Genomic DNA, 52,560 nt, shown 5'->3' on the forward strand with positions numbered 1-52,560 from the left:
CATCAGAAAGGGCGATCCGAAAGGATCGCCCTTTTTGCATTTGCGCGCTCGTCAGCCCGGCTGTGTGTAGCAAGGTGTAACGTATGGTCGCGGTTCGGGCCATGGGTCGCCATGCTAGAATCCGCCGCTTCGAAACTGGAGGTACACGCGTGCGCAAACTGGCAGTGGTAATGGCAGTGCTGGCCCTGGCGGGCTGTGAGAACGAGGTCGAAGGCGTGCACAAACAGGTGGCCGAACACCTGCATAACCCCAAGACCGCCAAGTTCGGCAACGTGCGGATCGATACCCAGGGCACCATCTGCGGCCAGGTGCGTGGCAAGGATGATGCCGGGCAGTACGAAGCCTACCGCAGCTACGTGGCCGTCAAGCGTGACGATGGCCAATACGACATCATCGTCGACGAAAACGGCAACAACCTGCGCATCCGCGAAGTCTGTGGCGGCGCCGAGCTGCAACGCCGTGCCGAGGCCCTGGCCGATCAGCCGGCTCCGCAAGGCTGGGATGTGGAAGTGATCCAGGGCGCCAACATGGGCGCACTCAGCGACATGACCGCGCGGTTGATCGAGAAGGGCATCCCGTCCTCGGTTGAATACCGCAACGGCAAGCCGGTGGTGCTGATGGGGCCGTTCCCCACCAAGGAAGAAGCCGAGGCACGCAAGGCGGACGTCATGGCCAGGCTGGGGACCGATTCGGTGGTCATTCAGCACGGTGTGGAGCGCTAGTCAGGCGTTACCCTTCCTATAAGCGAAAAGGCCGGTTCAGACGCCCTGTCATCTGCAGGCTGACCCGGCTATGCTTGCTCTGGGAGATGGCCGAACGGGGAGGGCCTCATGTCTACACTGGAACGGGCCATCGTAGTGGCCGCCAGGGCACATGAAGGGCAATACGACAAGGGTGGCGCTGCGTACATCTTGCACCCGTTGCGGGTGATGATGCGGGTGTCCACGCCCGAGCAACGCATCGTCGCTGTATTGCATGACGTGATCGAAGACACGCCGCTGACACTTTCCGACCTCGCTCGCGAGGGTTTCACACTGAAGATTCTCGCCGCCTTGCTGGCATTGAGCCGGCGTGAAGGCGAAAGTTACCAGGATTTCGTCGTGCGCCTGGGGGGCGACCCACTGGCCCGTACCGTGAAAATGGCCGACCTGGCCGACAACAGCGACCTGACGCGTATCGCCAGCCCCGGCCCCGCCGACCTGGCGCGGCTGGCCCGTTACCGGCAAGCCAGCGCCTACCTGCAAGCGCTGGCTTAGGCTTTGAATTTTCGTACAAACCCTAGCGCTCAGCCGCAGGCTTTGAGGTTGACCGGCCCGACAAAATCGTTGCCGCGCCCCATCACGCACGCCACCTGCTGGTTGCGCTGTCGCTCCCAGGCCTGCGCAGGGTAGGTCTTGTTCCAGGCATGGAACAGCTGCTGATCCTGCTTCGACAGGCGCAGGTTGTACTGCTTGCTCATATAGAAGTAGGTGCGCGCGATCATGCCGCGGATCGACGGGCGCGGCATGACCTTCTTGGTCTTGAAGTCCACCTGGGTCAGGCAGCTGCCATACTGGCCATGCTGGACGGGCAGCCAACCGAAGCTGAAATTGCTGCGGTCGCCATTGACCTCGCCGATGCTCGGTACCAGGTTGTGCAGGTCGGCCTCGGCGCGCTTGTATACCTCATCGTGGCGCGAGCACAGCTTGCGCCCACCCGCCTGCCAGCACTGGCGCTGATGGCCGATCTGCCAGGCCGGCACGATGTGTTCCCACTCGATGCGCGAAGCCCGCTGGGCATTTTTGCGCGGCGCGTAGCCGCAGGACGCCAGGTCGACCTTGTTGCCCTTGTACTTGCAGCCGCAATAAAACTCCGTCGATTGTGGCGCGTACAGTTTCCAGGCGACCTTCTTGGCCTCCTGAAAGGTGCGCGGCGCCTCGGCGTGGGCGAAGGGGGTAAACAGCAGCAGGCAGGCACTGGCGAAAAGCGAAACTCTCATGCGCGGTCAGTCTTCCTTCGGCACCGTCCAGAAAATCTGCACGCCGCCATCGTCGCGGTGGGCGATCGTGACGTTGTCGTTTTCGGCGATTTCCTCGAGCAACGTTTCCCAGTCGTCGGGTGACTCATGCTCCAGGCGGAAGATCAGGGCGGCGCGGCTACGTTGAGCGGTAGGGCCGTTGATGACTTTCTGGATGCGCACACCCAGTTGTTCATAACTGCTCGGCGTTGCAGGGGCGGTACTGGCCACGGGCTTTTCCTTGTTTTGCTGTATGCGTATACAGTATTTGACTGTAAGGTATTTCGCAACTGCGTGTAAGGTGAAAAGCTGGCCCTGTGTGAAGAAGGGCTTCATAGGCTGCCTTCTTGCCAGTTGGCGGGCGTTCAGGCCACCGCTTGCGCGCCGGTGATTTCCACCTGCGGTTGCGGGGTATCCAGGTCGGGTTCGCCGACGGTGAAATTGACGATATCCCGGCCCTCGGCTCGCAAACGGCTGACCAGGGCATTGGCGGGTGCACCACGCCACGGGCATAGCAGGGTGTGTCGGCGAAGGCGGCGACATCACGGATGGCGCCATCGATCACGAACCCTGCGCAGCCGCGCTGCAAGGCATACAGTCGAGTGCGGAAGTTTCGAAGCGGCGGCGTCACGGCTGAACATGTCCCAGTCAGCCATTTCCAAGCGCATCCAGGAGCTGGAGGATACGTTCGAGACAGCGGTCTTCGATCGCAGTCGTCGCACGGCCCAGCTGACCGAAAAAGGCCTGGAGCTACTGGAACATGTGCGCGAGCTGCTGGCGCGCCGTGATGTGCTGCTGGAACGTATCGGTGCCTGTGACGTGCGGGTACGGCGCTTGCGCCTGGGTGTCACAGAGCTGACGGCACTGACCTGGCTGCCGCAGTTCGTCGAAGCGATTCGTCGGGATTACCCGCAGTTGCAGATCGAACCGTCGGTTGAGTTGTCCAGCGAGCTGCACCGCAAGCTGGAGTACGACGAGCTGGATGTGATTGTGGTGCCGGACGTGTTCGAGGATGCGCGGTTTGTCTGCACGCCGCTGAAAAGCGTGGAAAACGCCTGGATGTGCGCGCCGGAACTGATGGAAGGTGACGGTGAAGTGCAGTTGCGCGAGCTGGCGCACTACACGGTCATGACCCAGGGCTCGAGTTCAGGCACCGGGCTGGTCTAGGGCAGTGCTGCGACTTTTCCAGGTTGCTGCTGGCGCTGCCGTAAAGGGCCGGCACGGCATGGGCGCCGGCCCCGCATTACGGTGTATCAGTACTCCCAGAAAATCCGTTGCAGCTCTTTGCTGTCCTGGGTCTTGGTCATCGCTACCATTGCCAGGATCCGCGCCTTCTGCGGGTTCAGGTCATGGGCCACGACCCAGTCGTTCTTGTCGTCAGGCTGCTCGGCGTTGCGCAGCACGAAACCGCCCTGGTTGACGTGCGACGAGCGAATGATCTGCACACCGTTCTTGCGCAGTTCCTGCAGCGCCGGCACCACCCGCGACGACACCGAGCCATTGCCCGTACCAGCATGGATCAGCGCTTTCGCGCCGTTCTGCGCCAGGGCCTTGTAGGCGGTGTCGGTCACGTTGCCGTAGCCATAGGCGATGTCCACCTGGGGCAGGGCGCTGATCTGCTTGATATCGAATTCCGAGTTAGTGGTGTGGCGCTTGGCCGGCAGGCGGAACCAGTAGGATTTGCCTTCCACCACCATCCCCATCGGGCCCCAGGCGCTCTTGAAGGCTTCGGTCTTGATGTTGACCGACTTGCTCACGTCACGCCCGGACTGGATCTCGTCGTTCATGGTCACCAGCACGCCCTTGCCACGGGACTGCTTGTCGCCGGCCACGGCCACGGCGTTGTACAGGTTGAGCATGCCGTCGGCGGACATGGCGGTGCCCGGGCGCATCGAGCCGACCACCACGATCGGCTTGTCGGTCTTCTCCACCAAGTTGAGGAAGAAGGCGGTTTCTTCCAGGGTGTCAGTACCGTGGGTGATGACGATACCGTCGACGTCGTTGCTGTCTGCCAGTTCGGCGACGCGCTTGCCCAGCTTGAGCAAGTCGTCGTTGCTGATGCTTTCGGAGGCAATCTGCATCACCTGCTCGCCGCGCACATTGGCAATGTCGGCCAGCTCCGGCACACCGGCGATCAGCTTGTCGACGCCGAGCTTGGCGGCCTGGTAAGTGGCGCTGTTGGCAGCGCTGGCGCCGGCTCCGGCAATGGTGCCGCCGGTGGCGAGGATGACTACGTTGGCCAGCTTCTGTTGGGTTTCGGCCTCTTTCGCCGAGGCGGTGGCGGGCAGGATCAGCAGCAGCGCGAGGGCGCTGGGGGCGAAGGTCTTCAGTGCAGCATTCATAATTATTGTGCTCTCTTCCTAGTGAGAATTTTGCTGTGTCGCGCGGGGAGCAACGCAGGTTTCGTACCATGTGCGACAACAGCGTGGGATTACAGGCGTCGGCTGGGCCGGAAAGGGTCTCCCTGTAATTTGTCCATTCGGAACACCGAACAAGAATAGGAAAAGGTGTTCGGTTTTTCGGATAAATCTCAGATAATCTGCGCCAGGTGTGTGGCGACCTCGATCGAGAAACAGATTTGACAAAAGCCCGTCCTGTTTCCATAGTTAGCCAACGCAAACGTTTGCGATCCGATAAAAACCACAAGATTCGGAGTCATCTCCCATGAAGCTGCCGTTCCCCGGTCGTCTGCTGGCGCTCGCCGTCATTTCTTCGTTTTCACTCGCCCTGCCGCTGTCCGGTGCCCATGCCGAAGACAAACCCAAAGTCGCCCTGGTGATGAAATCGCTGGCCAACGAATTCTTCCGTACCATGGAAGACGGTGCCAAGGCCTACCAGAAGGACCACGCCAGCGAATTCGACCTGGTTGCCAACGGCATCAAGGACGAGACCGACACGGGCAACCAGATCAAGATCGTCGAGCAGATGATCGCCACCGGTGCCAAGGCGCTGATCATCGCCCCGGCCGATTCCAAAGCCTTGGTGCCGGTGATCAAGAAGGCCATGGACGCCGGCATCACCGTGGTCAACATCGACAACCGCCTCGACCCCGGCGTGCTCAAGAGCAAAAACCTCAGCGTGCCCTTCGTAGGCCCCGACAACCGCAAGGGCGCGCGCCTGGTCGGTGACTACCTGGCCAGCCAGAAACTCAAGGCCGGCGACCAGGTGGGCATCATCGAAGGCGTGCCGACCACCACCAACGCCCAGCAGCGCACCGCCGGCTTCAAGGACGCCATGGAAGCGGCGCAGATGAAGATCGTCTCGGTGCAGTCCGGCAACTGGGAAATCGACAAAGGCAACGCTGTCGCCGCCTCGATGCTCAACGAATACCCCGACCTCAAGGCACTGCTGGCCGGCAACGACAGCATGGCGCTCGGCGCTGTGTCGGCCGTGCGCGCTGCGGGCAAGACTGGCCAGGTGCAAGTGGTGGGCTACGACAACATCAACGCCATCAAGCCGATGCTCAAGGATGGCCGCGTGCTCGCCACCCTCGACCAGGCGGCTAGCCAGCAGGCGGTATATGGCATCCAGGCGGCGCTGAAGATGCTCAAGGGCGAGAAGCCGGACGTAGACGCCGACAACGTGATCCAGACCCCGGTCGAACTCATCACCAAGCCTTGATGGCCAGGAGAAATGGCCATGCCTGTAACGGCCAATGAAGTGCTGCTCGCCGCCAGCGGCCTGGGCAAAAGCTATGCGCAGCCGGTGCTGGGCGATGTCAGCCTGGCCCTGCGCGGCGGCGAAGTGCTGGCCCTGACGGGTGAGAACGGTGCCGGCAAGAGCACCCTGTCCAAGCTCATCAGCGGCCTGGAAACGCCCACCACCGGGCACATGAGCTTTCGCGGCCAGGCCTACGCGCCGGGCAGCCGCAGCGAGGCCGAGCGCCTCGGCGTGCGCATGGTCATGCAGGAGCTCAACCTGCTGCCGACCCTGACCGTGGCCGAGAACCTGTTCCTCGACAACCTGCCCAGCCGTTTCGGCTGGATCAGCCACAAGCGCCTGCGTCAGCTGGCCACTGCGGCCATGGCCCAGGTCGGGCTCGATGCCATCGACCCGGACACCCCGGTCGGCGAGCTGGGTATCGGCCATCAGCAGATGGTCGAGATCGCCCGCAACCTGATCGGCGACTGCCATGTGCTGATCTTCGACGAACCCACGGCCATGCTCACCGCCCGCGAGGTCGAGCTGCTGTTCACCCAGATCGAACGCCTGCGCCAGCGCGGCGTGGCCATCGTCTATATCTCCCATCGCCTCGAAGAATTGCAGCGCGTGGCTCAGCGCATCGTCGTGCTGCGTGACGGCAAGTTGGTGTGCGACGAGCCGATCCAGCGCTACAGCAGCAATGAGCTGGTCAACCTGATGGTCGGCCGCGAGCTGGGCGAGCACATCGACCTGGGCCGCCGGCAGATCGGCGCGCCGTTGCTCAAGGTCGATCGGTTGTGCCGCGGCGACAAGGTGCGCGACGTCTCGCTGCAGGTCAGGGCTGGGGAAATCTTCGGTATCTCCGGGCTGATCGGCGCTGGCCGCACCGAGCTGCTGCGGTTGATCTTCGGCGCCGACCGCGCCGACAGCGGCACTCTCGAAATCGGCCAGCCGCTCAAGCCGGTGACCATTGATTCGCCCAAGGCTGCGGTCAAGGCCGGTATTGCCTTGATCACCGAGGACCGCAAGGGCGAAGGCTTGTTGCTGTCACAGTCGATCAGCGCCAATATCGCGTTGGGCAACTTGGCGGCGTTGTCCCGCGCCGGGGTGGTCGACGGCGAGGCTGAACAGGCCTTGGCCGAGCGCCAGATCAACGCCATGCGCATCCGCAGCGCCAATGCTGCGCAGGCCGTCGGCGAGCTGTCCGGCGGCAACCAGCAGAAGGTGGTGATCGGCCGCTGGCTGGAACGCGACTGCCAGGTGCTGCTGTTCGACGAGCCCACCCGCGGCATCGACGTCGGCGCCAAGTTCGACATCTATGGCCTGCTGGCCGAACTGGCGCGCCAAGGCAAGGCCCTGGTGGTGGTGTCCAGCGACCTGCGCGAGCTGATGCTGATTTGCGACCGCATCGCCGTGCTCTCGGCCGGGCGCTTGATCGACACCTTCGAGCGTGGCCACTGGAGCCAGGACCAGCTCCTCGCCGCCGCTTTCGCCGGCTACCAGAAACGTGATGCCTTGCTGCACGACGCAGCCCCCAGGATGGATGCATGAAAACCACACCCCTCGACACCCCGGCAGGCGCAACCGCGCGCCGCAGCGGCACTTACTTCGGCATCGGCACCTACCTGGGCCTGGCGGGCGCCTTGCTGGCCATGATCGTGCTGTTCTCGCTGCTCAGCAGCCACTTCTGGTCGTACGCCACCTTCAGCACGCTCGCCAACCAGATCCCCGACCTGATGGTGCTGGCCGTGGGCATGACCTTCGTGCTGATCATCGGCGGTATCGACCTGTCGGTGGGTTCGGTGCTGGCGCTGGCAGCCTCCACGGTCAGCGTGGCGATCCTCGGCTGGGGCTGGGGGGTGCTGCCTGCCGCCTTGCTCGGCATGGCCATCGCCGCCCTGGCCGGCAGCCTTACCGGTGCCGTCACCGTGGCCTGGCGCATCCCGTCGTTCATCGTCTCGCTGGGCGTGCTGGAGATGGCGCGTGGCCTGGCCTACCAGTTCACCGACTCACGCACGGCCTACATCGGCGATGCCTACGCCTGGTTCTCCAACCCGGTCGCCTTTGGCATCTCGCCGGCCTTCATCATCGCCTTGCTGGTGATCATTCTCGCCCAGCTGGTGCTGACCCGTACCGTGTTCGGCCGTTACCTGATCGGCATCGGCACCAACGAAGAGGCCGTGCGCTTGGCCGGTATCGACCCGCGGCCCTACAAAGTGCTGGTGTTCGCCTTGATGGGGCTGCTGGCGGGCCTGGCCGCACTGTTCCAGATTTCGCGCCTGGAAGCGGCCGACCCGAATGCCGGCTCCGGCCTCGAATTGCAGGTGATCGCCGCCGTGGTGATTGGTGGTACCAGCCTGATGGGCGGGCGCGGCTCGGTCATCAGCACCTTCTTTGGCGTGCTGATCATCTCGGTGCTGGCCGCAGGCCTGGCGCAGATCGGCGCCTCGGAACCGACCAAACGCATCATCACCGGGGCGGTCATCGTCATCGCCGTGGTGCTCGACACCTACCGTAGCCGGCGTGCATCCCGGCGGAACTGAAAAAAAATGGCAACCATCAAAGACGTCGCGGCACTCGCGGGTATTTCCTACACCACGGTGTCCCATGTACTGAACAAGACCCGCCCCGTCAGCGAACAGGTGCGGCTGAAGGTCGAGGCGGCCATCGTCGAGCTCGACTACGTGCCCAGCGCCGTGGCCCGTTCGCTGAAAGCGCGCAGCACCGCCACCATCGGTTTGTTGGTGCCCAACAGCGTCAACCCGTACTTCGCCGAGCTGGCGCGTGGCATCGAGGATGCCTGCGAGCGTAACGGCTACTGCGTGATCCTGTGCAACTCCGACGACAACCCGAAAAAGCAGCGCAGCTACCTGCGTGTGCTGCTGGAAAAACGCATCGACGGCCTGGTGGTCGCTTCGGTGGGCGAGGACAGCGACCTGCTGCAAAGCCTGGCCTGCGTGCGCACGCCGATGGTCATCGTTGACCGCGAGCTGGAGGGCGTCGATGCCGACCTGGTGCGCATCGACCACGAACACGGGGCCTACCTGGCCACCCAGCACCTGCTGCAGCTGGGCCATCGTGACATTGCCTACATCGGTGGCCCGGCCGAGACGGGTGTCAGCCAACTGCGCCTGGCCGGCTTCCACCGCGCGCTGGCCGAGGCGCAGGTCACGGTGGCGGTCGAGCATGTCCTGCACTGCGACTTCACCAGTCCGGGCGGCCATGTGGCGGCCGCACAGCTGCTCGATGGCAAGCGGCCCACGGCGATCTTCGCCGGCAACGACATGATCGGTTTCGGGGTGCTGCGTGCGGCGGCCGAGCGCAATATCAGCGTGCCAGGCGAGCTGTCGGTGATCGGCTTCGACGATATCGAGCTGAGCCGCTACGTCTACCCGCCGCTGACCACGGTCGGCCAGTCGATCCGCGAACTCGGCGAAAACGCTGCGGCGCTGCTGCTGTCGCGCATCACCACCCCGCGCCGTGATGCCGCGGAGCAGCGCATTGTCGCCCCGCGCATCGTGCTGCGCGAATCCACCGGGCCGCGCCCGGACCTGTTCAATGATTACCGCTAAGGAGTCCGCATGAGTGCCAAGGTAGTGGTGGTCGGGAGCCTCAACATGGACCTGGTGGCCCGCGCCGAACGGCTGCCACGCGCGGGTGAAACGCTGGCCGGCGAGCGTTTTTTCACCGTGCCCGGCGGCAAGGGCGCCAACCAGGCTGTGGCCGTGGCGCGTTTGGGCGCGGCTGTGGCCATGGTGGGTAATGTCGGTGACGACGCCTATGGCCAGCAGCTGCGCAAGGCGCTGGAAGTCGAGGGCATCGATTGCCAGGCGGTCAGCGTGTGCCCAGGTGTCTCCAGTGGCGTGGCGCTGATTACCGTGGATGCAGCCAGCCAAAACTGCATCGTCATCGTTCCGGGCGGCAACGGCCTGCTCACGCCGGCCGCCGTGCAGCGTTTCGACGCGCTGCTTCAGGCGGCAGAGTTGATCATCTGTCAGCTGGAGGTGCCCGCAGAAACCGTGGCCTGGGCCCTTGCCCGGGGGCGCGAGCTGGGCAAGACGGTGATCCTCAACCCGGCGCCGGCCACCGGCCCGCTGCCCGCTGACTGGTTCGCCCATATCGATTACCTCATCCCCAACGAAAGCGAGGCCGAGGCGCTGACCGGTGAGCCGGTCAACGACCTGGACAGCGCCCGCCGTGCTGGCGAGCGCCTGCTTCAACTGGGCGCGGGCAAGGTGATCGTCACCCTGGGCGCGCAAGGCGCGCTGTTTGTCAGCCGTGACGGCAGCCGGCATTTCCCCGCACCGCAGGTCAAGGCGCTGGACGCCACGGCGGCGGGCGACACCTTCGTTGGCGGCTTCGCGGCAGCGTTGGTGCGGGGCCTGGAGGAGAGCGAGGCGATCACGTTCGGCCAGCGCGCCGCGGCGGTGTCGGTCACCCGTGCCGGCGCCCAGCCATCGATCCCCAACCTGGCGGAGCTGACCCCATGAAAAAGACCGCATTGCTGAACATCGCCCTGTCGCGCACCATTGCCGGGCTGGGGCACGGCGACATCCTGGTGATCGGCGATGCCGGCTTGCCAGTGCCGCCGGGCGTCGAGCTGATCGACCTGGCCTTGACGCAAGGCATTCCCGACTTCGCCAGCGTGCTGCGCGCGGTACTTAGCGAGATGCAGGTGGAGCGGCATGTGCTGGCCGAAGAGATGCAGAAGGTGGTGCCGCCCGGGCTGGTCGAGATCGAGCGGCTGCGCGGCAAGCTAGGCAAGCGTGAGTGGCTGAGCCACGAGGCATTCAAGCTGCTGTCGCGCAGTGCCCGGGCCGTGGTGCGTACCGGCGAGTGTCAGCCTTACAGCAACATCGCTTTGATCTCGGGCGTTACCTTCTAGCCGTTGTTATTTGGCGCTACAACAATCTCTGCGGGAGCGGGCTTGTCCCGCTAAAGGGGCCGCCCAGCCGACGCAGGTGTATGCCCAGGGCGCTGCCCTGGTTCGCAGGGCAAGCCCGCTCCCGAAGGGTGTGTGGTGATTCAGCAGTATTTACATCACGGCAACAGGAGTGCCCCATGCTAAAACCCCTGCTACAAGGACTCACCCTCATGGCCGTAGCCGCCTCCGCCACCCTCCAGGCCGCGCCGCGTGACCTGATCATCGACACCGACCCCGGTGCCGACGACGTAGTCGCGCTGTTTCTGGCCATGGCCTCACCCGACGAGCTCAACATCCGCGCCATCACCACCGTCGCCGGCAACGTGCGCCTCGACAAGACCTCGCGCAACGCCCGCCTGGCCCGAGAATGGGCGGACCGCGAAGATATCCCGGTGTACGCCGGGGCAGGGCGACCACTGGTGCGCGCGCCCATCTACGCAGCCGACGTTCACGGCGAAGAGGGCCTGACCGGTGTCCAGGTGCATGAGCCGAAAAAGCCCCTGGCCGACGGCAATGCCGTGCAATACCTGGTCGATACCCTTGGCGCCGCCAAGCCCGGTAGCATCACCATCGCCATGCTCGGCCCGCAGACCAACCTGGCGCTGGCGCTTGTCCAGCGCCCAGAGATCGCCAAAGGCATCAAGGAAGTGGTGGTAATGGGCGGTGCCCACTTCAACGGCGGCAACATCACGCCCGCGGCGGAATTCAACCTGTATGCCGACCCGCACGCTGCTGAAGTGGTGCTGGCCAGTGGCGTGCCACTGACCTACCTGCCGCTGGACGTCACCCACAAGCTGCTCACCAGCGACGCCCGCCTCAAACAGCTGGCGGCCGTGAACAACCCGGCCAGCAAGCGGGTGGTGGATATTCTGCATGCCTACATCAAGCACGACATGGACCTGTACGGCATGCCCGGTGGCCCGGTGCACGACGCCAGTGTCATCGCGTATCTGCTCAAGCCCGAGCTATTTACCGGCCGGCATATCCACATGAGCGTGGACACCCGCGAAGGCCCGACTTTCGGTCAGACCGTCGCCGATTGGTACGGTGTGCTCAAGCTGCCGGCCAATGTCACCTGGGTAGGCGAGGGTGATGCGCAGGGCTTTTTCGACCTGCTCAGCGCCCGCCTGGCTCGATTGCAATAGCGGCGTGCGGGGCGTAGCGCTCGAACACCTGGTCGATGAAACTGCGCGCCGCCTCGCTGCCGCGGTCGCGCACCAGCAGGTCCAGGGCGATCAATAGCAGCTCTTCCGGGGTGCTGGGGCTGTAGGCGCTCTGGCCCTCGTCCCATTTGACCTTGATATCGGCGTCGATGTGGTGGTTCATGAAAGGCTCTCGTGTGCGGCCCGGGGCGGAGGGGCGAACACCTGACCCTGGTGTTCGAAGCAGGCATTATGCCTTCACTTCTTAAAGTAAATCATGACTTTGCGTCAATGGGTCTGCGACTTAAGCATAAAAAAGGGGTTGAAGCTAACCAAGCTGTGTGTGCCTACCTGGCAAAATCCGGTCACGATTGGCTTTCGCCTGTGGCGGCGAGTTCAGGCAGACTTGGGCGGTTTTGCAACAAATTCAAGGTGGAAGTGTCCGATCAGACAGTTCCCAGATCAATTTTAGGAGGATTCATGTTCCGTACCCGTGCTTCCCTGGCAACCCTGCTGGTTGCTGCTGTGCTGGCTGGTTGCAGCACTGGTGGCAAATCCGAGGGTGGCAGCGCTTCGGCCACGCCAGCTGGCAACGACGGCCGCTGCGAGGCCAGTGGCGCCGATTTTGCCATTGGCAAGCAAGGCAGTGCCGACCTGCTCGAGCAGGCGCGCAAGGCCAGTGGTTCGCAGATGGCACGCATCCTGAAACCACACGACGTGGTCACCCTGGAATACCGCTCCGAGCGTTTGAACCTCAATGTGGACGAGCGTGGTGTGGTAACGCGCGTCAACTGCGGTTGATCGCTACCCAGCGCCCATAAAAAAACCCGCCACAAGGGCGGGTTTTTTTACAGCTATCCGAATTACTCCGGACGAACCTGTGCAGCCTGCATGCCCTTCTGGCCGCGCTCGGCGACGAAGGAAACAGTCTGGCCTTCTTTCAGGCTCTTGAAGCCGTCGGATTCGATGGCCTTGAAGTGTACGAACAGGTCGTCGCCGCCGCCTTGTGGGGTGATGAAGCCGAAGCCTTTCTCATCATTGAACCATTTGACGGTGCCGGTTTGGCGATTGGACATGGGATGAATCTCCAGAAACTTGATATTTTTCGAAGTGCCACAGACGCCTGAGCTGCCTGGCACTGGTGACATCATAGTCTAATTCTGCGGAACTAGCGCCTTTTACATTCGATAGATGTTGATCCAGCGCAAATAAAGGCTCACAAGCCCCGGATTCAGGGCCTCAGCTCTTCGGTGCGCAGGCCTGCCGCACAACGGTTTGGGCCTTCTGCATCAGCTTGGCGTCAACGCCGTCCTTGCTGTCGAGGTCAGCGATCTCGGCGTCAGAAAAATTCTTTTCGATGGCTTCTGCCCCACATTTGCAGTGCTTGTCTGCCGTTTTGGCGTCCAAGCCCTGGCCGGTGGCTGCTTGCGTGCACTGGCTCATGTAATTGGCTTTCGCCCCAGCAGGGAAGGCACCTGCGCTGGCGCCCAGAGGCAGCAGCAGGGCGCCGGCGGCCGCCAGGGCCAGAAGAGACTGAACTCGCATAACCGATTACTCCTTGGGTTAAGGTCTCATCAAGAGTAGGTTGCTTCCCAAGGTCTGATCGGAAATTTTCCGCGTAAGTTCACCGCTGCCGCGCAATTTCCAAATATTTCTGCGCTGGCGCGCAACCCGCGTGCTAGCATGCCCGGCTTGCACCTGCCCACTTGCAGCGTGCAGCTATCTTTTACTTTCCAGTCACTCAGGTCCCCCTGGCAAGCCGAAAGGCTTCTGCCACTGTGAGGCAGGCTTCTCTTTATAGAAGGCAGGTCGGATCTTGTACTGGCTCATCCCAACCCACGTGACCTTTGGTAGGGGTCACCACTAGGAGAGGAGGCGCCATGCCCATTATTACTCTTCCCGATGGCAGTCAACGCGCGTTTGATCACGCGGTTTCCGTAGCCGATGTCGCCGCTTCGATCGGCGCAGGCCTGGCTAAAGCCACCCTGGCCGGCAAGGTCGATGGCAAGCTGGTCGACGCTTGCGACCTGATCACCCATGACGCCACCCTGCAGATCATCACCCCTAAAGATGAAGAGGGACTGGAGATCATCCGTCACTCGTGCGCCCACCTGATCGGCCACGCGGTGAAGCAGCTGTACCCGACCGCCCGTATGGTGATCGGCCCGGTGATCGACGAAGGTTTCTATTACGACATCGCCTACGAGCGTCCTTTCACGCCTGACGATCTGGCGGCCATCGAAAAGCGCATGCAGCAGCTGATCGAGAAGGACTACGACGTCGTCAAGAAGATGACCCCGCGCGCCGAAGTCATCGACGTGTTCAAGACCCGTGGCGAAGACTACAAGCTGCGCCTGGTCGAGGACATGCCCGACGAGCAGGCCATGGGCCTGTACTACCACGAAGAATACGTCGACATGTGCCGCGGCCCGCACGTGCCGAACACTCGCTTCCTCAAGGCATTCAAGCTGACCAAGCTGTCCGGCGCCTACTGGCGTGGCGATGCCAAGAACGAGCAGCTGCAGCGCGTGTACGGCACCGCCTGGGCTGACAAGAAGCAGCTGGCTGCGTATATCCAGCGCATCGAAGAAGCCGAAAAGCGCGACCACCGCAAGATCGGCAAGCAGCTTGACCTGTTCCACCTGCAGGAAGAAGCGCCGGGCATGGTGTTCTGGCACGCCAACGGCTGGACCGTGTACCAGGTACTCGAGCAGTACATGCGCAAGATCCAGCGCGAAAACGGCTACTCGGAAATCAAGACCCCGCAGGTCGTCGACCGTATCCTCTGGGAGCGTTCCGGCCACTGGTCCAACTACGCCGAGAACATGTTCACCACGTCGTCGGAAAGCCGCGACTTCGCGGTAAAACCGATGAACTGCCCGTGCCACGTGCAGGTGTTCAACCAAGGCCTGAAGTCGTACCGCGACCTGCCGCTGCGCCTGGCCGAATTCGGTGCCTGCCACCGTAACGAACCGTCCGGCGCGCTGCACGGCATCATGCGTGTGCGTGGCTTCGTGCAAGACGATGCGCACATCTTCTGCACCGAAGATCAGGTGAAGAAAGAAGCCGCCGACTTCATCAAGCTCACCCTGGACGTGTACAACGACTTCGGTTTCACCGACGTCGCCATGAAGCTGTCGACCCGCCCGGCCAAGCGTGTGGGCTCCGAAGAGCTGTGGGACCGTGCCGAAGGTGCACTGGCCGACGCCCTGAACGAATCGGGCCTGGAGTGGGAATACCAACCTGGCGAAGGCGCGTTCTACGGCCCGAAGATCGAGTTCACCCTGCGCGACTGCCTCGGCCGTAACTGGCAGTGCGGCACCCTGCAGTACGACCCGAACCTGCCGGAGCGCCTGGACGCCAGCTACATCGCCGAAGACAACGCGCGCAAGCGCCCGGTGATGCTGCACCGCGCCATCCTCGGCTCGTTCGAACGCTTCATCGGGATGCTCATCGAGCACTACGCGGGCGTGTTCCCGGCGTGGCTGGCACCGACCCAGGCGGTGATCATGAACATCACCGACAAACAGGCCGATTTCGCCCTCGAGGTTGAGAAATCTCTGAACGGTAGCGGTTTCCGTGCCAAGTCGGACTTGAGAAATGAGAAGATCGGCTTTAAAATCCGCGAGCATACTTTGCTCAAGGTCCCGTACCTTTTGGTTATAGGGGACCGCGAAGTCGAAACGCAAACCGTCGCTGTGCGTACTCGCGAAGGCGCAGACCTGGGCTCCATGCCCGTCGCGCAATTCGCTGAGCTCCTGACACAAGCGGTTTCCCGGCGTGGTCGCCAAGAATCGGAGTAATAATTATTAAGCGTGAAATGAGAAACGATAAGCGTGCTGCACCGAAGGCCCCGATCAACGAGAATATCTCGGCCCGCGAGGTTCGGTTAATTGGCGCAGACGGCGAGCAGGTTGGCATCGTCTCGATTGATGAAGCGCTGCGTATCGCTGATGAAGCGAAGCTGGATCTGGTAGAAATCTCTGCAGACGCGGTACCGCCGGTCTGCAAGGTCATGGACTACGGCAAGCACCTCTTCGAAAAGAAGAAGCAGGCTAACGAAGCCAAGAAAAACCAGAAGCAGATCCAGATCAAAGAAATCAAGTTTCGTCCAGGGACGGAGGATGGGGATTACCAGGTAAAACTACGCAACCTGGTACGTTTCCTTACCGATGGGGACAAGGCCAAGATCTCTCTGAGATTCCGTGGCCGTGAGATGGCCCACCAGGAGCTGGGCATGGAGCTGTTGAAGCGGGTCGAAGCTGACCTTGCCGAATACGGCACCGTTGAGCAGCATCCTAAGATGGAAGGACGCCAGCTTATGATGGTCATCGCCCCCAAGAAAAAGAAGTAATCTCCCGGGCACGGCAGGCCTGATGATTATGTGTAATTTTATCGAATGCGGAGTTCCAACATGCCAAAAATGAAAACCAAGAGCGGTGCTGCGAAGCGTTTCCTGAAAACGGCAACCGGCTTCAAGCACAAGCACGCTTTCAAGAGCCACATCCTGACCAAAATGTCGACCAAGCGTAAGCGTCAACTGCGTGGTAGCAGCCTGCTGCACCCGTCCGACGTCGCAAAAGTCGCGCGCATGCTGCGCGTTCGTTAATTCTGGTCAAAGATAGAGGAAGTTACTCATGGCTCGTGTAAAGCGCGGCGTTATCGCTCGTAAGCGTCACAAAAAAATTCTGAAGCTGGCTAAAGGTTACTACGGTGCACGCTCGCGCGTATTCCGCGTAGCCAAGCAGGCAGTCATCAAGGCAGGCCAATACGCCTACCGCGACCGTCGCCAGAAGAAGCGTCAGTTCCGCGCTCTGTGGATCGCTCGTATCAACGCCGGTGCCCGCACCAACGGTCTGTCTTACAGCCGTCTGATTGCTGGCCTGAAAAAGGCGTCGATCGAAATCGACCGTAAGGTTCTGGCTGACCTGGCAGTGAACGAAAAAGCGGCGTTTGCTGCAATTGTCGAGAAAGCTAAAGCCGTTCTGGCTTAAGTACCCACGACAATCATCCGGCGGCGTGTTGCGGCGCCGGGTGTAAAACGTCATCGATAGGGGAAGAGCCTTCAAAGCTCTTCCCCTATTTTCGTATCTGGAGTCTGTACATGGAAAACCTGGACGCGCTGGTCTCCCAAGCCCTTGAGGCAGTGGAGCGCGCTGAAGACATCAATGCCCTGGAACAGATCCGGGTTCAGTATCTCGGCAAGAAAGGCGAACTGACCCAGGTGATGAAGACCCTGGGCAACCTGCCAGCCGAAGAGCGGCCGAAAGTCGGCGCGCTGATCAATGACGCCAAAGAGCGCGTCACCGAAGTGCTCAACGCACGCAAGGCAGCCTTCGAAGAAGCCGAGCTCAGCGCTCGCCTGGCCGCCGAATGCATTGATGTGACGTTGCCAGGCCGTGGCCAGACCACCGGTGGCCTGCACCCGATCACCCGTACCCTCGAGCGCATCGAGCAGTTCTTCACCCACATCGGCTACGGCATCGCCGAAGGCCCAGAGGTCGAAGACGACTACCACAACTTCGAAGCGCTCAACATCCCTGGCCACCACCCGGCCCGGGCGATGCACGACACCTTCTACTTCAATGCCAACATGCTGCTGCGCACCCACACCTCGCCGGTGCAAGTGCGGACCATGGAGTCCACCCAGCCGCCCATCCGCATTGTGTGCCCAGGCCGTGTATACCGCTGCGATTCGGATATCACCCACTCGCCGATGTTCCACCAGGTCGAAGGCCTGCTGATCGACCGCGATATCAACTTTGCCGACCTCAAGGGCACCATCGAAGAATTCCTGCGCGTGTTCTTCGAAAAAGAACTGGCCGTGCGCTTCCGCCCGTCGTTCTTCCCCTTCACCGAGCCGTCCGCCGAAGTCGATATCCAGTGCGTGATGTGTTCCGGCAAAGGCTGCCGCGTGTGCAAGCAGACCGGCTGGCTGGAAGTGCTGGGCTGCGGCATGGTGCACCCGGACGTGCTGCGCATGTCTGGCATCGACCCGGAAGAGTTCCAGGGCTTCGCCTTCGGCATGGGCGCCGAGCGCCTGGCCATGCTGCGCTATGGCGTCAACGATTTGCGTCTGTTCTTCGACAACGACCTGCGGTTCTTAGCCCAATTCCGCTAGGCCCAATCGACGCAACTTCTAGGAGAACAGCATGAAATTCAGTGAACAGTGGCTGCGCGGTTGGGTAAACCCGCAAGTCTCCCGTGACGAACTGGTCGCCCGCCTGTCCATGGCCGGCCTCGAAGTCGACAGCGTAACCCCCGCTGCCGGCCAGTTCAGCGGCATCGTCGTGGGCGAAATCCTCGCCACCGAACAACACCCGGACGCCGACAAATTGCGCGTCTGCCAGGTCAGCAGCGGCCAGGAAACCTTCCAGGTCGTGTGCGGCGCCCCCAATGCGCGCCCGGGCATCAAGATCCCATTCGCCATGATCGGTGCCGAACTGCCGGGCGACTTCAAGATCAAGAAGGCCAAACTGCGCGGCGTCGAGTCTTTCGGCATGCTGTGTTCGGCGGCTGAACTGCAGATCAGCGAAGAAAATGACGGCCTGCTCGAACTCGCCGCCGACGCCCCGGTGGGCGAAGACATCCGCCAGTACCTGAGCCTGGACGACGCCAGCATCGAGATCGGCCTGACCCCGAACCGCGGTGACTGCCTTTCGCTGGCCGGCCTGGCCCGTGATGTCAGCGCCCTGTACAACGTCCCGGTCACCCGCCCGATGGTCCCAGCCGTGCCGGCTGCCCACGACGAAGTGCGCCCGGTCGAAGTCTCTGCGCCGGCCGTGTGCCCGCGTTACCTGGGCCGCGTCATCCGCAACGTCGACCTCAGCAAGCCGACCCCGCTGTGGATGGTAGAACGCCTGCGCCGCAGCGACGTGCGCAGCATCGACGCCGCCGTCGACATCACCAACTACGTGATGCTCGAGCTCGGCCAGCCGATGCACGCCTTCGACCTCGCCGAAATCAACGGCGGCATCCGCGTGCGCATGGCCGAAGAGGGCGAGAAACTCGTCCTGCTCGACGGCCAGGAAGTAGCCCTGCGTGTCGACACCCTGGTCATTGCCGACCACACCCGCGCCCTGGCCATTGCCGGCGTGATGGGTGGCGAGCACAGCGGCGTCAACACCGAAAAAACCCGCGACCTGTTCCTCGAAAGCGCCTTCTTCGAACCAATCGCCGTCGCCGGCAAGGCCCGTTCCTACGGCCTGCACACCGATGCCTCGCACCGCTACGAGCGCGGCGTCGACTCGCAACTGGCCCGCGAAGCCATGGAGCGCGCCACCGCGCTGCTGCTGGAGATCGTCGGCGGCGAAGCCGGCCCGGTCATCGAAGCGGTCAGCCAGCAGCACCTGCCGCACGTCGCTCCGGTGACTCTGCGCGCCGAACGCATCACCCAGATGCTCGGCATGGAGCTGGACGCCGCCCAGGTCGAGCAAATGCTCAACGCCCTGGAGCTGACCACCACGGCCAATGGGGCAGGGCAGTGGACCGTCAACGTCCCAAGCCACCGCTTCGACATCAGCCTGGAAGTCGACCTGATCGAAGAGCTGGCCCGCCTGTACGGCTACAACAGCCTGCCGGTCCGCTACCCGCAGGCCCGCCTTGCGCCAACGGCCAAGCCAGAAACCCGCGGTGAGCTGCCCAACCTGCGCCGCCTGCTGGTCGCCCGCGGCTACCAGGAAGCCATCACCTACAGCTTCATCGACCCGAAACTGTTCGAACTGTTCAGCCCAGGGGTAGAGCCGCTGCTGCTGGCCAACCCGATCTCCAGCGACATGGCCGCCATGCGCGCCTCGCTGTGGCCGGGCCTGATCAAAGCCCTGCAGCACAACCTCAACCGCCAGCAAGACCGCGTGCGCCTGTTCGAAAGCGGCCTGCGCTTCGTCGGCCAGCTCGGCGACCTGCAGCAGCAGCCAATGATCGCCGGCGTTGTCACTGGCAGCCGCCTGCCAGAAGGCTGGGCGAACGGTCGCGACAGCATCGACTTCTTCGACGTTAAAGCAGACGTGGAAGCCCTGCTGGGCTATTCCGGCGCCCTGAGCGACTTCACCTTCGCCGCCGGCAAACACCCGGCCCTGCACCCAGGCCAGACCGCTGTCATCCAGCGCGACGGCAAGGATGTCGGCTATCTCGGCGCTCTCCACCCAGAAGTCGCGAAGGCCCTGGACCTGGACCGCCCGGTGTTCGTCTTCGAGCTGGTGCTCGGTGATGTGGTCGAAGGCCGCCTGCCGAAATTCAGCGAACTCTCCAAGTTCCCGGAAACCCGCCGTGACCTGGCGTTGATCGCAGGCCGTGATGTGGCTTCTAACGCGGTGCTTGAAGTAATTCGTGACAATGCAGGCGAATGGCTTACAGACCTCAGGCTGTTTGACGTCTACCAGGGTAAAGGCATTGATCCTGATAGAAAAAGCCTGGCCGTCGGCTTGACCTGGCAGCATCCATCGCGCACTCTTAACGACGATGAGGTGAACACTACCCTGCAAAACATCCTCACCTCGCTCGAACAAAGGTTGAACACCACGTTAAGGAAATAACGGCATGGGTGCTCTGACGAAAGCTGAGATGGCCGAAAGGCTGTACGAGGAGCTGGGGCTTAACAAGCGTGAGGCCAAGGAGCTGGTCGAGCTGTTTTTTGAAGAAATTCGGCACGCACTTGAAGAGAACGAGCAGGTCAAGTTGTCCGGTTTCGGCAACTTCGACCTTCGCGACAAACGCCAGCGGCCGGGCCGCAACCCCAAAACCGGGGAAGAGATCCCGATCACCGCTCGCCGCGTCGTCACCTTTCGTCCAGGGCAGAAGTTGAAGGCCCGGGTTGAGGCCTATGCTGGAACCAAGCCATAACGACGAACTGCCCCCCATACCGGGCAAGCGCTACTTCACCATCGGTGAAGTCAGCGAGCTGTGTGCCGTAAAGCCACACGTGCTGCGGTACTGGGAGCAGGAGTTCCCGCAGTTGAACCCTGTGAAGCGGCGGGGCAATCGGCGGTATTACCAGCGGCAAGACGTGCTGATGATCCGCCAGATTCGCGCGCTGCTTTATGATCAGGGGTTCACCATTGGTGGGGCGCGGTTAAGGCTCTCCAGTGATGAGGTGAAGGATGAGTCAAGCCAGTACAAGCAGTTGATTCGGCAGATGATTGTCGAGTTGGAGGATGTGCTGGTGGTGTTGAAGAAGTAAGGCTTTTCGATGAGTGGAATTTTTTGAAAAAAAGCTTTCATTTATCAAAAGGTTAGGGTACATTCTTCAACGTTCTTGGCAAGATTGAGAACAAGCTTCAAAGCCCAGTCGGGGCGTAGCGCAGCCCGGTAGCGCACTTGCATGGGGTGCAAGGGGTCGAGTGTTCGAATCACTCCGTCCCGACCATATATTTCAACGACTTAGCCACCTTCGGGTGGCTTTGTTGTTTCCGGGCATAGTGAATTTTCGAGTGACTTTGCCTTTTTCCTCATCCAATTCACCTCTACAAAATCGTCAGCACCGGTCCGCGCGAGTCAGTGCTCGACACCTTGTTTGCAGCATTTATCATCTGGCCTATCTATGCCCCGGAGTAGTCATTGGCCTACCCGGTTTTTGACCTCAGAGTTTTCTTGCCTGCCGCCAAACTTGGCCGGTAGCGCCGTCGGGGTGAATGTGGCATCTGGGCTGCTCAGCCTCTTCCTGACGGCCTGCGCGGCAAAGCCTCAGCCGGTGACGGTAAAGACAACAGCGGTAAGACTAGAACCCCCTGAGATGGTCCCCTGCGAGCGGGTGGACGATGATGAAGACCTGCGGCTCAATGGCGACCTCTGGGCGCTGAAGGATCGGGCCATCAACCTGCTCGACACCTGCGCTGACCAGGTCGATGCGCAGATCCAGCGCAGCAAGAGCAAATAGGTGCGCCACAACATCGAGGTGCCCCGTTTCGTGGCGCAACGTGGATGTGCGCTTAATCGGGCATCGCACTTACGGGCACGCTGAAACCAAGGGTCCTCCGGTGCGTGACGTAAAGCATGATTAGCGCTGTCACTCCAGGCATTGGGAAAAGCAACAGCCAATTTGAATACCACTCCCATTCGGTGGCGAAGGCCCAAACGCTTAACCAGATCAGCCCCCAGACGAGCGCAATGACAACTGCAATGACTACTCGTCTGTCGTTGGGAGCCGGATGCCTAGCCATGGCTGCGGCGTACGCCTTCCAGCATCCCCACAGTCCTACAACAGAGATCAGGAATACAGGTATTACGAACTCTGGGGCTTTAGGGAGCGCCACCGCGAGAAAGAGAGTAGCCCCGAGAAAGGACCAGGTTAGAGGTGCGATTCCAATGATGGCGCCCAGTGTGAGCAGGATTCGAAGCTTGGTGAGCCGTGTCATGTCGTTCCTTGTATTTCAGCGGTAGCTGCGTCCAAGCAGCCGCATCGAGCGGACCAGCATATGTTTCCGCACCACAAAATCAAATAGGCCACTCCGTGGCGCGACTCTCAGAGGATCACCCATGGACAACCAGCACAAGAAGATCACCGGATACCGCGACCTCACCCAGAGCGAAATCGATGGTATGAACTCGATCAAGGCTCTGGAGGCCGACGTCGGCGAACTGTTCAAGCAGATTGGTCACATCGCAGGCGTTGACCAGCGCACCCTGGCCTTGGCCAAGACCAACCTGCAGCAGGGCTTCATGTGGTTTGTGCGCTCGATCGCCAAGCCCGCGGACCCATTCGCCTGATAGCTATGCCCTGAGCGAGGCCCGTATGAGCAACGTGACCGACTTCGCCACGTCTTGCCGCTCCCGGGGGATGTGGTAGCTGAAACCAACGAGCTGGATGTCGCAGTGGCCAAGGCTATCGATGAGGCCAAGAGCGCGGGCCTCCCTCAGGGCCTGCTCGCTGCCATCCTGCAGGCGCACGCACATGCCGAGACGCACAGGATGGCCTGCGAATGAGGGCCCATAAGCGCTGTCAAGGCTGATGAGGCCCGAATGGATCTGTTACCTGATGAGTCCTTTCGTTGCGGTGCTGGGCACGAAGCCCCCAGTGCCTTGGTTGGGGCACTTATCCCGTAGCTGACGCATCAGCTCAGGATACTTAGCCTCCTGCTTCTTAAGCATTTCAGTGTCGTTGCGCTTAAGATCCGAGCACTTTGGCTCTTTCACGTCGTCAGCGCATGCCGATAGAGAGCTAGTCGTTGCAACGATCACAGTGACGTACATGAATTTTTTGAGCATGAAAGCCATCCTTGTTGATTTGAGCTTGCGCCTGCTCATAGGCGATCCGCATGCGCAAAGGCGCGTAGCGGGCCGGCATGATAACGCAGCTATCCAAGCCCTAGCGCTTTCAGGCTGGCGGAGCAGCAGCTGATTGATGTGCTCCAGGATTGCATGGAAGGGTAGATGCGCCGCAGGAGAGTGCGGCGCCCGAACTTATACCTGACCCAGTGCGGCCTGTATCTGGTCGGCGTACTTGGAGAGGTTCTCCAATTCGAGTAGCAGCAGATCTTGAGCTAATTGCTGCCAAGGTTGCAAATGCGCCGACCAATAACAGTCAGCTGTGCAGCTGATGCGACCCTTCGGGGGGGGCCGAGCGGCCCGCGGAACAGGCGCCGGCAGCGCTCTGCTCGACCAAGCCATCGCCTGGGCTGTAAGCCGCGGCGCGCAGCGTGTCTGCTTGGGCGTAACCCTCGCAGACAGCCCGGCCATGCGTCTCTATCAATCGCGTGGCTTCCAGCATGTCGGTGCGCCAGAGTCGTTGTGGCCAGGTTCGGCGTTCGTCTCGCAAGCTATGGAACTGCACCGGGTTTGAATCTTTATCTGTCCGCTGGGTCAGGTAATGGGTCCTATACGCTCAGGAGTCGCTCATGCATCCCTACACCGTACGTTATGACCTCAATGGCAAGTCCTCCACCCACACGTTCGAACTCAAGCAGCCCAGGCTTGCCCTTCACGAGGCCGCGTTGCACCTGATGGTGTTGCACTTTGGCGATGGCGAGAACAGCCTGGTCATGCCGCCTGCCGATGCGACCCCAGAAGAAATCCTGGCCCAAGCCCAGGTGCTGGGCTTGGCAAACATCGAAGTGCGCTGATCGGCGCCGCCAGCTTTGCCCGGTGCCTGGATAGCGGGGTGGGTTCAGGGCAACAGCCAGGTGCTGGTCGGCGTCGAGACACGCTGAATGCCGACCGCATGGCATTGCTCCAGAATCGGCAGGATGTAGGTGATGACCACAGTGCCCAGCTTGCCATCCGGCTTGCGGCGCGCCGCTTGGCACAGCGGCCCTGCGTCATCGGACTGCTGCTTGGAGCGGATCTCCACGGCGTGCGCCTGGCCGAAGTGTCGATGCTCGGAAAGGTAGTCCAAGGTTTGCTGGAAAGCCGTTCGCGTCAGGGTAAGCTGGGTGTCTCGCACGCCGGTCTGGATGGTAACGCTGTCGCTACTAACGCCGGTGATCCGGAAGCGAGTGTTACTGCTGTTCAAGGGCGTTTGCAGCTCCTGGCCGTGCAAGCGGCTGATCAATGCCCAAAGCGTGTTGTCGACGTGAGTGATGTGCTGCATGGGGTAGCTCCTTGATTTATGAGCGCGCAAGCGCGAAACCGGGAGGGCCTCAGGCCCCCTCCGGCGATTGACCAGCTTGAAAATGCAGCACGCCCTTGCGGTCGGGCTTCAGGTGTGGGCCTGCACGAAGCGGGAGGCTTTTTCCTGGTCCACCACCAAGGCGTTCACAGGGCGGTAGAAGCAGGGGTAGGACTTTTTCGTCCGGCTGAAAATGCCCGTCTCGACCAAGGCATCAATCACCTCGGTCACTGCTTGCATGGTGTTCTTGTAGGGCGAGTCCTGGCCGAGCAATTCACGCCTGATGATGGGGTCAAGGGTGTCGGCTTGGTCGTCAGGGAACTTCTGCAGCGTTTGGGCGCGCTGGTTGATCGCAAGGTCGGTGATGCCTCTGGCTTTGAGCACCAGCAGCAATTCGACGATGTCCAGCTGGGCGTCAGGCCCACCATGGGGTAGCCGGATGTGGCGGCCGTCCTCACTGAGCAAAGAAAGCGCAGGGGCCATCGCGTGTGCGTCGTTCTGGTTGGCGATCAGTCGCATATACTCCGCATACGGCAGCACTGCGAACACCGGGGACTCATGCTGGTCAAGGATGAACTGGACGGGTGCTTTCACATAGGGCTCCATTTCGTTTTATATAAATAAAATAATTCAAATAAACGAAATCCGCAACTGCTCCGTTGCTACCTGTCAAAAGCTCTGAATGAACAAGGAAGGTCATGCCCCACTTGAAATGCATCCAATCGCTCACCCTGTTACTGGTAGCCGCCACGCTCGCCGCCTGCGTCCCCTGGAAGCGCGAGCGCCCCGCATACGCAGACCTGTGCCAATCCGAATTCCAGTTCAAAGTCCCCGGCCCAAAAGGGGAAACCACCCTCTACCTGGAAACGTACCTCTACGACCACGCCGCTCAATGGGGCGAAAAGCCCTTCGAGCAAGCCCTGTACGTCGCATACCCCGGCGAAAAGTACCCACGCGCGGAGTTCTACATCCAGCTCATCGCCTACAACAAAGACCGCCAACGCCCTTCAACCAAGTCCGGCCGTGGCGAGCCACCCATCCCGATCGTCTACGACAGCCGCCAGGCCTACATCACCTTCGAAGACGGCGCCCGCCTGAACGCGCGGCCCGAGCTTTACCTGGGCATCAACGAAACCTACGACTTTCCGGTCATGTACGCGCCTTCCGCACGCCCATCGCCCTACGACATCAACAGCGACGAAGTGCAGCGCAACATCCCCAGTATCACCAACAACAAACGCTACGGCTCCACCTACGTTATTTTCCAGACAGACAAGTTCGCTGCCGATTCCAAGTGGACCATTCAACTGGGCAGTCTGGAGGTCCAAGGCCAGAAACTGCCGATCCCACCCCTCGAACTCTGCTACCACCCCGTGAAGAAGTGGATCGGCATCGAGCCTTTGATGCGGCCATGAAGTCCCTCTGATGGAATGCCTCCAGATGAAGACAGAAGCCTTCGCCCCTCTCCAGCCCCTCGCCGCTGACCTGCTGAAGCACCTGCCCACAGAGCAAAAGGACGGCTCCCACGACCTGTCGCACATCCATCGCGTGTGGGTCAACGCGCAGCGAATCCAGCGGGTAGAAGGCGGCGACCTTGAAGTGCTGCTCGCAGCCACTGTGCTGCACGATTGCGTTGCAGTGGAAAAGAACTCGCCGATGCGTGGGCAGGCGTCGACGCTGTCGGCAGAAAAGGCCGCTTCAATTTTGGCGAACATGGGCTGGCCCACGCCGCGCATCGAACAGGTCGCGCATGCAGTCAAAACCCACAGCTACTCGGCTGGATTCGAGCCCCTGACGCTGGAGGCCAGGATTCTGCAAGACAGCGACCGCCTCGACGCGATTGGGGCGGTGGGGATCGCACGGTGCTTCTACGTGGCCGGGCGCATGGGCTCGTCGCTGTACGATTTCACCAACCCCGACGCGCAGGGCAGGGCGTATCAGGACAAACGGTTCGCGATTGAGCACTTCCATACCAAGCTGCTGAAGCTTGCGTCAGGGTTCCAGACCGGCGAAGGAGCGCGGCTCGCGGCTCTACGTCATGCAAGGCTCCAGGCGTATCTCGAAGACTTCATGGATGAGGTTGGCACGCTGGGCAATCTCGCTTGAACTGCCCAACTGCAGGTGTGCCTAACGAACATCACCCTGAGGGCAGCACCATGACTGAGCCAAAAGACGAACCCAAACAAAGCCAGGTACCGGCGCATTCTACGGAAGAGGAGAAGGCCAGGCTCAAGGACAGGAACAAGGACGGTATCCCGCCTGGCGCCGAGTGAAGCCCGAAGCCCCTGAACCCCAAGCGTAACTGGAGAACGATCATGGCAATCGATCACAACGGCCCCGATGCGCCCTACCCAGGCCCCGCCGAAAACGCACCCGATACCGGTGCAGCCCACGGCTCGGGGCTTGAGCATGCCGAGTCCGAACCCAAGCAAGGCGCTGGTGAGAAATGGTCCGAAAATCGGCCCGAAGACTGGAACCCGCCACCTGGCAACCCCGGGTCGGGTCAGGATGCCCAGGTCGAACGGGATAACGGCACCGCTTTCACGCAGGAAGACAAAATGCAGCAGCGCTCGAGCCAAGAAGGTGAAGTGCCGCTGCCCGCCGACGACCAATCGCCGGTAGATCAGGAGATGCGCGATGTGGATGCCAACAACTCGGTCTCCAGCGAACATCCGAAACCTCGCTGAGCAATACGCTATTTTCGAGGGATGCAACCATGAACATCGAGCAAAGCGCACAAGGTGGAAGCAACCGCGCCATGCCCGCTTCGCCTGACCCGGCCGTTAACCCAGACCGCCCCACGGTGCCTGATCCTGATGATGACCCACTCATGAACGAGGAAGAGGGCGGGGATTGGAAAGAGGGTGACGATGTAGCAGACGAGGGTAGGCAAAGCGTGGAGCAGCCTTATGAATATCAGGAGCCTCGTAGGCAATGAGACCCACTGCCGGAGCGCCCTTTCGTGTCGCGAAAGGGCGCTCCGGCAGTTGCCAGCATTAGGTGACGTTTATCAAGCCCCGCCACGGAAGCAACTCACACCCCACGCCGTGACCTTGAATGGCAAATGATAGTGCTCCCTGGTAGCGCCTATGCCAAAGCGGTAAATCAATTCGTCCAGAAAGGGTGTGTCGGGCAGTGAACTGCCGCGCGCCCGATAAAATGCCGCCACTTGAAGCCGCACTTCGTAAACGCCAACGCCAAACCGTTCGCTGAGCCCATCCAGCAGCGGCAACAGCCCGCGCTCATCCACGTAACCTTCGAGGATAGGCGCTTCTCCAACCGCACCAATACTCACGGCCATCCCCTGCGCCACACGCCCACTGGCGATATCGACCACGTGGATCGATACCCCGCCTTTCATTTCCAGAACCCGCGATGTGCCGTGGCTGCCTCGTCCTCCAACAGCGGGCCGTGCACGTGTATATCCCGCTGACCACGGGCGAATACCTCGCGGCAGGGCAGGGAAAACGTCGGGTTCTCCGGGTGCGCTCCGGTCAACCCCAGCAACGTGTGCTCCGACAGCGCGTATACCACACGGCCGATGCCGGTCCAGTACACGGCGCCGGCGCACATGCAGCACGGTTCGGCGCTGGTATAGAGGGTGCATTCGGCCAGCGCTTGCGGCGGCAACACTTTGGCGGCCAAGGCGGCGGCGACCAGTTCGGCGTGCTGAGTGGGGTCGCCTTCGGGCGGCATGGAGTTGTTGCCCGCGCTGGCGATCACACGGCCACTGGCATCGGCGACGATGGCGGCGAAGGGGTGGCGCCCGCGCTCGCGGGCCTGCTCCGACAGGCGAATCGACTGGCGCAGCAGGTCGAGATCCTGGGCGGTTACGCCGCTGGCGGCAGGTGGGTTGGCTGTGGTCATGATGGCTCCTTGGGTCAGGCAGGTTGTAAGCGCGCCGTTGGGCGCGCAGCAAAACGGGTCACTTGGCCACGCCGGCATCGGCGGCGGCGTTGGCAGTGGCCTTGTCGTTGTTGAGCAGCAGGTTGAGCGTGATGGCGGCGATCGCACCGAGGAAGATGCCGCTTTCCAGCACCAGCCTGAGTGGGCCGCTCAGTTGATGGAACACGGCGGGGAAGGCCATGGGCAGTACGCCGATGCTGACCGACACGGCGACGATGATGCCGTTGCGGGTGCCTTCGAAGGGCACGCGCGACAGCTCCTGAATGCCCGCTACGGTGGTCATGCCGAACATGACGATGGCGCAGCCGCCCAGCACCGGGGTGGGCACCGCGGCAATCAGTGCACCCAGTTTCGGGAACAGGCCCATCAGCACCATGATCGCGCCGGCGGCAGCCACCACGAAGCGGCTCTTGACGTTGGAAAGGGCTATCAGCCCTGTGTTCTGGGTGAAGGCGTTGTACGGGAAGCTGTTGAACAGCCCGCCGAGCATCGTCGAAAAGCCGTCCGCGCGGAAGGCGTTACCGAGTGTGGCCTGGTCGGTGGGCTTGCCGACCAGTTTGCCGATGGCCAGGCAGTTGCCCGTCGTCTCGGCCATGATCACCAGCATCGCCAGCAGCATGATCAGGATCGGCACGCTGGAAAACTGCGGCACACCGAAGGCCATCGGCGGGCTGAGTTCAAACCACGCGGCCTGGGCGACGTTGCCGAAGTGCGTCATGCCAAACGCCGCCGCCAGCAAGCTGCCGCACACCAGGCCGATCAGCACGCTGAGGTTGCCGATAAAGCCGGAAAAGCGTGCGTACACCACTAGCGTGATGGCTACCGTCGCCATGCCCAGCAGCAGGTTGGCGGGCTTGCCGAAGTCCGGCGCGTCCGGGTTGCCGCCGCCCAGCCAGATGGCCGCGGCCGGCATCAGCGAGATGCCGATGATGGTGATCAGGCTGCCGATCACCACCGGCGGGAAGAAGCGCAGCAGGCGGCTGAACAATGGCGCGATGGCAATGGTGATGGCCCCGGCCGCGATCACGGCGCCAAACACCTCCTGCAGGCCGAACTGCTTGCCGATCATGATCATTGGCGCCAGTGCGATGAACGAGCAGCCCTGGATCAACGGCAGTCGCGCGCCGAAGCGCCAGAAGCCGAGGGTCTGAATCAGCGTGGCGATGCCGGAGGTGAACAGATTGGCATTGATCAGCGTGACGACCTGCGCCGGGGTCAAACCTAGCGCGCTGCCGAGGATCAGCGGCACCGCCACGGCGCCGGCATACATCACCAGCACGTGCTGCAGGCCAAAGGTGAACAATTGCCGTAGCGGTAGTACTGCGTCCACCGCGTGGACCTTGTGTGGGCTCATGGCGTGAATCTCCTGTAGGTGCGGCCCTTTTCGTTGTTTTCGGCGCCTGGAGTGACACGCAGCGCAGGGAGGCAAGGGCAGCTGCCAGCGTTGTCGAGGTTGATAGTCCTGCGAAACAAACGATGGAACAAATGAGTAACCATCGTTAGCATCGATGGGTCACGTCACAATGAGGGGTCGCTGATGCGCTTTTCGCTCGAGCAATTGCAGGTGTTCATCGCTGCGGTACAGGCGGGGTCGTTTTCGGCTGCGGCCAGGCGGCTAGGGCGCACCCAGTCGACGGTTAGCGCGGCGATCAGCAACCTGGAAACCGACCTGGGCGTGGAATTGTTCGACCGCACCAGCCGCATCCCGGCATTGACCGCTGCTGGCCATAAACTGCTATTGCGGGCCGAGGGCATCCTTGAGCGCTGCTATGCCCTGGAGGGCAGTGCCGACAGCCTGGCAGAACAGGCGGAGCCGGCGCTCACGCTGGCCATCGAGGTGCCGTACGGCTCGCTGGTGCCGGCGCTCAAGGCCTTCGACGAAGCGTTTCCCTTTGTTGACCTGCTGATTCGCCACCCCGTGCATGGCGATGTGAGCGAGATGGTCGATAAAGGTGAGGCCGACCTGGGCATCGCCTTTTCCCAGCCGGGTTACCCGCCGACATTGGCCTTCCAGCAACTGGGCAAACTGATCATGGCCCACGTGTGCCACGCCACCCATCCGCTGGCGCAGTTGCAAACCTGCCCTTTCGCCGACCTGCATGCCCACCGCCGCCTGGCGTTCTTCGGCCACGCGCAAAAGCTGCCCAGCAGCGAATACCTGCGCGCGGCGCAGGTGTGGCAGGCCGAGAGTTACCTGGCTTTGATGGAGATGGTGCGCGGCGGCCTGGGTTGGGCGACGCTGCCGCGGCAGCTGATCCAGCGGGAGCTGGACTCGGGCGAGCTGATCGAGCTGCAACTGGAGGCTTACCCGCACACCGATTGGCTGGTGGGCGTGGACCTGCTCTGGCACCAGCAGCGCGGGCTGGGCCCGGCGACGCGATGGTTGCGCGACTGCTTGCGGCGCACCAAGGTGTTCGAACTGGACCGGCACGGCAGGCCGACCACGCTGTAGACCGCACCCGATGGGGTCCAAGTCGTCTACATTTTAACGTACCTCCTCAATCGCAAGGGATGCCCGAATGGCCAAGATCAAAGCGTTGATTGCGGCAATAACGTCCGCTGCCTTGATAGCGGCGTCTGGCACTGCCTACGCCGACCCGGGTAACGGCAAAGGCAATGACAAAGGGCAGGGGCAAGGCAAGGGGCAAGCCCAGCACGGCCACGGGCAAGGCAACGCGGGCGGCAAGAAGCCTGGTTCTGGCGGTGCGGATTGGCATGGCGGGCCGTCGATCGACCGGGGGGATGTGCTCGGCATCCTCGGTGGCCACCGCAGCTATTGGAGCCCCGGCCCGGCGTTGCCACCCGGCATTCAGAAAAACCTGGCGCGGGGCAAGCCGCTACCGCCGGGTATCGCCAAGAAGCTCGATGGCCGCCTGCTAGGGCAGCTGCCTCACTATGACGGCTATGAGTGGATGCAGGCCGGGGTTGATCTGATCCTCGTCGCCGTGGCAACCGGGATTATTTACGAGGTCGTGAATGGAGCGTTCGACTGAGGTCCTCGATTGTAAAGAGTTGGAAAAGCTCCCACAGGCCAGCTGGCTGCGCATCTAGAATCCGCGCGCTGCCCGGCCTGGCCTCAGGCCGGCAGCAGATCTTGCCTTTTGGAGCGTTTTGATGAAGTTGAAGCATGTAGCCCGCGCAGCCCTCGTCGCGGCTTTGGTATCCATTTTGTCCGGTTGCTGGATGTTCATGCCCCCAGGTGGCGGCGGTGGCGGTGGTGGTCATGGCGGCGGTCACGGCGGCTTCGGCATGGGCGGCCACGGCGGCGGCCCACGCTGATTTCCTGCCTTCCATCCTGCGCTGGCAGGTTGGAAATATAGCCTGCCCCTTTGGGAACGGGTTCATTCGCGAAAAGACCACCGCGGTGCATGACCATGGCTTTGCCCTGGTTCGCGGCGGTCCGGCGTCCCGGTAAACCCGTACCCGCACAGTCCGCGTCAGAACGCCAATCCCGCTTCGATACTGGATCCAACCGCCCAGTGGTGGCACAATGCTGCCATCTTTCTGGCGCTATCGATCCGCCTTGCGACCCACGCCAGATCGTCACTGGACCGTTCCACCGTATAAGGATTGAAGTGATGGGTTTCGTGCTGTTTATCTGGCTGCTGATGGGCATCATCTGCGCAATGATCGCCGCCAGCAAAAACCGTAGCGGCTTCGGCTGGTTCATCCTCGGCTGCCTCTTCGGCCCCCTCGCAGTGCTCTGCGCCGCCGTCATGAGCCGCGACGCCAGCCACGCCACCCACCAAGCGCACGCCGCGCAGCCAATGAAAACCTGCCCCTACTGTGCAGAAACCGTGCTGCAGGCCGCCGTGCTGTGCAAGCACTGCCAGCAGCCGCTGACCGTCGAGGCTCAGCCAAAGGCCAACGCCCAGATCGGCAACGGCTGGAACCAGTAACCGCCCCGGCTGCGCCGCTGCAGCTCACGGCCATGTGCAATGGCCGTCCCTCCTGCCTGACTGTAAGCGAACCCCTGCCATGCAATTGTTCTACAAACTCGCCCTTTCGCTGGTGTTGCTCACGGGCCTGGCCGGCTGCAAAGAAAGCCGCGAAGACCAGATCGCCCGCCTGTTCCCCTTTGAAACCATCCGCGAGCGCAGCATCGAAACGATGACCCAGGGCCTTAAGTCGGGCATCAGCTTCACCAACGTCCCCCGCGACAAGGTCAAGGCGGTGGTAGCGGAGCATTTCCAGCTGTCGGACGTGCGCAATAACCTGGTCAAGCTCTACACCGAGGAACGCTTCACCGACGAGGAAGTGAAAATCATGGCCCGGGTCGCCAAGGACCCGAGCAAGGTCAAAAGCATCATCGGCGACGAGGCGTTGGGTAAAAAACTCTTCGACAAGATGGCTGCGCAGCAGCAGGCCAACGCCGCCGACCCTGTCTACCAGGCCACCGCAGCCAAGCTGATCACCGATATTCGTGAAGCGCTCACCAAGATGGAGGAGAACGCCACGCGCTCAGACCGCATCGAGGCGAACCTGGGCATCGACAAGCAGTACGCCGATGTTGTGCGCAACCAGGTCGAGAACCACTGGCGCCGGCACCACACACTGGCCCGCGCCCAGGTGGAAGCGGTGGTGAAACGCTACAACGATTTCGAGAAATTCCGCGCCGTCAGCTACTTCGTCTACAGCGAAGAGCACTTCACCGATGATGAATTCCGCATCCTCATGGAGAGCCGTGACACGGTCAATCGCGCCATGCTTAGCATTCAGCCTGGGGTGAACCTGGGCGCGCTACTGGCCAAGGAGCAGCGGTTGTTGCGGCAGATGATCCGGGTGGATGATCAGCGGGCGCTGTGGGAGAAGATCGATCAGGCGCTGACGGGGCTGGACAAGGCGGCGTGAAGGCGGTGCACGTCGTTGAATTGGTAGAGTAAAAGAGTGAACTAAGGATTGGTAGATAAAAGGGATTTAAATTGAGTGTTTTGGATAAGATTTTAAGTGGATTTGTTTTTGTTATTGCCATGGTTTTTGTATGGGGCGTATGTCGTCTGATTGATGAGCTCGAGTTCTTATGTAGACGTCGTAGGTTTCGGACTGACTTGATGGGTGCCCTTGACGAAAGCCAACCCGTATGGGCCGAAGTTTGCGACATTGCAGAGCTGTGCAATATTACCAAGCAGGACGCATTTCAGGAGGTGAAAAAGCTTCTTCGAAATGTGATTGTTGGTCGAGAAGGAAAAGACAGGTTAAAACCCCACCGGGGTCTGCTTGAGGCGTACATGGTTGAGTACCGCGCTGAGGAGCCCTTTGAAGGGCTCCCGGGCAATACCCGGCTGTCTCTTGAGCGGCTACGCAGGGAGCTAGGAGGTAATTCCGATGTACTGCATCCTTTGACCAATCACTTTAAAGAACTTTTGCAGATCCATGATGCTATTAACCGCAGGCAGCGTGCCTATACAGTCGGCGGCTTTGTAATTGGGATCGTGGGTTTGGCCTTCGGAATATATGCTTGGTATTACCCGGTTTCAGGTTGATAGTGTGTTATGTCTTGTATCTATTCAGGCAGCTTCTTTGATGGCTAATGGTATTATCGTTACTTATCCTGATTGGGAGCCACAGGGATAATGTTGGCAGGTTCACTGGCCACCGGCTCGGCGGTTGAGTGTCGCGAGGCCGTTTGCCGGTTCGCCACCCCAAACGGCACATGTACCATCGGCAGATCCCCCGCCGCCGAAGTCAGGTGCGTACGCTGGTCATCAAAGAACATATGCGGTTTGAGAATCGACAGCACCCGGTCTTTCTCCATCCCGCCCAGAAAGAACGACTCATCCGGCGATACCCCCCAGTTCTTCAGCGTCGTCACCACCCGTTCATGCGAGGGCGCATTGCGCGCCGTGACGATGGCAATGCGCAGAATGCGCTTGTACTCGGGGTCTTGCGCCAGCTTGCGATCTTCAAGCTGGCGAATCAGCGAAAGCTTGCGATACAGGTCCGCCAACGGCCCCGGCTGGTGCGGGATGGCTTTGTGCGCATGCTCGTGGGCCTGGAACTCATTCAGGTCCTGGCGCTGCTTGTATACGCTTTCGGCCTCGTCATCGGCAATCACCCCGTCGAAGTCGAAGGCCACCCGCAGCTCGGTGTCGATCTCGTCATCGTAGATTTTGCTCGGCAGCACCAGGCCTGCGGGGTAGTCGGCGTCGATGGCGCGCTGCACATCGCCTTCGTGGGCGCTGAGGAACAGCGAGGCGTTGAAAGCGGGAATGTACTCGTAAGGGGAGCGGCCGGACATGAAGGCTGCGCGAGTGATGTCGAGCCCATAGTGATCGATCGAGCGAAACACCCGCAGCCCGGTCTCGGGTGAGTTGCGCGAGAGCAGCACCACTTCCACTGGCAGTTGCTCAGGGAAGGCCTTGTTGATGCTCAGGAAGCGGCGGATGAAGGGGAAGGCCACGCCCTTGGGGAAGGGCACGTCGAGGTTGGCTTCCTGATGCAGGCGGTAGGCTTCCACACCGTCGGTTTGATAAATGTCGTCGGAGACGGTCAGGTCGAACAGGGCGCTGGAGGCAACGCCGACGACGAGTTTCTGTTCGATGGGGTAGGGCATGGCGGGCTTTCCCTGACGGAGTTGCGGCTAGCAAAACACAGCAGCACGGCAAAAGCGAAGCTGTAAGTTTTTAGCCGCTGCCAAGGGGGCAGCCCACTACCTAGCGGTGTCTTACCAAGGTAGTGGGTAGCAAGAGCCGTGGCTCCACATCTGGACTCCAGTGCGGTAATCAGCATGCAGGGTGCGAAACGGAGCCAGGTCTATCACCACATCACGGTGTGGATGATGCGACGAACTGTCAGCCTTTAGCGTGGTCGTACATTCATCTCGAAATGCATGAGCAATTTCATCTTTTCAACGACGGTATCGATCAGCCTGTGTTCATCGAAAGTCTTCAGGTCCCATTCGAAGCCGATCACCCACTTGCCTTCGTTCCACGGTGGCTGAGTGGTCGCGGTAAACAGCTGCCGCCCTTGTTCCTTGAGCCGCTCATCTGCATTGCACAAGTACACCCGCACGGTGGGCCGCAACGAGGGTTGGCCACAATCGAAGAACACCACCACATCGGAATACTCTTCCCAATCGTTGCAGGCATAGCGAAGGGTTGGCCCGTCGCGCCAGGTGTGGCGCCGGGTGTAAGGCACATAGCCGGGAATATCTGCTTCGAGGCGGGCAAGAATCTTGCTGTTCAGCGCCTCGAACGCTTGGTCGCGCAGCTTGCCGAGGGCGTTGATCTGCGGCAGGTTTTCGAAGACGAAATCGATGCTGTCGTCACTCATTGAACGCTCCACGGTGATGTTTTCAAGATGCAGCAGGAACTCCCCGGCCAATACCTGCCATTTGTTCAGAGCCTGCTGTTCCATGTGAGGGGCAAGCGCCTCACGCAAGGCCGTGATGTAGGTCGCATAGCTCAGCCCGACCCACTTGGCGCTCGCACTTTTGCCTGACGGCGAAAGCACAGCAAAGTAGGGGCGTAGGGAGTTGTTGTTGCTCAGGTTTGCGGCGTGGAGTTCGTAGTCGGTGAAGGGGTTCACCTGGCTATGCAGGATCTTGTTTTCCAGTATCAGGAACCAGTTGTCACCTTGCAGTAGCAGATCGATCCGGTTGCCGTTCAGGGTGCTGACTTCGCGTTGAGGTGGCATTGCCAGCGTGGGCTCAGGCAGCGGTTGCGGGCAAACACAGCCAAGCAAGGCCCGCAGGAAACAATCGCCGAAGCCATGTATCTCCCCGGGGTCCAGGAAAAACGCCAGCAAATCCGTCGTGGGGTTCTCGTAATAGCCACGGCCACCGAGGGCGAAAATGCTCCGTTCGTAGACCGGTTGTTGATGTTGCCGAGCTTTGCTCAACAAGGTGCGGGCCTGCACCAGATCCATGGTTTTTTCTCCCTGTTCGGCCTGACGAAGCAGCCGCAGGGCAGCTTCGCTTGATTGCCATTTCAGCAATTCTGCCTGGCCCCAGAGTGATGTCAATATGACTTTACTCACCAGCCAGCAAGGCTGAAGTGGCTACGTGGGCCAAAATCCACGCCCGCAGCGACACAGAATGTCGCAGCCTTGATTCAGGATGGCCCTCGTCCCATCCCGCTCCAAGGAACCCACCCATGAAGGAACTGACCTGCTTCGCCATCGGCCTGGTCGTTGGCGTGTTGTTGATGAAAAAAAGCCAGACAGTCGACGACCTCAAGCGCGAGCTGGAACGCGAGCGTGGGCGCAACACTGCATAACCCGGCGCCGCACATTTGGATGTATGGCTTTTTGCTACTGGCGGTAAATTCCGGATAGTGCTAAAAAGCCATCAACGGACCGTTCGCCGGGTATATGACGCCAGCGAACCCTCATCAAGGTTGATCGAGCACGGTTGCATGTCAGACCCCAAAGACAGGCTGTTTAGGCATCTGGCCCTGCTGCGGCTCATCCCCCGCGAGCCAAAAAGCATCACCACGAGCGAATTGTTCGAGCGCCTCAAGCGTGAACGTTTCGACTTCGACCCCCGCACCCTGCAACGCGACCTGGCCGGGCGTTTGGCGCTGGACTTCCCATTGCTCTGCGATGAAAGCCGCAAGCCCTACCGCTGGAGCTTCCCCAGCAACACCCCGTATTTCGACTACCCGGCGCTGGACACGCCCACTGCGCTGGCGTTCGTTCTAGCCCAGAGCCACCTGGGCAAACTGATGCCGCCCAGTGTAATGAAGCTGCTGATACCGCACTTCGATCTGGCGCACCGCCAGCTCAAGGCGCTACAGCATAACCACTTGGCGCAGTGGACCGACTGCGTGCGTACGGTGCCCAACGGCAAGGCCCTGCAGCCTGCCGAAGTGGACCCCGCCATCTGGTCGCAGGTCGCCGATGCGCTGCTCGACAGGCGCCAGCTGCTGGTGCAGTACCTCAGCCGTAGCAAGGGCCAACCCAAGACGCTGCGCCTGCACCCGGTGGGTATCGTCGCGCGTCACTCCATCAGCTACCTGATTGCGGTGGTCGACGGTTACAGCGATGCCCGCCAGTTCGCGCTGCATCGTATCCAGCAAGTCACCTGCCTGGAGGCTGCGGCGCAAGCGGCACAAGGCTTCGATATCGATGATTACCTCCAGGGTGGCGGGTTCAACAGCCCGGGGCCGGTCGCGCGCGTCGAATTGATCGTCGACGTTTCCCCGCAAATTGCCTGGCTGTTGAGCGAAACGCCGCTGGCGCCAGACCAGCGCCTGGAACCGCTGCAGGGCACCGAGTGGCAGCGCGTGCGCGCCACTGTGCACGACGACCAGGAGACGCTGTGGTGGTTGTTCGGCCTGGGCGAAAACGTTCGCCTGCAGGCGCCGCACAGCTGGGCCCACGCCATCCGAACCCGGCTTGCGGAGGCGCAGGCGTTGTATGCGCAGCCGTTGGCCGAACCTTCTTCCATTGCCAACCACACCCTCGGCTGCCAGGAAACCCAACGATGAAGTCTGATTTGTCCACGCCGTCCAGCGCTGTTGAATCGAACAACCTTGACGAAATCCAGCGCGACATCATCCAGAGCGTGACGGCGCTTTCCACCAGCGAAACCGTCAGCCGTTTCGGCAGCGCCAACGCCGAGTACATCAAAGGCTTCACCGGCGTCGATAACGAAACCGGCCAGCGTTTCGCCAAGGGCCTGGCCGACATCGCCAAGCACAAGGTCAACGACGACCCGTTGTACGCCAAGCAGAACATCAAGCAGCAGGCGGGTTATTCGGCGGAGGTGGCCACCACCAGCCGTGACAACGCCGAGGCCATCATCAGCGGTTCGAACGTGCGTACCTCGCGCAGTGATGACCTGGCCCAGTACGGCAGGAACCACAACGTGGTGGACCGCGTGCAGATCCTCGATGGGCAGATCATCGAAGGCACGCAGTCGCAGATGAAGTTCGTGGGTAACCGTGACCAGCTGCTCGACGACATCGCCAGCGAGAACGGCAAGTTCTCCCGCTACCGTGGGGTCAAGCTGGAGCTGCCGTCCGAGCAGTTCGAAGGCGCAGAGGCCCATTGCCGTGAAAAGGCAGTGGCCCTGCGCGAGCAGGCCGCCAAGGTCGACGCGGCAGGCAAGCCCGAGGTCGCGGCCAAGCTGCGCCGTGACGCCGATAACTACGAGCAGTTGGCCGACAACGTCAAGGACAGTGGGCTGACCACCGAAGACGCGATTTTCTACCGTGAGCACCCCGAGCTGGCCACGGCCCTGGACATTGCGCGCACCAGCCACCGGGCGGGCGTGGAAGGTGCCAAGTACGGTGCGATGGTCGGCGCCAGTATTTCTGCCTTGCAGAATGTATTCGCGGTTGCCCAGGGCAAGCAGGACGTCGCCGATGCCGCGCTGGCATTGGCCTGCGACACCGCCAAGGCGGGCGCGCTCGGCTACGGCACGGCGTTTGTGGGTGCGGCGCTCAAAGGTGGCATGCAGCAGTCGGGCAACGTGACCCTGCGCAACCTGGCCAACACCAATGCGCCGGCGATGGCGGTGAACGTCTGCCTGTCGCTGGGCAGCTCGATCAAACGCTATGTCACCGGCGAAATCAGCGAAGCGCAATTGCTTGCCGAAGTCGGCGAAAAAGGCTCGGGCATGCTCGCCAGCAGCATGATGGCGGCCGTCGGCCAGGTCGCCATTCCCATCCCCTTCGTCGGCGCTGCCGTGGGCGGCATGATCGGCTACACCTTGTCTTCGCTGTTCTACCAGGCGGCCCTGGACGCTGCCCGCGGTGCGGAGCTTTCCCGTGCCCAGCTGGAGCGTACCCGTGCGATCCAGGGCGCTGCAAGGGAGCGTATTGCCGCAGAGCAGGCGGCCTTGGATGAGTTCACCCGCCGCGAAATCCCACAACTGCAAAAGGAAACCCAGCAGCTGTTCGCCATGATCAACGCCACCGGCAGCGTCAGTGCTGACGACGTGGCTGCAGCAATCAACACGTATGCCACGCTGCTGGGCAAGAAGCTGCAGTTCCAGACGCAGGACGAGTTCGACAGCTTCATGGACAGCGACAGCCCGCTGGTCCTGTAAACCGATTGCTTACCTGAAGAATTCCCCCAAGGAACAAGGACACCCCGTTCATGCTGATCAAGCTCCTGTCCACACCGGACAAAAAACACCTGGTCGACCTGGCAAAGCTGCTGGCGCTTTCCGACAAACCCCTGCTGTGGGATGGCAAGACCTCTGCCGAGCTCACCTCCGACACCGACCTGAAAGAGCTGACGATCGAGGAGGGCGAGCACGAGCGCGAGCTGATCGCAGACATGGAACAGGCTGCCGGCATTTCATCGTCGGTATCGCCGGCCCTGCGCATGTTCCTGTCCACCTGTGACATCGGCACACGCCTGGTCGAGGTGACCAAGACCTTCCCGATCACCCAGGCGGAGCGCCCGGAATCCCGTGTTCAGGCGGCCAAGACCGTGCTCAAGGAGTTGCTCAAGGACAAGAAGGCCGAGCAACCCTCCGTGCCGAAAGTGATGCTGTTCGAACTGCTGCTGGTGGCCCTGCGCGACGGCAATATTTCCAGCATCGAATGGGCGCTGCTCAAAGAGTTTCAACAACACCACAAGCTTGAAGACTTCATCTTCGACGACCTCCTGGAACGCGCGGAAGTGCTGAACAAGGAAGTCAACAAAACCATCTCCATCGTGCTTGAGTAAGGACCCCATCATGCCACTTCCCCTGCTTATCGGTGCCGCCGCCATTGCCGGCATCTACGGTGCAGTCAAAGGCGTCAGCGGCGCCATCGACCACAGCAATGCCAGCGACCTCAACGAAGACGCTCGCACCCTGGTCAACAAGGCCAACGAGCAAATCGAAGAGCAGCGCAAGACCACCAACAGCACCCTGGAAGACTACGGCCAGCGCAAGCTGCGCGCATTCAACGGTGTGGTCGCCGATTTCATCACCACCTTCGAGCGCATCAAGAACGTCGAGCTGTCGCAAAGCCCTGAGCTGGACAAGCTCAATGCGGGCGACTTCACCAGCAAGACCCTGACCGGCCTGCGCCAGGACTACAAGGCGCTGCAGGACGCCGGCCTGGGCCTGGGCGCTGGCCTGAGCGGCGGCGCCGCGCTGGCCTTCGGTGCCTATAACGGCACCATGCTGCTGGCCACCGCCAGCACCGGCACGGCAATTTCCTCGCTGGGTGGCGTGGCCGCGACCAACGCCACGCTGGCCTGGCTGGGCGGCGGTTCGCTGGCTGCCGGCGGCTACGGCATGGCAGGCGGCATGATGGTGCTCGGTGGCATCGTTGCCGGCCCTGCGCTGGCCATCTTTGGCCACGTGCTGGGCAACAAGGGTGAAGAGGCGCTGAACAAGGCGCGCAGCAACATGGAGCAGGCGCGCACCATCCGTGACGAAGCCAAGCTGCTGACCGACAAGCTGAGCGCCATCGCCCAGGTCACCACGCTGGCCAACAACACCTTCTCCAACGTCAGCTCGCAACTGCGCCGCGCAGTGAACGAGCTGAAAACCGTCATCGAGCAGCAGGGTGTCGACTACCGTGCCTACTCCGACCAGAGCAAGAAGGTGGTGTTTGGTTCGGTCAAGTTCGCCCAGCTGCTCAAGGCCATGATCGATACCCCGATCCTGGACACCGACGGCAACCTGGTGCTGGCCACCGAAAAACGCATCAAGGACGTCACCCTGGTCGCCAACGGCAAGAAAGCCGGCCTGGATGCACCTGTCGCTTGATTGCGCTCAGGCGCTGATTCACGCTTGAAGCCACCGTGCCCACGCCTTGCGTGGGCACATTCATTACCAACTTGGTCGCTTCAAGGCGCTGAAAGGTCTGCATGCCCACGATGGTTTCCCCGCGTTCACCGTTCCCCTGCAACCAATGCGGCTTGTGCTGCCAGCGTGTTGACCAGTCTGCCGAAACCCGCGGCCTGGATCGTGGCGACGGCACGTGCAAGCATTACGACGCGGTGTTGAAGGGGTGCAGCATTTACCAGGAGCGCCCTGACATCTGCCGGGTGGATCGACTGTACGCACAGCGTTTTGCCCAGCATTACAGCTGGGACGAGTTCGTGGCCCTGAACGTGACGGTGTGCACGGCGTTGCAACATGAAGCCGGCCTTAGTGAGTAATCACTCATAGAGCCAAGGCTTCAACGCCTCCAGGTTCTTCACCACGATCTGCTGCGCCGACGCCTTGGGCTCAAGCTTCTTCGGGTCGATCTGATACCGCTGCAGCACATAGCCCACCAGCGCACAGCGCGTCGGGATCACCAACTCCCCGCCCTGCATGCCGAAGTCGACCTCGATGATTGCCTTCTGCTCAGTCTTGAGCCGGGAGTCGGGCTCGATCACTACATCCACCCGCGTATTCCAGTCATCGTCCGCGTCGATCAGGTTCTCGCTCATGCGTTCGAACTCGGGTGCACCGCGGAAGCGGCTCAACACGAAGTCCCGGTACGTGCGGTTTTTCTCGCAGTACGCCCGCACATGCCAACGCATGCCGGTGTAGATCAGGGTGTGCGGCGAGATGAGCCGCGTTTCCGGCGTGGGGTTGGGCAGCGACACGTACTCGATGGAAATCACCTCGCCGTTGCGGCAGGCCTTGAGCAGGGGGCGCAGTACGTCGGGGCGGATGGTCCGGTCTGGCACTTCCAGCACCTTGGTGTGCGCGTAGGCCAGTGCCAACCCTTCCACATGCGGCGCCCGCGAGTGGGTCTGGTTCAGAAGCTGCAAATAGGCGTTGGCACTGTCATCGATGAACCGAGGGGTGAAGTGCGCGCCGGGTACATAGCCCTTCAGCTGCTTGTCATATGTAAGGTTTTCAGGCGCATGCTCGCTGATGTAGGTGTTGATGTCCTTGGACGCCTGCTGGCGGCTGATGCCGAAGCTCTGCATCAGATGGCCCGTGGTCAGCCGGCCTTCCCACCAGGCGACGGTTTCGATCAAACGGTAGCGAAGTGCCAGGTCCCAGCGGACCTGGTTGATTTCCTGGGTACGTTTCATGGGCCTTCCATGTGCGTGATTTGTTTACCTGTACAAGTCTACAATCTATACGTGTAAAAAATCACTACATATCCTTGGCCTGTCTTCGAAACACACAGACTCGCAAAAGGATTGAACATGACTACGACGGATATGATCTCGGCAGCGGCCCTTCTGATGATGGTGGTGATCGCCGTGCTGTTGTTGGTGCAGTACCTGAAGACCCAGGAGGTGTGGGAGGCGATCGTCACCTGCAAGACCTCGATGCGCTGGGCGCGCATCCAGGAGTCGGAAAACCGGGAGCTGCGCTCGGCCCTGCGCGCGGAGAAGGCGCATGTGGATCAGCTGCAGCGCAAGGTGAGCTTGTTGCAGGCGTTGGTGCCTGAGGCGAACAGCACGCCGAGCTGAGCTCAGTGCGCGAATCGCCACGCCAGCGGTCAGCGCAGCGGCTTGTGCATCACGATGGTCCGTTCACCGCCGTGATACTCATCCCGGACCTTGCGATAGCCCAGCGTCGCATAAAAACCCTCGGCGGTAATGGAGGAGGGCACTCTCAAGCCCTCCACCCCATGGGCAATGGCCTGCATTTCGATGTGCCGCATGAGCTGCCTGCCAATGCCATGCTGCTGGTGACCCGGGGCGACAAATACGCTGCGGACCACATCATGATCAAGGCTGGCGGTAGCAATGACCTCACCCTCGATCACCGCCACCCACACCACCCGCCGAGTGAGCATTTCGAGGACGGCCGTCGTGTTGAATGAAGCCTCGATGCGTGCAATCGTGCGGGCATCGTAGTCCTGGGCATTGGACTGGCGTAACGCGGCGATCACGACTGCGCTTATATGAGGGGCGTCGTCTGCTAGCGCAAGGCGAATAGGGCAATCCATGCTCAGTGCTCCTGATGCAATAGCATTTTGGTTAGCTTGTTCATCGGTTCTCCTTGTACCGGGCAGGCTCCTGCGCGTCAGCCCGCATCCTACCAAACGCCGCTGCTCACCGTCACAGACCCTGACCTGAAGCAAGCCCTCCTGCCAAACCACCACTATGCTGAACCCTTCGATTCAAGCTCACTCAGGTAAACAAGGAGGCACCCATGAAAGCTGCTGTTGTTGCCAAAGGGCGTCGTGTGGACGTGGTGGAAAAGACCCTGCGCCCGCTGGCGCACGGTGAAGCGTTGCTGAGGATGCAGTGCTGTGGCGTGTGCCACACCGACCTGCACGTCAAGAATGGCGATTTCGGTGACAAGACCGGCGTGATTCTCGGCCACGAGGGCATCGGCGTGGTGGTGGAGGTGGGGCCGGGTGTCACCTCGCTCAAGCCCGGCGACCGGGCCAGCGTGGCCTGGTTCTTCCAGGGCTGTGGGCACTGCGAGTACTGCAACAGCGGTAACGAAACGCTGTGCCGTGAAGTGAAGAACTCCGGCTATACAGTCGACGGCGGCATGGCCGAGGCGTGCATCGTGGTGGCGGACTATGCGGTAAAAGTGCCGGACGGGCTCGATTCCGCGGCCGCCAGCAGCATCACCTGCGCCGGTGTCACCACCTACAAGGCAGTGAAGTCATCCAATATCCGCCCAGGGCAGTGGATCGCCATCTATGGCCTCGGCGGCCTGGGCAACCTTGCGCTGCAGTACGCGAAGAATGTCTTCAATGCGCAGGTCATCGCGATTGATGTCAACGATGAGCAACTGGCGTTTGCCCGTGAGGTGGGCGCCGACCTAGTGGTCAATGCCCGCACCGAGGACGTGGCGAAAGTCATCCAGGCCAAGACTGGCGGCGCCCATGCGGCCGTGGTCACGGCGGTATCGAAAAGCGCCTTCAACTCAGCAGTGGATGCCCTGCGTGCCGGTGGGCGGCTGGTGGCTGTAGGCTTGCCGCCTGAAGCCATGAGCCTCGACATTCCGCGCCTGGTGCTCGACGGTATCGAGGTGGTCGGTTCGCTGGTCGGTACCCGCCAGGACCTGGCTGAAGCCTTCAATTTCGCCGCGCAAGGCAAGGTGGTGCCGAAAGTCACGCTGCGGCCGATTGAAGACATCAACGACATCTTCGAAGAGATGCTGGAAGGCAAGATCAAGGGCCGCATGGTGATCAACTTTGAAGGCTAGGGCTTGACTGGACCTCTGTGGCGGCGGGCTGGTCCGCCACCACAGGGCCCCGCTGAACAGCGGGCCATGTTTGGCATTCTTGTGGAATAAAACCAGCCGCCTTGATCATTTCCAATTCGTTCGTGGCATAGTGTCATTTTGGAATCAAGGTCGGGTCGGTGAATTTCAAACAGAAGCGGGACGCCTATGCATATCCAATGGTCGGCCTCTCTGGCACGGTAGCGTCGTATCATGAGGTAGCGTTCGATACGTCTTCGAAACTCGAAGCGCATCACGCCCGTTTGCTGTGCTCGGCGGAGGATGACGAGGTATTGCTCGGGTATCTGAGCACCCTTTTCTGGGGGCATTACGCAGGTGCTGCTGGGCGCACGACAGCCAATCGTGCGCTCTCCCGGGTACAGCTGGCGCTGGTCGGGTCCAGTTTTGAACGCAATGGGAAAACGTGTCAGAGGCCCGGCATCAATCACTTTGGTCGTGGCAAGGCGGTTGCCTTGATCAGGAAAGCCAAGCGCCTTCTCGACGAACGTCAGTACGGTGAAGGGGTGAAGCTACTGTGTGACTTGCCACAATTGGGCTTCGCGTTTGCCTCGAAAGTCGCCGCTTTCCTTGCCCCCGAGACCTGTGGGGTGATTGATTCAGTCATCGCAGAAAAACATCCGCACTACGGGTTCAAATTGCGCGCAGGGTATGTGAGCGACGTAAAGGAAAACGTTGCTCGCTACCAAGCCTATTGCCAGGCACTGTGCAGCGAGGCAGACAAGCAGAACCAGTTGGGCAAGAGCGCTTACTGGCAGGAGCGCAACGGCGAGTTGCGCGCTTGGCGTGCTGTCGATATCGAGCGTGCGCTGTATAGCCTGTGAAAAGTGGCGAGTGACCGCAGCCTTTGTGGGGCAAGCCAACCCCCACAACCCTGCAGCCACAGGCAACCCTGGCTACTGCGCCTGGCCGCGCTCCAGGGCCTCGGCTACCGCATTCACGAACACTGCCTGCTCGTCATACAGCGAACTCGGCGTCTCGGCATTTTTCCAGGTCGACCACTGCACCACCACCAGGTGTTCGGCCGGGTTGATGGCAATGGTCTGGCCGAAAATGCCCAACGCCCAGAAGGTCTGGTCGCTGTGCGCGGTTTGCTTCGGTGCGGCCTTGGCATCCGGTGCCGGCGCGTTGTACCACCACTGGTAGCCATACTGCCCATTCGGCGCAGCGGCGGTCACCGAGCCTTTGGCCTGGGTCCATTGCGTGGAGCGGGCGATCCAGTCATCCGGCAGCAGCTTTTCACCGCCCGGCAATTGCCCGCCGCTCAACACGAACTGGCCGAACCGGCCCCAATCGCGAAGGGTGGCATTGAAGCCGTGGCCGCCCATGTCGACCTTGCCGGGCACCAGCGCGTGCCACACCCCGTCCTGCTGCATGCCGTAACGGCTCCAGACCTTGTTCTCCAGGTACTTGGCGATGGTCTGGCCAGTTGCGTTCTCCAGCACTCGGCCCACCAGCCAGGCCCCGCCGGTGTTGTACGACCAGACTTCGCCAGGCTTCACCCCCGGCTTGCGTTTGATGGCAACTGGTGGAGCAGCTGGTTTGCCGCCCAAGGCATCAGGGTGAGGGCCAAGGCCGATGCTTCGCACCTGAGCAACGACATCGTGCTGAACCTGGCGCAGAGCGGGCAGGGCATAGCCTTGGCCACCGAGGTGCTGGTCAGCCGGGAGCTCCATGAGGGCAGCCTGGTGCGGTGTGTGGGGCAGGGCGTGCCGCTGGAAAGTTACCAGGTACTCGCACCCTCGCAGATGTTGGGCGAGGATGCGCTGTGGTTTATTGAATGGCTGAGGACCAACCTGCGCGAGGCTTACCCGGCAGCCGTTCTGTGATGCAGTCGTCACCAGGTGATCGGCTGGCCATCCCAGGCCCAGAAACTGCCGCTGTCCGCTGGCCCATGGCGGCCAATCTGTTCAAGGATGCACTGCGCGGCAAAGGCAGGCTCGAACAGCCGCCCAGCGGGCACGTTAGCCTGAAACGGCTGCGAAAGCCGGGTATCGGTAGTGCCGGGGTGTAACACCAGCACGGTGGACGAAGGGTTGATGCGTTTGAGTTCGATGCTCGCCGTATGCAGTAACTGGTTCAGCGCTGCCTTACTGGCGCGGTAGCTGTACCAGCCGCCCAGGCGGTTGTCGCTGATCGAGCCTACCCGGGCCGACAGCGCGGCGAAGGTGCAAGGCTGCTGGCGCAAATAAGGCAGCAGGTGTTTCAGCAACAGGACCGGCGCGAAGGCATTGGTGGCGAAGCTGGCCTGCAGGCCCGCCAGGTCCAGTTGCGCCAGGGCCTTCTCCGCCTTGGCGCCATCCTGCTGCAGAATGCCCAGCGTACTGATGACCAGATCAAGGTGCGTGCAATGGCGGCCGACCTCGTGGGCGAGCATGGCTAGAGATTGTTCGCTGCGGGCGTCGCAATCCACACACATCAGCCGCTCGCCATGGGCTGAAGCAAGGGCCGCCAGCGCTTCACCGGTGCTGGCGTGACGCGACACGGCCCATACCTGCGCGACGTCGGCACGCGCCAGCAATTGTTCGCACAACGCCAAGCCGATGCCTTGGCTGGCGCCGCAGATCAGCGCATTCTGCGTCATGGCGTGGGGGCCGCTATCCGCGCGCCAGCCGGTCGAGCAGCGCCGTGGCGGCTGCCTCGGACGATGCCGGGTTCTGGCCGGTGATCAGGTGGCCGTCCTCGACCACATGGCTCGCCCAGTCTGCTCCCTTGGAATACTCGCCACCGTTGCTTTTGAGCATGTCCTCGACCAGGAACGGCACTACCTGGGTCAGCCCGACCGCATCTTCTTCGCTATTGGCGAAACCGGTCACTTTCTTGCCCTTGACGATTGAATGGCCATCCGGCGCAGTGACGTGCCTGAACACCCCCGGTGCATGGCAGACCGCGGCAATTGGCTTGTTGGAGGCATAGAAGGCTTCAAGCAGTGTCTTCGAGTCCTCGTCCTCGGCCAGGTCCCACAGCGGCCCATGACCACCGGGGTAGAACACGGCGTCGAAGTTGTAAGGGTCGATTTCGCTCAGCGGTACCGTGTCGGCCAAGGTCATCTGCCCTTCGGTGTCACTGCGAAAACGCCGGGTGGCGTCGGTCTGGGCATCGTCTTCGTCGCTCTTCGGGTCCAGCGGTGGCTGGCCGCCCTTGGGCGAAGCGAGGGTGACGTCGGCGTTGGCGTCGATGAACACGTAGTAGGGCGCGGCAAATTCTTCCAGCCAGAAGCCGGTTTTCTTGCCGGTGTCGCCCAATTGGTCGTGGGATGTCAGCACCATCAGGATCTTTTTCATCTGAACCCGTCCTCCAAGCGTGAATGGGCAGCGCGCCGTTCGCCCTGCATTACTGTGGGAGGGCGCAGCAGCGCAGACGTTCCCTGTGCAGGATCATCGTCGTGCTTTCACTTCACGGGGGCCTGGGGCTGATGAACCGGCCACAGCACCGCCTGGCCTGCGATCACGCACTGCTGCTGCGGGTCGTAGGTGAGGCTTGGCGAGCCGTGCAGTTCATAACCCTGCGCGAGTATTTCCGAGATTCTGCGGCAGAATGCGGCATCGTCCTTGCCGGTGATCAGGCGGTAGCGGGGGAGGCCGTCGGGCGGGTTCGCGGGCATGTTCAACTCCTTGTGTGTCGGGCCACCGATAATGCCGTTTTACCGCGCCTCATTCCACCGCCAGCGGCCAGCCCTGGTGGTGCTGCACCAGAAAATCCACGAACACCCGCACCCGCGCTGGCATCGCCGGGCCGCCGACGAATACCGCGTGGATCGGCTCGCGGTCGCCCGGGTTGTAAGCCTCCAGCAGCGGCACCAGTGCGCCGTTTCGCAGTTCATCGGCGACGGTGAAGGTGCCGATACGTGCAATGCCGGCCCCCACCTTGGCCAGTTGCGCCAGGGCCTCGCCGCTGCTGCATTCGATGTTGCCGGTCACCTTCAGCGAAAATGTCTGCCCCTCGCGACGGAACGGCCACTCGGACACTGCACGGCGGAAGTTGAACCGCAGGCAGTTGTGCCGGGCCAGGTCCTCGGGTTGCTCGGGAGTGCCACAGCGCTCCAGGTATTCGGGCGAGGCCACGATGACTTCGCCGGTGTCGCCGACGAAGCGCGCCGTCAACGCGCTGTCTGGCAGATGGCCGAAGCGCAAGGCGACATCCGCCTGGCCACCGAGGATGTCGGTGATTTCGTCGCTCAGGGTCAGGTCGACCAGCACGTGCGGATACAGGGCGCTGAACGCCGCCACCAGCGGCACCACCGTCTGCCGGCCGTGGCCAAGCGCAGCGCTGACCCTCAGCCGGCCCCTGGGTACACCCTGGTCGGTGATGGCTTCTTCGACTTCGACCAGGTCGGCCAGGATGCGCCGCGCGCCGCGCAAGTACGCATCGCCCTCGGCGGTCAGGTTGATTGCTCGGGTGGTGCGCAACAACAGGCGGGTGCCCAGGCGCTGTTCGGTGCGGGCGATGATCCGGCTCACCGCCGAGGGTGTCAGCCCCAGCGCCCGCGCCGCTGCGGACAGGCTGCCTGCATCCACCACCTTGGCAAATACCTCCATCTCGCCGGAGCGCCCGTTGTAATCCATTTGTGCCTCTTACGCAAAGGTGGTTGCCAGAAAAGCGGTCTAGTGCTTCGAAAAATCGAATCGTAGCATTCCAGGCACAGATTAGGAGCTTTGCCATGCGTATCAACCCCCCACTTGTCGCACTCGCCGTCGGCGCCTTTGGCATCGGCGTCACCGAGTTCGCCCCCATGGGCATGTTGCCCAGTATTGCTGCCGACCTCGGCGTGTCGATCCCTGCAGCCGGGCTGCTGGTCAGCGCCTATGCCCTTGGCGTGCTGATCGGCGCGCCGCTGATGACGCTCACCACCGGCAAGATCCCACGGCGTTACTTGCTGATCGGGCTGATGGCGATTTTCACCCTGGGCAACCTGATGTCGGCGCTGGCGACCGATTACCACAGCTTGCTCATCGCCCGCGTGGTCACTTCGCTCAACCATGGCGCGTTCTTCGGCGTCGGTTCGATCGTTGCGGCCAGCGTGGTGCCGCCGGAAAAACGTGCCGGGGCGGTGGCCGCTATGTTCATGGGGCTGACGCTTGCCACTATCGGCGGTGTGCCAATGGCCACCTGGTTCGGTGAGTTGATGGGGTGGCGTACCGCGTTCTGGGGCATTGCCGGCCTTGGGCTGGTGACGATGGTAGCCCTGTGGTTTGCCTTGCCTGACCTGAAGTTGCCGGCCAGTGATGGCGTGATGGCCGAAATCCGTGTACTGGGGCGTGGGCCGGTGTTGTCGGCGCTGGCGCTGACGGTGGTCGGCTCCAGTGCGATGTTCACCGTGTTCACCTACATCGCGCCCATCCTGCACAGCGAGGCGGGGGCTTCCACCCCGTTCATCACGGCCATGCTGGTGCTGTTCGGTGTCGGCCTGACCTTGGGCAACGTGTGGGGCGGCAAGGCGGCGGACCGTTCGGTCGACCGCACCTTGATGGTCTCGCTGGCGGTGCTGATTGCGGTGTTGTTGGTGTTCCCGCTGGTGCTCGGCTGGCCGCTGCCGACTGCCTTGGCCGTGCTGGTCTGGGGCGCCGCCAGTTTTGCCCTGGTGCCGCCGCTGCAGATGCGGGTGATGGAGGCCGCCAAGCAGGCGCCTAACTTGGCGTCGGCGGTGAACATCGGCGCGTTCAATTTGGGTAATGCCATCGGTGCTGCGCTGGGTGGTGCGGTGATCAATGCAGGGCTGGGCTACCCGGCGATTTCGCTGGCAGGCGCGGCGATGGCGGGGCTGGGGCTGCTGCTGACGGTGGCCTGGCGCACGCGGACCAAAGCGCTGGTCCTGGACGCCAACCCATCTCGCTGATTCAGCAAGGGCCCTGTGGGAGCGGGCTTGCCCGCTCCCACAGGATAGGTGCTGGCCTTGCAGGCTGAGACCGATTCAATCAGCCACTTGAACGCGGTTGCGATGCACCATCCCCGCCGCACACTTGAGCGCAAACCCCAGCACGATCGCCACCCCGGCACTGACAAAGATCGTCTCGCGCCCCGCACTCTGCTGTTGCACCGCCACGAACGCAGGCGCCACGGCCGCTGCCCCCATTTGTAGGATACTCACCCATGGCGTCAGCGTGCCCTTCGGGTCATGGGTGGCGATGGCCCCCATGTAGTAGGTCAGCGCCAGCACCCAGCCAAAATTCATCAGGAACAACGCCCCGCACAACTGCTGCGCATCATGGGAGTGCCGCGCCAGTAGCACGATCGACAGCAGCACCAGCAGTGAACCCATGCCGATCATCGGCCCACGGCTCACCCGCGCGCCGAGCACGCTCGGCAGCGCCCCGCCAGGCAAACCGCCGAGTATACCCAGCCCGAACGCCCAGCCCACGTCCACCGGCCCGATCCCGCGCTCGCGCGCCAGGTGGTCGACAAACCCCCAGATGCAATAAATGGCCAGCTGCAGGCACAGCATCCCCAGCAACGCCGCGCGCCCGAGCATGGCCGAGCCGCCACCGCGCTGCGCAGGCTGCTGCGGCGCCTCGCGGTGCATTCGGGTAGGGACCAGCAGCGCTGCCAGGCCGATCAATACGAACCAGAAGCCCATGGATGCAATCGCCCCCCGGTTGCCAATCAGCTCCGCCAACTGCGGCATGCATGTGGCAGACAGGGCGAAGACGGCGGTCTGGATCAGCAGCGACAGCCCATACGAGCGGTCCTGCCCAGGCATGCGCCCCAGCCCACTGATCGCCCCCGCATACAGCAGCCCGGCGGCCATGCCACAGGCCAGGCGGCAGACGATCAGCGCCGACAGTGCGTCCAGCGCGCCACTGAGCAGGTTCAGTGCGCCGGCCGCGAGCGCGGCCGTCACGTATAGGCCCCGGCCACCGAAGCACCGCCCTAGAACAGGCAGGAGCAGGCTGCCCAGCAAGGTGCCGGCCATTTCCACAGACAGGATCCAGCCTTGCTGGCTCAGGTCCAGGTTCAGCCGTTCACTGACCAGGCCGATGAAGATCGGTTGCACGCCAATGATGATCAGCGCCGTGGCGGCGATGTAGATCAGGGCGGCACGCAGAAGCAGGGTGTTTTTATTGTTGTGCATTGGAGTTTCCCGGGTGCAGCAGGGCGCGCGGCCCGCAGGCCGCGGCAGTCAGGTCAGGCGTGGGGGAGGGTGCCTGCGTCATGGGTGATGCGGCCGTTCATCAAGGTCAGCGCCACCTCGGTCTTGCCGATCTGGTAGCGGTCGAGCTCGAACAGGTCTTGCTCAAGGATGATGATGTCGGCCCGCTTGCCTTCAGTGATCGAGCCGATCTCTTTCTCCAGGCCCAGCTGGTAGGCGCCGTTGAGGGTGTAGGCGGCAATCAGTTGGGGAATGCTCAGGCGTTCGTCGGCATCGGGCATCACCGGTGCATCGGGCTCGCCGCTGAGCTGGCGGGTGTGGCCCGATTCGATGTGTTCGACCGGTTTGTGCTGGCAGCGGCACTGGCACACCAGCCCGTCCATGCCGATGGACACGGTCACGCCCTGGTCGATGAAGCTGCGGAACTTGTACATCGAGGCCCAGCGCTTGAAACCGTAAGACTGCTGGATTGCCTCGGCATAGGCATCGACCACGCCCCACTGCAGTTGGGTATTGGCCATGACGCCGATACGGCGAAAACGCGGGATGTCGTCAGGGTGGGTGAGGAAGGCGTGGGTGATGACATGGCGGCGCTCGCGCGGTGGGTTGCTGGCGAAGGTGCGCTCGAACACGTCCAGGGCCATGCGCACCGCCGCGTCACCCACCGCATGCACCATCACATCGATGCCGTTGGCATCGGCGTTGCGCACATGCTGTTCGAACACGGCCTCCGGCATGGTCGTCGCGCCGCAGCTGTGCGGCTTGTCGCAGTAAGGTTCAAGCAGGTAGGCGGTGTGGTTCAGTTCGGTGCCGTCGAGCATCAGCTTCAGGGTTTGCGCCTTGACCAATGGCGAGGCATAGCGCGCGCGCAGGTCTTGCAGGCAGGCGACCGGGTCGTCCTCGGTGCCCGTGTTGATGTAGCTGCCCACCACCCGCACCTTCAGGCGTGCTTCGCGCTCCAGTTGCTGCAGGGTTTCGTACAGCAGGGCCTGGTCGCCGGCCGGGTCGAGGAAGCCGGCGTCGAACACCGTGGTGATACCAGCAGCCACCAGTTTTTCCTGCCAAAACGGGATGGAGCGCAGGTACAGGTCGATGCCGGTCGGCAGGTAGCCTGCTTCGCTCAGGCGTTGCATTAGCAAGGAGTAGGCGGCGCAGTCGATGATGATGCCCGTCGGCTCGCCGGTCACCGGGTCCTTTTCGAACCAGCTGGCGCCTTCTTCCACCGCCGGGGTATCGCGGTCGATGCCGGCAGCGTTCAGCGCAAACGTGTTGAC

Annotated in this window: 65 protein-coding genes, 1 tRNA gene and 2 pseudogenes (1 of these 68 cut by a window edge); 45 read left to right on the top strand and 23 right to left on the bottom strand. The window is 61.9% G+C overall.

Features of this window, described 5'->3' with window-relative positions; translation table 11 throughout:
- Positions 1-149 precede the first annotated feature (149 nt).
- Together ACIPIJ_RS07920 and ACIPIJ_RS07925 are read left to right on the top strand one after the other, a co-directional pair.
- Entirely contained in the window at positions 150-722 is a 573-nt protein-coding gene (locus ACIPIJ_RS07920; protein ID WP_401074650.1) for an SPOR domain-containing protein, read from the top strand.
- Positions 723-830: 108 nt separating this feature from the next.
- Positions 831-1,256, top strand: a complete 426-nt coding sequence (locus tag ACIPIJ_RS07925) for a GTP pyrophosphokinase (RefSeq protein ID WP_401074652.1) — start codon at positions 831-833, stop codon at positions 1,254-1,256.
- Positions 1,257-1,285: 29 nt separating this feature from the next.
- On the opposite strand, the gene ACIPIJ_RS07930 is transcribed toward ACIPIJ_RS07925, so the two are convergent.
- The 3 genes and pseudogenes from ACIPIJ_RS07930 to ACIPIJ_RS07940 all read right to left on the bottom strand — a co-directional run.
- Positions 1,286-1,978, bottom strand: coding sequence for an endonuclease (locus tag ACIPIJ_RS07930; protein ID WP_401074655.1), 693 nt, complete (start codon positions 1,976-1,978; stop codon positions 1,286-1,288).
- A gap of 6 nt (positions 1,979-1,984) precedes the next feature.
- A complete protein-coding gene (locus ACIPIJ_RS07935; RefSeq protein WP_401074657.1) occupies positions 1,985-2,227 on the bottom strand; it encodes a DUF1654 domain-containing protein in 243 nt (80 codons plus the stop codon).
- 262 nt (positions 2,228-2,489) lie between these two features.
- Positions 2,490-2,597, bottom strand: a pseudogene (locus ACIPIJ_RS07940) (RraA family protein); the annotation flags it as partial.
- On the opposite strand from ACIPIJ_RS07940, the pseudogene ACIPIJ_RS07945 reads away from it, so the two are divergent.
- Positions 2,567-3,160 (top strand): annotated as a pseudogene (locus ACIPIJ_RS07945) (LysR family transcriptional regulator); the annotation flags it as partial. The pseudogenes ACIPIJ_RS07940 and ACIPIJ_RS07945 overlap by 31 nt on opposite strands.
- An 89-nt stretch (positions 3,161-3,249) precedes the next feature.
- On the opposite strand, the gene ACIPIJ_RS07950 reads toward ACIPIJ_RS07945, so the two are convergent.
- Positions 3,250-4,338: an asparaginase gene (locus ACIPIJ_RS07950; RefSeq protein WP_401074660.1), complete on the bottom strand. Its 1,089-nt coding sequence runs from the start codon at positions 4,336-4,338 to the stop codon at positions 3,250-3,252.
- A gap of 322 nt (positions 4,339-4,660) precedes the next feature.
- Between ACIPIJ_RS07950 and ACIPIJ_RS07955 the strand changes: the two genes are divergently transcribed.
- The 7 genes from ACIPIJ_RS07955 to ACIPIJ_RS07985 all read left to right on the top strand — a co-directional run bounded on the left by ACIPIJ_RS07955 (position 4,661) and on the right by ACIPIJ_RS07985 (position 11,707).
- Positions 4,661-5,617: a sugar ABC transporter substrate-binding protein gene (locus tag ACIPIJ_RS07955; protein WP_401074663.1), complete on the top strand. Its 957-nt coding sequence runs from the start codon at positions 4,661-4,663 to the stop codon at positions 5,615-5,617.
- A gap of 18 nt (positions 5,618-5,635) precedes the next feature.
- A complete protein-coding gene (locus ACIPIJ_RS07960; protein WP_401074665.1) occupies positions 5,636-7,189 on the top strand; it encodes a sugar ABC transporter ATP-binding protein in 1,554 nt (517 codons plus the stop codon).
- On the top strand, positions 7,186-8,181 hold the full coding sequence (locus ACIPIJ_RS07965; protein ID WP_401074668.1) for an ABC transporter permease: 996 nt from the start codon (positions 7,186-7,188) through the stop codon (positions 8,179-8,181). Before ACIPIJ_RS07960 ends, ACIPIJ_RS07965 begins: the two co-directional genes overlap by 4 nt.
- Positions 8,182-8,187: 6 nt before the next feature.
- On the top strand, positions 8,188-9,210 hold the full coding sequence (locus ACIPIJ_RS07970) for a LacI family DNA-binding transcriptional regulator (protein ID WP_401074671.1): 1,023 nt from the start codon (positions 8,188-8,190) through the stop codon (positions 9,208-9,210).
- 9 nt (positions 9,211-9,219) lie between these two features.
- Complete coding sequence (gene rbsK / locus ACIPIJ_RS07975; protein ID WP_401074673.1) at positions 9,220-10,128, top strand: ribokinase; 909 nt, start codon at positions 9,220-9,222, stop codon at positions 10,126-10,128.
- Positions 10,125-10,523, top strand: a complete 399-nt coding sequence (rbsD, locus tag ACIPIJ_RS07980; protein ID WP_401074675.1) for a D-ribose pyranase — start codon at positions 10,125-10,127, stop codon at positions 10,521-10,523. Before rbsK ends, rbsD begins: the two co-directional genes overlap by 4 nt.
- Before the next feature lie 176 nt (positions 10,524-10,699).
- Complete coding sequence (locus ACIPIJ_RS07985; RefSeq protein WP_401074678.1) at positions 10,700-11,707, top strand: nucleoside hydrolase; 1,008 nt, start codon at positions 10,700-10,702, stop codon at positions 11,705-11,707.
- On the opposite strand, the gene ACIPIJ_RS07990 is transcribed toward ACIPIJ_RS07985, so the two are convergent.
- Positions 11,679-11,888, bottom strand: a complete 210-nt coding sequence (locus ACIPIJ_RS07990) for a hypothetical protein (protein WP_401074680.1) — start codon at positions 11,886-11,888, stop codon at positions 11,679-11,681. The genes ACIPIJ_RS07985 and ACIPIJ_RS07990 overlap by 29 nt on opposite strands.
- 296 nt (positions 11,889-12,184) lie before the next feature.
- Between ACIPIJ_RS07990 and ACIPIJ_RS07995 the strand changes: the two genes are divergently transcribed.
- Complete coding sequence (locus ACIPIJ_RS07995) at positions 12,185-12,505, top strand: I78 family peptidase inhibitor (RefSeq protein ID WP_401074685.1); 321 nt, start codon at positions 12,185-12,187, stop codon at positions 12,503-12,505.
- A 62-nt stretch (positions 12,506-12,567) separates the two neighbouring features.
- On the opposite strand, the gene ACIPIJ_RS08000 is transcribed toward ACIPIJ_RS07995, so the two are convergent.
- Together ACIPIJ_RS08000 and ACIPIJ_RS08005 are read right to left on the bottom strand one after the other, a co-directional pair.
- Positions 12,568-12,780, bottom strand: a complete 213-nt coding sequence (locus tag ACIPIJ_RS08000) for a cold-shock protein (RefSeq protein ID WP_012273095.1) — start codon at positions 12,778-12,780, stop codon at positions 12,568-12,570.
- A 163-nt stretch (positions 12,781-12,943) separates the two neighbouring features.
- Complete coding sequence (locus tag ACIPIJ_RS08005; RefSeq protein WP_401074688.1) at positions 12,944-13,249, bottom strand: hypothetical protein; 306 nt, start codon at positions 13,247-13,249, stop codon at positions 12,944-12,946.
- 335 nt (positions 13,250-13,584) lie between these two features.
- Between ACIPIJ_RS08005 and thrS the strand changes: the two genes are divergently transcribed.
- The 13 genes from thrS (at position 13,585) to ACIPIJ_RS08070 (ending at position 23,760) form a co-directional block, all read left to right on the top strand.
- Positions 13,585-15,507: a threonine--tRNA ligase gene (gene thrS, locus ACIPIJ_RS08010; protein WP_401074690.1), complete on the top strand. Its 1,923-nt coding sequence runs from the start codon at positions 13,585-13,587 to the stop codon at positions 15,505-15,507.
- Positions 15,507-16,058 (top strand): translation initiation factor IF-3, encoded by a 552-nt coding sequence (gene infC / locus ACIPIJ_RS08015; protein ID WP_401075728.1) that lies wholly within the window; start codon positions 15,507-15,509, stop codon positions 16,056-16,058. The genes thrS and infC overlap by 1 nt, the downstream gene beginning before the upstream one ends.
- A gap of 60 nt (positions 16,059-16,118) precedes the next feature.
- The gene (rpmI, locus tag ACIPIJ_RS08020) at positions 16,119-16,313 is read left to right on the top strand and encodes a 50S ribosomal protein L35 (protein ID WP_012313865.1); all 195 of its coding nucleotides are present in this window, start codon (positions 16,119-16,121) and stop codon (positions 16,311-16,313) included.
- Positions 16,314-16,341: 28 nt separating this feature from the next.
- Positions 16,342-16,698 (top strand): 50S ribosomal protein L20, encoded by a 357-nt coding sequence (rplT, locus tag ACIPIJ_RS08025; RefSeq protein WP_003250671.1) that lies wholly within the window; start codon positions 16,342-16,344, stop codon positions 16,696-16,698.
- 110 nt (positions 16,699-16,808) lie between these two features.
- Positions 16,809-17,825 carry a phenylalanine--tRNA ligase subunit alpha gene (pheS, locus tag ACIPIJ_RS08030; RefSeq protein WP_401074693.1) on the top strand — a complete coding sequence of 339 codons (1,017 nt, stop codon included), beginning with the start codon at positions 16,809-16,811 and terminating at the stop codon, positions 17,823-17,825.
- Between the two features lie 31 nt (positions 17,826-17,856).
- Positions 17,857-20,238, top strand: coding sequence for a phenylalanine--tRNA ligase subunit beta (pheT, locus tag ACIPIJ_RS08035; RefSeq protein WP_401074696.1), 2,382 nt, complete (start codon positions 17,857-17,859; stop codon positions 20,236-20,238).
- A 4-nt stretch (positions 20,239-20,242) separates the two neighbouring features.
- The gene (gene ihfA / locus ACIPIJ_RS08040) at positions 20,243-20,545 is read left to right on the top strand and encodes an integration host factor subunit alpha (protein WP_003250679.1); all 303 of its coding nucleotides are present in this window, start codon (positions 20,243-20,245) and stop codon (positions 20,543-20,545) included.
- Positions 20,526-20,882 (top strand): MerR family transcriptional regulator, encoded by a 357-nt coding sequence (locus tag ACIPIJ_RS08045; protein ID WP_008100384.1) that lies wholly within the window; start codon positions 20,526-20,528, stop codon positions 20,880-20,882. Before ihfA ends, ACIPIJ_RS08045 begins: the two co-directional genes overlap by 20 nt.
- Before the next feature lie 109 nt (positions 20,883-20,991).
- Positions 20,992-21,068 (top strand) — tRNA-Pro (locus tag ACIPIJ_RS08050).
- A 366-nt stretch (positions 21,069-21,434) separates the two neighbouring features.
- Positions 21,435-21,578 carry a hypothetical protein gene (locus ACIPIJ_RS08055; RefSeq protein ID WP_210668946.1) on the top strand — a complete coding sequence of 48 codons (144 nt, stop codon included), beginning with the start codon at positions 21,435-21,437 and terminating at the stop codon, positions 21,576-21,578.
- Positions 21,579-22,177: 599 nt separating this feature from the next.
- Entirely contained in the window at positions 22,178-22,408 is a 231-nt protein-coding gene (locus ACIPIJ_RS08060) for a hypothetical protein (protein WP_401074699.1), read from the top strand.
- An 829-nt stretch (positions 22,409-23,237) separates the two neighbouring features.
- Positions 23,238-23,480 (top strand): GNAT family N-acetyltransferase, encoded by a 243-nt coding sequence (locus ACIPIJ_RS08065; RefSeq protein ID WP_401074702.1) that lies wholly within the window; start codon positions 23,238-23,240, stop codon positions 23,478-23,480.
- 55 nt (positions 23,481-23,535) lie between these two features.
- Positions 23,536-23,760 (top strand): hypothetical protein, encoded by a 225-nt coding sequence (locus ACIPIJ_RS08070; RefSeq protein ID WP_401074705.1) that lies wholly within the window; start codon positions 23,536-23,538, stop codon positions 23,758-23,760.
- Between the two features lie 44 nt (positions 23,761-23,804).
- On the opposite strand, the gene ACIPIJ_RS08075 is transcribed toward ACIPIJ_RS08070, so the two are convergent.
- Positions 23,805-24,227 carry a hypothetical protein gene (locus tag ACIPIJ_RS08075; protein ID WP_401074707.1) on the bottom strand — a complete coding sequence of 141 codons (423 nt, stop codon included), beginning with the start codon at positions 24,225-24,227 and terminating at the stop codon, positions 23,805-23,807.
- 108 nt (positions 24,228-24,335) lie between these two features.
- The gene (locus tag ACIPIJ_RS08080) at positions 24,336-24,839 is read right to left on the bottom strand and encodes a hypothetical protein (protein WP_401074709.1); all 504 of its coding nucleotides are present in this window, start codon (positions 24,837-24,839) and stop codon (positions 24,336-24,338) included.
- A 104-nt stretch (positions 24,840-24,943) separates the two neighbouring features.
- On the opposite strand from ACIPIJ_RS08080, the gene ACIPIJ_RS08085 reads away from it, so the two are divergent.
- From ACIPIJ_RS08085 to ACIPIJ_RS08100, 4 genes are all read left to right on the top strand, one after another.
- A complete protein-coding gene (locus tag ACIPIJ_RS08085) occupies positions 24,944-25,660 on the top strand; it encodes a hypothetical protein (RefSeq protein ID WP_401074711.1) in 717 nt (238 codons plus the stop codon).
- Between the two features lie 25 nt (positions 25,661-25,685).
- Positions 25,686-26,351: an HD domain-containing protein gene (locus ACIPIJ_RS08090; protein WP_401074713.1), complete on the top strand. Its 666-nt coding sequence runs from the start codon at positions 25,686-25,688 to the stop codon at positions 26,349-26,351.
- A 209-nt stretch (positions 26,352-26,560) separates the two neighbouring features.
- Entirely contained in the window at positions 26,561-26,932 is a 372-nt protein-coding gene (locus ACIPIJ_RS08095; RefSeq protein WP_401074716.1) for a hypothetical protein, read from the top strand.
- 29 nt (positions 26,933-26,961) lie between these two features.
- A complete protein-coding gene (locus ACIPIJ_RS08100; RefSeq protein WP_401074719.1) occupies positions 26,962-27,183 on the top strand; it encodes a hypothetical protein in 222 nt (73 codons plus the stop codon).
- A 72-nt stretch (positions 27,184-27,255) separates the two neighbouring features.
- On the opposite strand, the gene ACIPIJ_RS08105 is transcribed toward ACIPIJ_RS08100, so the two are convergent.
- The 3 genes from ACIPIJ_RS08105 to ACIPIJ_RS08115 are packed head-to-tail and all read right to left on the bottom strand — an operon-like array spanning position 27,256 to position 29,505.
- Complete coding sequence (locus ACIPIJ_RS08105; RefSeq protein ID WP_401074722.1) at positions 27,256-27,606, bottom strand: hydroxyisourate hydrolase; 351 nt, start codon at positions 27,604-27,606, stop codon at positions 27,256-27,258.
- Positions 27,603-28,112 carry a nucleoside deaminase gene (locus tag ACIPIJ_RS08110; protein WP_401074724.1) on the bottom strand — a complete coding sequence of 170 codons (510 nt, stop codon included), beginning with the start codon at positions 28,110-28,112 and terminating at the stop codon, positions 27,603-27,605. The genes ACIPIJ_RS08105 and ACIPIJ_RS08110 overlap by 4 nt, the downstream gene beginning before the upstream one ends.
- A 58-nt stretch (positions 28,113-28,170) precedes the next feature.
- Positions 28,171-29,505 carry a nucleobase:cation symporter-2 family protein gene (locus ACIPIJ_RS08115; protein ID WP_401074726.1) on the bottom strand — a complete coding sequence of 445 codons (1,335 nt, stop codon included), beginning with the start codon at positions 29,503-29,505 and terminating at the stop codon, positions 28,171-28,173.
- 183 nt (positions 29,506-29,688) lie between these two features.
- Here ACIPIJ_RS08115 and ACIPIJ_RS08120 point away from each other — a divergent pair, with 183 nt between their 5' ends.
- From ACIPIJ_RS08120 to ACIPIJ_RS08145, 6 genes are all read left to right on the top strand, one after another.
- Positions 29,689-30,603 (top strand): LysR family transcriptional regulator, encoded by a 915-nt coding sequence (locus ACIPIJ_RS08120; RefSeq protein WP_401074729.1) that lies wholly within the window; start codon positions 29,689-29,691, stop codon positions 30,601-30,603.
- 67 nt (positions 30,604-30,670) lie between these two features.
- On the top strand, positions 30,671-31,144 hold the full coding sequence (locus tag ACIPIJ_RS08125) for an anti-virulence regulator CigR family protein (protein ID WP_401074731.1): 474 nt from the start codon (positions 30,671-30,673) through the stop codon (positions 31,142-31,144).
- Positions 31,145-31,265: 121 nt separating this feature from the next.
- Positions 31,266-31,430 carry a hypothetical protein gene (locus ACIPIJ_RS08130; protein WP_401074733.1) on the top strand — a complete coding sequence of 55 codons (165 nt, stop codon included), beginning with the start codon at positions 31,266-31,268 and terminating at the stop codon, positions 31,428-31,430.
- Positions 31,431-31,519: 89 nt separating this feature from the next.
- Positions 31,520-32,050, top strand: a complete 531-nt coding sequence (locus tag ACIPIJ_RS08135; RefSeq protein ID WP_401074735.1) for a hypothetical protein — start codon at positions 31,520-31,522, stop codon at positions 32,048-32,050.
- A gap of 79 nt (positions 32,051-32,129) precedes the next feature.
- The gene (locus ACIPIJ_RS08140; RefSeq protein ID WP_401074737.1) at positions 32,130-33,002 is read left to right on the top strand and encodes a hypothetical protein; all 873 of its coding nucleotides are present in this window, start codon (positions 32,130-32,132) and stop codon (positions 33,000-33,002) included.
- A gap of 71 nt (positions 33,003-33,073) precedes the next feature.
- Positions 33,074-33,634 carry a hypothetical protein gene (locus ACIPIJ_RS08145; RefSeq protein ID WP_401074739.1) on the top strand — a complete coding sequence of 187 codons (561 nt, stop codon included), beginning with the start codon at positions 33,074-33,076 and terminating at the stop codon, positions 33,632-33,634.
- 59 nt (positions 33,635-33,693) lie between these two features.
- On the opposite strand, the gene ACIPIJ_RS08150 is transcribed toward ACIPIJ_RS08145, so the two are convergent.
- The gene (locus ACIPIJ_RS08150; RefSeq protein ID WP_401074741.1) at positions 33,694-34,704 is read right to left on the bottom strand and encodes a 5'-nucleotidase; all 1,011 of its coding nucleotides are present in this window, start codon (positions 34,702-34,704) and stop codon (positions 33,694-33,696) included.
- A gap of 245 nt (positions 34,705-34,949) precedes the next feature.
- Entirely contained in the window at positions 34,950-36,113 is a 1,164-nt protein-coding gene (locus ACIPIJ_RS08155) for a PD-(D/E)XK nuclease family protein (RefSeq protein WP_401074744.1), read from the bottom strand.
- Between the two features lie 131 nt (positions 36,114-36,244).
- Between ACIPIJ_RS08155 and ACIPIJ_RS08160 the strand changes: the two genes are divergently transcribed.
- The 6 genes from ACIPIJ_RS08160 to ACIPIJ_RS08185 all read left to right on the top strand — a co-directional run bounded on the left by ACIPIJ_RS08160 (position 36,245) and on the right by ACIPIJ_RS08185 (position 41,204).
- Entirely contained in the window at positions 36,245-36,367 is a 123-nt protein-coding gene (locus ACIPIJ_RS08160) for a hypothetical protein (protein WP_401074747.1), read from the top strand.
- A gap of 138 nt (positions 36,368-36,505) precedes the next feature.
- Entirely contained in the window at positions 36,506-37,579 is a 1,074-nt protein-coding gene (locus ACIPIJ_RS08165; protein WP_401074749.1) for a helix-turn-helix transcriptional regulator, read from the top strand.
- Positions 37,576-39,144: a hypothetical protein gene (locus ACIPIJ_RS08170; RefSeq protein ID WP_401074752.1), complete on the top strand. Its 1,569-nt coding sequence runs from the start codon at positions 37,576-37,578 to the stop codon at positions 39,142-39,144. Before ACIPIJ_RS08165 ends, ACIPIJ_RS08170 begins: the two co-directional genes overlap by 4 nt.
- 50 nt (positions 39,145-39,194) lie before the next feature.
- A complete protein-coding gene (locus ACIPIJ_RS08175; protein ID WP_401074755.1) occupies positions 39,195-39,773 on the top strand; it encodes a hypothetical protein in 579 nt (192 codons plus the stop codon).
- A gap of 10 nt (positions 39,774-39,783) precedes the next feature.
- On the top strand, positions 39,784-40,809 hold the full coding sequence (locus tag ACIPIJ_RS08180) for a hypothetical protein (protein WP_400794641.1): 1,026 nt from the start codon (positions 39,784-39,786) through the stop codon (positions 40,807-40,809).
- A 101-nt stretch (positions 40,810-40,910) separates the two neighbouring features.
- Positions 40,911-41,204 (top strand): YkgJ family cysteine cluster protein, encoded by a 294-nt coding sequence (locus tag ACIPIJ_RS08185; protein ID WP_401074758.1) that lies wholly within the window; start codon positions 40,911-40,913, stop codon positions 41,202-41,204.
- Here the strand turns inward: ACIPIJ_RS08185 and ACIPIJ_RS08190 are convergent, their stop codons facing one another.
- Positions 41,205-42,077 (bottom strand): helix-turn-helix transcriptional regulator, encoded by an 873-nt coding sequence (locus ACIPIJ_RS08190; protein WP_401074761.1) that lies wholly within the window; start codon positions 42,075-42,077, stop codon positions 41,205-41,207.
- A gap of 117 nt (positions 42,078-42,194) precedes the next feature.
- On the opposite strand from ACIPIJ_RS08190, the gene ACIPIJ_RS08195 reads away from it, so the two are divergent.
- On the top strand, positions 42,195-42,464 hold the full coding sequence (locus ACIPIJ_RS08195) for a hypothetical protein (protein WP_401074764.1): 270 nt from the start codon (positions 42,195-42,197) through the stop codon (positions 42,462-42,464).
- Between the two features lie 29 nt (positions 42,465-42,493).
- Here ACIPIJ_RS08195 and ACIPIJ_RS08200 read toward each other — a convergent pair whose 3' ends face one another.
- The gene (locus ACIPIJ_RS08200; protein WP_401074767.1) at positions 42,494-42,946 is read right to left on the bottom strand and encodes a GNAT family N-acetyltransferase; all 453 of its coding nucleotides are present in this window, start codon (positions 42,944-42,946) and stop codon (positions 42,494-42,496) included.
- A 206-nt stretch (positions 42,947-43,152) separates the two neighbouring features.
- On the opposite strand from ACIPIJ_RS08200, the gene adhP reads away from it, so the two are divergent.
- Entirely contained in the window at positions 43,153-44,163 is a 1,011-nt protein-coding gene (gene adhP, locus ACIPIJ_RS08205) for an alcohol dehydrogenase AdhP (RefSeq protein WP_401074770.1), read from the top strand.
- A 158-nt stretch (positions 44,164-44,321) separates the two neighbouring features.
- A complete protein-coding gene (locus ACIPIJ_RS08210; RefSeq protein WP_401074773.1) occupies positions 44,322-45,023 on the top strand; it encodes a hypothetical protein in 702 nt (233 codons plus the stop codon).
- A gap of 72 nt (positions 45,024-45,095) precedes the next feature.
- Here the strand turns inward: ACIPIJ_RS08210 and ACIPIJ_RS08215 are convergent, their stop codons facing one another.
- Complete coding sequence (locus ACIPIJ_RS08215) at positions 45,096-45,701, bottom strand: serine hydrolase domain-containing protein (protein ID WP_401074775.1); 606 nt, start codon at positions 45,699-45,701, stop codon at positions 45,096-45,098.
- Positions 45,702-45,755: 54 nt separating this feature from the next.
- Between ACIPIJ_RS08215 and ACIPIJ_RS08220 the strand changes: the two genes are divergently transcribed.
- A complete protein-coding gene (locus tag ACIPIJ_RS08220) occupies positions 45,756-46,028 on the top strand; it encodes a LysR substrate-binding domain-containing protein (RefSeq protein ID WP_401075731.1) in 273 nt (90 codons plus the stop codon).
- An 8-nt stretch (positions 46,029-46,036) separates the two neighbouring features.
- Here the strand turns inward: ACIPIJ_RS08220 and ACIPIJ_RS08225 are convergent, their stop codons facing one another.
- The 4 genes from ACIPIJ_RS08225 to ACIPIJ_RS08240 all read right to left on the bottom strand — a co-directional run bounded on the left by ACIPIJ_RS08225 (position 46,037) and on the right by ACIPIJ_RS08240 (position 48,764).
- Entirely contained in the window at positions 46,037-46,783 is a 747-nt protein-coding gene (locus ACIPIJ_RS08225) for an SDR family NAD(P)-dependent oxidoreductase (protein ID WP_401074777.1), read from the bottom strand.
- A 13-nt stretch (positions 46,784-46,796) separates the two neighbouring features.
- A complete protein-coding gene (locus tag ACIPIJ_RS08230) occupies positions 46,797-47,483 on the bottom strand; it encodes a type 1 glutamine amidotransferase domain-containing protein (protein ID WP_401074780.1) in 687 nt (228 codons plus the stop codon).
- Positions 47,484-47,590: 107 nt separating this feature from the next.
- Positions 47,591-47,803, bottom strand: coding sequence for a DUF1737 domain-containing protein (locus ACIPIJ_RS08235; protein ID WP_401074783.1), 213 nt, complete (start codon positions 47,801-47,803; stop codon positions 47,591-47,593).
- Between the two features lie 49 nt (positions 47,804-47,852).
- Positions 47,853-48,764, bottom strand: coding sequence for a LysR family transcriptional regulator (locus ACIPIJ_RS08240; protein ID WP_401074785.1), 912 nt, complete (start codon positions 48,762-48,764; stop codon positions 47,853-47,855).
- 95 nt (positions 48,765-48,859) lie between these two features.
- On the opposite strand from ACIPIJ_RS08240, the gene ACIPIJ_RS08245 reads away from it, so the two are divergent.
- A complete protein-coding gene (locus ACIPIJ_RS08245) occupies positions 48,860-50,035 on the top strand; it encodes an MFS transporter (RefSeq protein WP_401074788.1) in 1,176 nt (391 codons plus the stop codon).
- A 75-nt stretch (positions 50,036-50,110) separates the two neighbouring features.
- On the opposite strand, the gene ACIPIJ_RS08250 is transcribed toward ACIPIJ_RS08245, so the two are convergent.
- Both ACIPIJ_RS08250 and ACIPIJ_RS08255 read right to left on the bottom strand, forming a co-directional pair.
- A complete protein-coding gene (locus ACIPIJ_RS08250) occupies positions 50,111-51,268 on the bottom strand; it encodes an MFS transporter (protein ID WP_401074791.1) in 1,158 nt (385 codons plus the stop codon).
- Between the two features lie 53 nt (positions 51,269-51,321).
- Positions 51,322-52,560, bottom strand: the 3' portion of a protein-coding gene (locus ACIPIJ_RS08255; protein WP_401074793.1) for an amidohydrolase. It continues 444 nt past the right edge of the window; only the last 1,239 of its 1,683 coding nucleotides appear in the window; its start codon lies off the right edge, out of view — the gene reads right to left on this strand; its stop codon occupies positions 51,322-51,324.

It is taken from the genome of Pseudomonas sp. NPDC087185, from assembly GCF_044744955.1.
Classification (GTDB): Bacteria; Pseudomonadota; Gammaproteobacteria; order Pseudomonadales; family Pseudomonadaceae; genus Aquipseudomonas.

Bases quoted from the DNA above. Each gene is read 5' to 3' on its own strand.
- ACIPIJ_RS07925 (WP_401074652.1), top strand. From the start codon at position 831: ATGTCTACACTGGAACGGGCCATCGTAGTGGCCGCCAGGGCACATGAA.
- ACIPIJ_RS07930 (WP_401074655.1), bottom strand. From the start codon at position 1,978: ATGAGAGTTTCGCTTTTCGCCAGTGCCTGCCTGCTGCTGTTTACCCCC.
- ACIPIJ_RS07950 (WP_401074660.1), bottom strand. From the start codon at position 4,338: ATGAATGCTGCACTGAAGACCTTCGCCCCCAGCGCCCTCGCGCTGCTG.
- ACIPIJ_RS07955 (WP_401074663.1), top strand. From the start codon at position 4,661: ATGAAGCTGCCGTTCCCCGGTCGTCTGCTGGCGCTCGCCGTCATTTCT.
- ACIPIJ_RS07960 (WP_401074665.1), top strand. From the start codon at position 5,636: ATGCCTGTAACGGCCAATGAAGTGCTGCTCGCCGCCAGCGGCCTGGGC.
- ACIPIJ_RS07965 (WP_401074668.1), top strand. From the start codon at position 7,186: ATGAAAACCACACCCCTCGACACCCCGGCAGGCGCAACCGCGCGCCGC.
- ACIPIJ_RS07970 (WP_401074671.1), top strand. From the start codon at position 8,188: ATGGCAACCATCAAAGACGTCGCGGCACTCGCGGGTATTTCCTACACC.
- rbsK (WP_401074673.1), top strand. From the start codon at position 9,220: ATGAGTGCCAAGGTAGTGGTGGTCGGGAGCCTCAACATGGACCTGGTG.
- rbsD (WP_401074675.1), top strand. From the start codon at position 10,125: ATGAAAAAGACCGCATTGCTGAACATCGCCCTGTCGCGCACCATTGCC.
- ACIPIJ_RS07985 (WP_401074678.1), top strand. From the start codon at position 10,700: ATGCTAAAACCCCTGCTACAAGGACTCACCCTCATGGCCGTAGCCGCC.
- ACIPIJ_RS07990 (WP_401074680.1), bottom strand. From the start codon at position 11,888: ATGAACCACCACATCGACGCCGATATCAAGGTCAAATGGGACGAGGGC.
- ACIPIJ_RS07995 (WP_401074685.1), top strand. From the start codon at position 12,185: ATGTTCCGTACCCGTGCTTCCCTGGCAACCCTGCTGGTTGCTGCTGTG.
- ACIPIJ_RS08000 (WP_012273095.1), bottom strand. From the start codon at position 12,780: ATGTCCAATCGCCAAACCGGCACCGTCAAATGGTTCAATGATGAGAAA.
- ACIPIJ_RS08005 (WP_401074688.1), bottom strand. From the start codon at position 13,249: ATGCGAGTTCAGTCTCTTCTGGCCCTGGCGGCCGCCGGCGCCCTGCTG.
- thrS (WP_401074690.1), top strand. From the start codon at position 13,585: ATGCCCATTATTACTCTTCCCGATGGCAGTCAACGCGCGTTTGATCAC.
- rpmI (WP_012313865.1), top strand. From the start codon at position 16,119: ATGCCAAAAATGAAAACCAAGAGCGGTGCTGCGAAGCGTTTCCTGAAA.
- rplT (WP_003250671.1), top strand. From the start codon at position 16,342: ATGGCTCGTGTAAAGCGCGGCGTTATCGCTCGTAAGCGTCACAAAAAA.
- pheS (WP_401074693.1), top strand. From the start codon at position 16,809: ATGGAAAACCTGGACGCGCTGGTCTCCCAAGCCCTTGAGGCAGTGGAG.
- pheT (WP_401074696.1), top strand. From the start codon at position 17,857: ATGAAATTCAGTGAACAGTGGCTGCGCGGTTGGGTAAACCCGCAAGTC.
- ihfA (WP_003250679.1), top strand. From the start codon at position 20,243: ATGGGTGCTCTGACGAAAGCTGAGATGGCCGAAAGGCTGTACGAGGAG.
- ACIPIJ_RS08045 (WP_008100384.1), top strand. From the start codon at position 20,526: ATGCTGGAACCAAGCCATAACGACGAACTGCCCCCCATACCGGGCAAG.
- ACIPIJ_RS08055 (WP_210668946.1), top strand. From the start codon at position 21,435: ATGGTCCCCTGCGAGCGGGTGGACGATGATGAAGACCTGCGGCTCAAT.
- ACIPIJ_RS08060 (WP_401074699.1), top strand. From the start codon at position 22,178: ATGGACAACCAGCACAAGAAGATCACCGGATACCGCGACCTCACCCAG.
- ACIPIJ_RS08065 (WP_401074702.1), top strand. From the start codon at position 23,238: ATGCGACCCTTCGGGGGGGGCCGAGCGGCCCGCGGAACAGGCGCCGGC.
- ACIPIJ_RS08070 (WP_401074705.1), top strand. From the start codon at position 23,536: ATGCATCCCTACACCGTACGTTATGACCTCAATGGCAAGTCCTCCACC.
- ACIPIJ_RS08075 (WP_401074707.1), bottom strand. From the start codon at position 24,227: ATGCAGCACATCACTCACGTCGACAACACGCTTTGGGCATTGATCAGC.
- ACIPIJ_RS08085 (WP_401074711.1), top strand. From the start codon at position 24,944: ATGCCCCACTTGAAATGCATCCAATCGCTCACCCTGTTACTGGTAGCC.
- ACIPIJ_RS08090 (WP_401074713.1), top strand. From the start codon at position 25,686: ATGAAGACAGAAGCCTTCGCCCCTCTCCAGCCCCTCGCCGCTGACCTG.
- ACIPIJ_RS08095 (WP_401074716.1), top strand. From the start codon at position 26,561: ATGGCAATCGATCACAACGGCCCCGATGCGCCCTACCCAGGCCCCGCC.
- ACIPIJ_RS08100 (WP_401074719.1), top strand. From the start codon at position 26,962: ATGAACATCGAGCAAAGCGCACAAGGTGGAAGCAACCGCGCCATGCCC.
- ACIPIJ_RS08105 (WP_401074722.1), bottom strand. From the start codon at position 27,606: ATGAAAGGCGGGGTATCGATCCACGTGGTCGATATCGCCAGTGGGCGT.
- ACIPIJ_RS08110 (WP_401074724.1), bottom strand. From the start codon at position 28,112: ATGACCACAGCCAACCCACCTGCCGCCAGCGGCGTAACCGCCCAGGAT.
- ACIPIJ_RS08115 (WP_401074726.1), bottom strand. From the start codon at position 29,505: ATGAGCCCACACAAGGTCCACGCGGTGGACGCAGTACTACCGCTACGG.
- ACIPIJ_RS08120 (WP_401074729.1), top strand. From the start codon at position 29,689: ATGCGCTTTTCGCTCGAGCAATTGCAGGTGTTCATCGCTGCGGTACAG.
- ACIPIJ_RS08125 (WP_401074731.1), top strand. From the start codon at position 30,671: ATGGCCAAGATCAAAGCGTTGATTGCGGCAATAACGTCCGCTGCCTTG.
- ACIPIJ_RS08130 (WP_401074733.1), top strand. From the start codon at position 31,266: ATGAAGTTGAAGCATGTAGCCCGCGCAGCCCTCGTCGCGGCTTTGGTA.
- ACIPIJ_RS08135 (WP_401074735.1), top strand. From the start codon at position 31,520: ATGACCATGGCTTTGCCCTGGTTCGCGGCGGTCCGGCGTCCCGGTAAA.
- ACIPIJ_RS08140 (WP_401074737.1), top strand. From the start codon at position 32,130: ATGCAATTGTTCTACAAACTCGCCCTTTCGCTGGTGTTGCTCACGGGC.
- ACIPIJ_RS08150 (WP_401074741.1), bottom strand. From the start codon at position 34,704: ATGCCCTACCCCATCGAACAGAAACTCGTCGTCGGCGTTGCCTCCAGC.
- ACIPIJ_RS08160 (WP_401074747.1), top strand. From the start codon at position 36,245: ATGAAGGAACTGACCTGCTTCGCCATCGGCCTGGTCGTTGGCGTGTTG.
- ACIPIJ_RS08165 (WP_401074749.1), top strand. From the start codon at position 36,506: ATGTCAGACCCCAAAGACAGGCTGTTTAGGCATCTGGCCCTGCTGCGG.
- ACIPIJ_RS08170 (WP_401074752.1), top strand. From the start codon at position 37,576: ATGAAGTCTGATTTGTCCACGCCGTCCAGCGCTGTTGAATCGAACAAC.
- ACIPIJ_RS08175 (WP_401074755.1), top strand. From the start codon at position 39,195: ATGCTGATCAAGCTCCTGTCCACACCGGACAAAAAACACCTGGTCGAC.
- ACIPIJ_RS08180 (WP_400794641.1), top strand. From the start codon at position 39,784: ATGCCACTTCCCCTGCTTATCGGTGCCGCCGCCATTGCCGGCATCTAC.
- ACIPIJ_RS08185 (WP_401074758.1), top strand. From the start codon at position 40,911: ATGCCCACGATGGTTTCCCCGCGTTCACCGTTCCCCTGCAACCAATGC.
- ACIPIJ_RS08190 (WP_401074761.1), bottom strand. From the start codon at position 42,077: ATGAAACGTACCCAGGAAATCAACCAGGTCCGCTGGGACCTGGCACTT.
- ACIPIJ_RS08195 (WP_401074764.1), top strand. From the start codon at position 42,195: ATGACTACGACGGATATGATCTCGGCAGCGGCCCTTCTGATGATGGTG.
- ACIPIJ_RS08200 (WP_401074767.1), bottom strand. From the start codon at position 42,946: ATGGATTGCCCTATTCGCCTTGCGCTAGCAGACGACGCCCCTCATATA.
- adhP (WP_401074770.1), top strand. From the start codon at position 43,153: ATGAAAGCTGCTGTTGTTGCCAAAGGGCGTCGTGTGGACGTGGTGGAA.
- ACIPIJ_RS08225 (WP_401074777.1), bottom strand. From the start codon at position 46,783: ATGACGCAGAATGCGCTGATCTGCGGCGCCAGCCAAGGCATCGGCTTG.
- ACIPIJ_RS08230 (WP_401074780.1), bottom strand. From the start codon at position 47,483: ATGAAAAAGATCCTGATGGTGCTGACATCCCACGACCAATTGGGCGAC.
- ACIPIJ_RS08235 (WP_401074783.1), bottom strand. From the start codon at position 47,803: ATGCCCGCGAACCCGCCCGACGGCCTCCCCCGCTACCGCCTGATCACC.
- ACIPIJ_RS08240 (WP_401074785.1), bottom strand. From the start codon at position 48,764: ATGGATTACAACGGGCGCTCCGGCGAGATGGAGGTATTTGCCAAGGTG.
- ACIPIJ_RS08245 (WP_401074788.1), top strand. From the start codon at position 48,860: ATGCGTATCAACCCCCCACTTGTCGCACTCGCCGTCGGCGCCTTTGGC.
- ACIPIJ_RS08250 (WP_401074791.1), bottom strand. From the start codon at position 51,268: ATGCACAACAATAAAAACACCCTGCTTCTGCGTGCCGCCCTGATCTAC.